Origin of the sequence: Staphylococcus caeli, from assembly GCF_900097965.1 — a bacterium.
Classification (GTDB): Bacteria; Bacillota; Bacilli; order Staphylococcales; family Staphylococcaceae; genus Staphylococcus; species Staphylococcus caeli.
Genome location: NZ_FMPG01000009.1, coordinates 1 through 57,671, shown reverse-complemented (window position 1 = coordinate 57,671; position 57,671 = coordinate 1). Strand labels below are relative to the sequence as shown.

54 protein-coding genes and 2 pseudogenes (1 of these 56 running past the window's edge) are annotated in these 57,671 nt (G+C 34.1%); 4 read left to right on the top strand and 52 right to left on the bottom strand.

Features of this window, described 5'->3' with window-relative positions:
• Positions 1–88, top strand: partial view of a 50S ribosomal protein L28 gene (rpmB, locus tag BJS11_RS09465; RefSeq protein ID WP_002483503.1) — the end only. It extends 101 nt beyond the left edge of the window; only the last 88 of its 189 coding nucleotides appear in the window; its start codon lies off the left edge, out of view; its stop codon occupies positions 86–88.
• A 56-nt stretch (positions 89–144) separates the two neighbouring features.
• On the opposite strand, the gene BJS11_RS09460 is transcribed toward rpmB, so the two are convergent.
• From BJS11_RS09460 to coaBC, 12 genes are all read right to left on the bottom strand, one after another.
• Positions 145–783 carry a thiamine diphosphokinase gene (locus BJS11_RS09460; RefSeq protein WP_069995625.1) on the bottom strand — a complete coding sequence of 213 codons (639 nt, stop codon included), beginning with the start codon at positions 781–783 and terminating at the stop codon, positions 145–147.
• Between the two features lie 5 nt (positions 784–788).
• On the bottom strand, positions 789–1,433 hold the full coding sequence (gene rpe / locus BJS11_RS09455; RefSeq protein WP_069995626.1) for a ribulose-phosphate 3-epimerase: 645 nt from the start codon (positions 1,431–1,433) through the stop codon (positions 789–791).
• On the bottom strand, positions 1,434–2,309 hold the full coding sequence (rsgA, locus tag BJS11_RS09450; protein WP_069995627.1) for a ribosome small subunit-dependent GTPase A: 876 nt from the start codon (positions 2,307–2,309) through the stop codon (positions 1,434–1,436).
• 277 nt (positions 2,310–2,586) lie between these two features.
• Positions 2,587–4,608, bottom strand: a complete 2,022-nt coding sequence (gene pknB / locus BJS11_RS09445; protein ID WP_069995628.1) for a Stk1 family PASTA domain-containing Ser/Thr kinase — start codon at positions 4,606–4,608, stop codon at positions 2,587–2,589.
• Positions 4,605–5,348, bottom strand: coding sequence for a Stp1/IreP family PP2C-type Ser/Thr phosphatase (locus BJS11_RS09440; protein WP_069995629.1), 744 nt, complete (start codon positions 5,346–5,348; stop codon positions 4,605–4,607). The genes pknB and BJS11_RS09440 overlap by 4 nt, the downstream gene beginning before the upstream one ends.
• Positions 5,349–5,352: 4 nt before the next feature.
• Positions 5,353–6,447, bottom strand: coding sequence for a dual-specificity RNA methyltransferase RlmN (gene rlmN, locus BJS11_RS09435; RefSeq protein ID WP_069995630.1), 1,095 nt, complete (start codon positions 6,445–6,447; stop codon positions 5,353–5,355).
• A gap of 3 nt (positions 6,448–6,450) precedes the next feature.
• The gene (gene rsmB, locus BJS11_RS09430) at positions 6,451–7,764 is read right to left on the bottom strand and encodes a 16S rRNA (cytosine(967)-C(5))-methyltransferase RsmB (RefSeq protein WP_069995631.1); all 1,314 of its coding nucleotides are present in this window, start codon (positions 7,762–7,764) and stop codon (positions 6,451–6,453) included.
• A complete protein-coding gene (gene fmt / locus BJS11_RS09425) occupies positions 7,761–8,693 on the bottom strand; it encodes a methionyl-tRNA formyltransferase (RefSeq protein WP_069995673.1) in 933 nt (310 codons plus the stop codon). The genes rsmB and fmt overlap by 4 nt, the downstream gene beginning before the upstream one ends.
• A complete protein-coding gene (locus BJS11_RS09420) occupies positions 8,686–9,174 on the bottom strand; it encodes a peptide deformylase (protein ID WP_069995632.1) in 489 nt (162 codons plus the stop codon). Before BJS11_RS09420 ends, fmt begins: the two co-directional genes overlap by 8 nt.
• Before the next feature lie 79 nt (positions 9,175–9,253).
• Positions 9,254–9,943 (bottom strand): GNAT family N-acetyltransferase, encoded by a 690-nt coding sequence (locus tag BJS11_RS09415; RefSeq protein WP_069995633.1) that lies wholly within the window; start codon positions 9,941–9,943, stop codon positions 9,254–9,256.
• Between the two features lie 210 nt (positions 9,944–10,153).
• Positions 10,154–12,562 (bottom strand): primosomal protein N', encoded by a 2,409-nt coding sequence (gene priA / locus BJS11_RS09410; RefSeq protein WP_069995634.1) that lies wholly within the window; start codon positions 12,560–12,562, stop codon positions 10,154–10,156.
• 1 nt (position 12,563) lies between these two features.
• Positions 12,564–13,793 carry a bifunctional phosphopantothenoylcysteine decarboxylase/phosphopantothenate--cysteine ligase CoaBC gene (gene coaBC, locus BJS11_RS09405; RefSeq protein WP_512700705.1) on the bottom strand — a complete coding sequence of 410 codons (1,230 nt, stop codon included), beginning with the start codon at positions 13,791–13,793 and terminating at the stop codon, positions 12,564–12,566.
• Positions 13,794–14,091: 298 nt separating this feature from the next.
• Between coaBC and BJS11_RS13345 the strand changes: the two are divergent.
• Positions 14,092–14,325 (top strand): annotated as a pseudogene (locus BJS11_RS13345) (IS110 family transposase); the annotation flags it as partial.
• 205 nt (positions 14,326–14,530) lie between these two features.
• Here the strand turns inward: BJS11_RS13345 and rpoZ are convergent.
• Both rpoZ and gmk read right to left on the bottom strand, forming a co-directional pair.
• The gene (gene rpoZ, locus BJS11_RS09400; RefSeq protein WP_069995636.1) at positions 14,531–14,743 is read right to left on the bottom strand and encodes a DNA-directed RNA polymerase subunit omega; all 213 of its coding nucleotides are present in this window, start codon (positions 14,741–14,743) and stop codon (positions 14,531–14,533) included.
• Complete coding sequence (gene gmk, locus BJS11_RS09395; RefSeq protein WP_069995637.1) at positions 14,743–15,366, bottom strand: guanylate kinase; 624 nt, start codon at positions 15,364–15,366, stop codon at positions 14,743–14,745. Before gmk ends, rpoZ begins: the two co-directional genes overlap by 1 nt.
• Positions 15,367–15,525: 159 nt before the next feature.
• Here gmk and BJS11_RS09390 point away from each other — a divergent pair, with 159 nt between their 5' ends.
• A complete protein-coding gene (locus BJS11_RS09390) occupies positions 15,526–17,223 on the top strand; it encodes an Rqc2 family fibronectin-binding protein (RefSeq protein ID WP_069995638.1) in 1,698 nt (565 codons plus the stop codon).
• Between the two features lie 109 nt (positions 17,224–17,332).
• Here BJS11_RS09390 and BJS11_RS09385 read toward each other — a convergent pair whose 3' ends face one another.
• The 30 genes from BJS11_RS09385 to bshC all read right to left on the bottom strand — a co-directional run bounded on the left by BJS11_RS09385 (position 17,333) and on the right by bshC (position 50,616).
• The gene (locus BJS11_RS09385) at positions 17,333–17,743 is read right to left on the bottom strand and encodes a VOC family protein (RefSeq protein WP_069995639.1); all 411 of its coding nucleotides are present in this window, start codon (positions 17,741–17,743) and stop codon (positions 17,333–17,335) included.
• A gap of 335 nt (positions 17,744–18,078) precedes the next feature.
• Entirely contained in the window at positions 18,079–18,267 is a 189-nt protein-coding gene (locus BJS11_RS09380) for a hypothetical protein (protein WP_069995640.1), read from the bottom strand.
• 22 nt (positions 18,268–18,289) lie between these two features.
• A complete protein-coding gene (gene pyrE / locus BJS11_RS09375; protein ID WP_069995641.1) occupies positions 18,290–18,901 on the bottom strand; it encodes an orotate phosphoribosyltransferase in 612 nt (203 codons plus the stop codon).
• A complete protein-coding gene (pyrF, locus tag BJS11_RS09370; RefSeq protein ID WP_069995642.1) occupies positions 18,902–19,594 on the bottom strand; it encodes an orotidine-5'-phosphate decarboxylase in 693 nt (230 codons plus the stop codon). It lies immediately after the preceding gene.
• A 280-nt stretch (positions 19,595–19,874) separates the two neighbouring features.
• Positions 19,875–23,048, bottom strand: a complete 3,174-nt coding sequence (gene carB / locus BJS11_RS09365; protein ID WP_069995643.1) for a carbamoyl-phosphate synthase large subunit — start codon at positions 23,046–23,048, stop codon at positions 19,875–19,877.
• Complete coding sequence (locus BJS11_RS09360; protein WP_069995644.1) at positions 23,041–24,141, bottom strand: carbamoyl phosphate synthase small subunit; 1,101 nt, start codon at positions 24,139–24,141, stop codon at positions 23,041–23,043. Before BJS11_RS09360 ends, carB begins: the two co-directional genes overlap by 8 nt.
• Positions 24,141–25,415 carry a dihydroorotase gene (pyrC, locus tag BJS11_RS09355; protein ID WP_070014091.1) on the bottom strand — a complete coding sequence of 425 codons (1,275 nt, stop codon included), beginning with the start codon at positions 25,413–25,415 and terminating at the stop codon, positions 24,141–24,143. Before pyrC ends, BJS11_RS09360 begins: the two co-directional genes overlap by 1 nt.
• Positions 25,412–26,314 carry an aspartate carbamoyltransferase catalytic subunit gene (locus BJS11_RS09350; RefSeq protein ID WP_069995645.1) on the bottom strand — a complete coding sequence of 301 codons (903 nt, stop codon included), beginning with the start codon at positions 26,312–26,314 and terminating at the stop codon, positions 25,412–25,414. The genes pyrC and BJS11_RS09350 overlap by 4 nt, the downstream gene beginning before the upstream one ends.
• 29 nt (positions 26,315–26,343) lie before the next feature.
• A complete protein-coding gene (locus BJS11_RS09345; protein ID WP_070014089.1) occupies positions 26,344–27,651 on the bottom strand; it encodes a uracil-xanthine permease family protein in 1,308 nt (435 codons plus the stop codon).
• A gap of 276 nt (positions 27,652–27,927) precedes the next feature.
• Positions 27,928–28,455, bottom strand: coding sequence for a bifunctional pyr operon transcriptional regulator/uracil phosphoribosyltransferase PyrR (gene pyrR / locus BJS11_RS09340; protein WP_069995646.1), 528 nt, complete (start codon positions 28,453–28,455; stop codon positions 27,928–27,930).
• 448 nt (positions 28,456–28,903) lie between these two features.
• Positions 28,904–29,821 carry an RluA family pseudouridine synthase gene (locus BJS11_RS09335; protein ID WP_069995647.1) on the bottom strand — a complete coding sequence of 306 codons (918 nt, stop codon included), beginning with the start codon at positions 29,819–29,821 and terminating at the stop codon, positions 28,904–28,906.
• Between the two features lie 12 nt (positions 29,822–29,833).
• Positions 29,834–30,310: a signal peptidase II gene (gene lspA, locus BJS11_RS09330; RefSeq protein WP_069995648.1), complete on the bottom strand. Its 477-nt coding sequence runs from the start codon at positions 30,308–30,310 to the stop codon at positions 29,834–29,836.
• 147 nt (positions 30,311–30,457) lie between these two features.
• A complete protein-coding gene (locus BJS11_RS09325; RefSeq protein ID WP_069995649.1) occupies positions 30,458–31,252 on the bottom strand; it encodes a VOC family protein in 795 nt (264 codons plus the stop codon).
• A gap of 256 nt (positions 31,253–31,508) precedes the next feature.
• Complete coding sequence (gene ileS / locus BJS11_RS09320; protein WP_069995650.1) at positions 31,509–34,259, bottom strand: isoleucine--tRNA ligase; 2,751 nt, start codon at positions 34,257–34,259, stop codon at positions 31,509–31,511.
• Positions 34,260–34,499: 240 nt separating this feature from the next.
• On the bottom strand, positions 34,500–35,102 hold the full coding sequence (locus BJS11_RS09315) for a DivIVA domain-containing protein (protein WP_069995651.1): 603 nt from the start codon (positions 35,100–35,102) through the stop codon (positions 34,500–34,502).
• A gap of 136 nt (positions 35,103–35,238) precedes the next feature.
• Positions 35,239–36,018, bottom strand: coding sequence for a YlmH family RNA-binding protein (locus BJS11_RS09310; RefSeq protein ID WP_069995652.1), 780 nt, complete (start codon positions 36,016–36,018; stop codon positions 35,239–35,241).
• A 110-nt stretch (positions 36,019–36,128) separates the two neighbouring features.
• Positions 36,129–36,419 (bottom strand): YggT family protein, encoded by a 291-nt coding sequence (locus BJS11_RS09305; RefSeq protein ID WP_070014088.1) that lies wholly within the window; start codon positions 36,417–36,419, stop codon positions 36,129–36,131.
• Positions 36,420–36,432: 13 nt separating this feature from the next.
• Positions 36,433–37,032: a cell division protein SepF gene (locus BJS11_RS09300; RefSeq protein ID WP_069995653.1), complete on the bottom strand. Its 600-nt coding sequence runs from the start codon at positions 37,030–37,032 to the stop codon at positions 36,433–36,435.
• Positions 37,033–37,037: 5 nt separating this feature from the next.
• Positions 37,038–37,712: a YggS family pyridoxal phosphate-dependent enzyme gene (locus BJS11_RS09295; RefSeq protein ID WP_069995654.1), complete on the bottom strand. Its 675-nt coding sequence runs from the start codon at positions 37,710–37,712 to the stop codon at positions 37,038–37,040.
• Between the two features lie 18 nt (positions 37,713–37,730).
• Entirely contained in the window at positions 37,731–38,519 is a 789-nt protein-coding gene (gene pgeF, locus BJS11_RS09290; RefSeq protein ID WP_069995655.1) for a peptidoglycan editing factor PgeF, read from the bottom strand.
• A gap of 164 nt (positions 38,520–38,683) precedes the next feature.
• Positions 38,684–39,856 carry a cell division protein FtsZ gene (ftsZ, locus tag BJS11_RS09285; RefSeq protein ID WP_069995656.1) on the bottom strand — a complete coding sequence of 391 codons (1,173 nt, stop codon included), beginning with the start codon at positions 39,854–39,856 and terminating at the stop codon, positions 38,684–38,686.
• A gap of 29 nt (positions 39,857–39,885) precedes the next feature.
• Positions 39,886–41,301, bottom strand: coding sequence for a cell division protein FtsA (gene ftsA / locus BJS11_RS09280; RefSeq protein WP_069995657.1), 1,416 nt, complete (start codon positions 41,299–41,301; stop codon positions 39,886–39,888).
• A gap of 105 nt (positions 41,302–41,406) precedes the next feature.
• Positions 41,407–42,294 carry a cell division protein FtsQ/DivIB gene (locus BJS11_RS09275; protein WP_069995658.1) on the bottom strand — a complete coding sequence of 296 codons (888 nt, stop codon included), beginning with the start codon at positions 42,292–42,294 and terminating at the stop codon, positions 41,407–41,409.
• A 15-nt stretch (positions 42,295–42,309) separates the two neighbouring features.
• The gene (gene murD / locus BJS11_RS09270; protein WP_069995659.1) at positions 42,310–43,659 is read right to left on the bottom strand and encodes a UDP-N-acetylmuramoyl-L-alanine--D-glutamate ligase; all 1,350 of its coding nucleotides are present in this window, start codon (positions 43,657–43,659) and stop codon (positions 42,310–42,312) included.
• A gap of 1 nt (position 43,660) precedes the next feature.
• A complete protein-coding gene (gene mraY, locus BJS11_RS09265; protein ID WP_069995660.1) occupies positions 43,661–44,626 on the bottom strand; it encodes a phospho-N-acetylmuramoyl-pentapeptide-transferase in 966 nt (321 codons plus the stop codon).
• Between the two features lie 196 nt (positions 44,627–44,822).
• A complete protein-coding gene (locus BJS11_RS09260) occupies positions 44,823–47,084 on the bottom strand; it encodes a penicillin-binding protein (RefSeq protein ID WP_069995661.1) in 2,262 nt (753 codons plus the stop codon).
• The gene (ftsL, locus tag BJS11_RS09255; protein ID WP_069995662.1) at positions 47,065–47,457 is read right to left on the bottom strand and encodes a cell division protein FtsL; all 393 of its coding nucleotides are present in this window, start codon (positions 47,455–47,457) and stop codon (positions 47,065–47,067) included. The genes BJS11_RS09260 and ftsL overlap by 20 nt, the downstream gene beginning before the upstream one ends.
• Positions 47,458–47,471: 14 nt before the next feature.
• Complete coding sequence (rsmH, locus tag BJS11_RS09250) at positions 47,472–48,407, bottom strand: 16S rRNA (cytosine(1402)-N(4))-methyltransferase RsmH (protein WP_069995663.1); 936 nt, start codon at positions 48,405–48,407, stop codon at positions 47,472–47,474.
• Between the two features lie 14 nt (positions 48,408–48,421).
• The gene (gene mraZ / locus BJS11_RS09245; RefSeq protein WP_069995664.1) at positions 48,422–48,853 is read right to left on the bottom strand and encodes a division/cell wall cluster transcriptional repressor MraZ; all 432 of its coding nucleotides are present in this window, start codon (positions 48,851–48,853) and stop codon (positions 48,422–48,424) included.
• A 149-nt stretch (positions 48,854–49,002) separates the two neighbouring features.
• Entirely contained in the window at positions 49,003–50,616 is a 1,614-nt protein-coding gene (gene bshC, locus BJS11_RS09240; protein WP_069995665.1) for a bacillithiol biosynthesis cysteine-adding enzyme BshC, read from the bottom strand.
• Positions 50,617–50,890: 274 nt separating this feature from the next.
• Here bshC and BJS11_RS09235 point away from each other — a divergent pair, with 274 nt between their 5' ends.
• Entirely contained in the window at positions 50,891–51,331 is a 441-nt protein-coding gene (locus tag BJS11_RS09235; RefSeq protein ID WP_069995666.1) for an N-acetyltransferase, read from the top strand.
• A gap of 32 nt (positions 51,332–51,363) precedes the next feature.
• Here the strand turns inward: BJS11_RS09235 and BJS11_RS09230 are convergent, their stop codons facing one another.
• From BJS11_RS09230 to BJS11_RS09195, 8 genes and pseudogenes are all read right to left on the bottom strand, one after another.
• Positions 51,364–52,050 (bottom strand): YjjG family noncanonical pyrimidine nucleotidase, encoded by a 687-nt coding sequence (locus tag BJS11_RS09230; protein ID WP_069995667.1) that lies wholly within the window; start codon positions 52,048–52,050, stop codon positions 51,364–51,366.
• A gap of 130 nt (positions 52,051–52,180) precedes the next feature.
• On the bottom strand, positions 52,181–52,315 hold the full coding sequence (locus BJS11_RS09225) for a beta-class phenol-soluble modulin (protein ID WP_011303334.1): 135 nt from the start codon (positions 52,313–52,315) through the stop codon (positions 52,181–52,183).
• A 47-nt stretch (positions 52,316–52,362) separates the two neighbouring features.
• Complete coding sequence (locus BJS11_RS09220) at positions 52,363–52,497, bottom strand: beta-class phenol-soluble modulin (protein ID WP_069995668.1); 135 nt, start codon at positions 52,495–52,497, stop codon at positions 52,363–52,365.
• 44 nt (positions 52,498–52,541) lie between these two features.
• A complete protein-coding gene (locus BJS11_RS09215; protein WP_011303334.1) occupies positions 52,542–52,676 on the bottom strand; it encodes a beta-class phenol-soluble modulin in 135 nt (44 codons plus the stop codon).
• A 47-nt stretch (positions 52,677–52,723) separates the two neighbouring features.
• Positions 52,724–52,858, bottom strand: a complete 135-nt coding sequence (locus BJS11_RS09210; protein ID WP_069995669.1) for a beta-class phenol-soluble modulin — start codon at positions 52,856–52,858, stop codon at positions 52,724–52,726.
• A gap of 42 nt (positions 52,859–52,900) precedes the next feature.
• Positions 52,901–53,035 carry a beta-class phenol-soluble modulin gene (locus BJS11_RS09205; protein ID WP_069995670.1) on the bottom strand — a complete coding sequence of 45 codons (135 nt, stop codon included), beginning with the start codon at positions 53,033–53,035 and terminating at the stop codon, positions 52,901–52,903.
• Positions 53,036–53,496: 461 nt separating this feature from the next.
• Positions 53,497–54,809, bottom strand: a pseudogene (locus BJS11_RS09200) (IS1182 family transposase).
• A 287-nt stretch (positions 54,810–55,096) separates the two neighbouring features.
• On the bottom strand, positions 55,097–56,986 hold the full coding sequence (locus BJS11_RS09195; RefSeq protein WP_069995671.1) for a DUF5776 domain-containing protein: 1,890 nt from the start codon (positions 56,984–56,986) through the stop codon (positions 55,097–55,099).
• Positions 56,987–57,671: the final 685 nt, after the last annotated feature.

The window sequence follows — 57,671 nt, the reverse complement described above, 5'->3', positions numbered from 1 at the left end:
AAAAGTTAGAATTCTTGTAGACGGAAAACCTAAAAAAGTTTGGGTTTCCGCACGTGCTTTAAAATCTGGTAAAGTAACTAGAGTTTAATAAATATAATGCACGAAAAGACCAGTCCTTATGTGGAGGACTGGTCTTTTTTATGTTTAACTATCTTTACTGCGAATCATTAGTATGCTTCCTTCTTTGATTTCTACTGTTCCTTGTGATTCATTAAGTTCATTAGAAATTGTTAATGTTGATCCTTGTTTCAGAGTTTCATTTTGAAGATTGTATTTAAAATCAATTAAAGAAATAGTCGTTGGGTAAACAACTGGTATAAACGAAATATACGGTAACGTTGAGTTATTATTGATAAAATGGCTTCCTTTAGTTAAAAAACTAATTTCATTAGATGTATCGATGAGCCTGATTTCAACATTTAACTTTGCATAATCTGGCTTCTCTAATACTTGCAGAGCACCCATGAAATGATCTAATCGACCACCTGTGGCACCATAGACATCAATTGTCTTGTAACCACTTTTCACTGCTTGCTCTACACCTAACGCTAAATCAGTATCATCCTTCTCTGATTGAAATGGGTTAATCTCAATGTGTTGTTCTATATAAGATTTTTCTGATGTTGTTATAGAATCAAAATCACCCACTGCAAATTGAGGGCGAATACCTGCCTCTAATAGAATTAAGGTACCTCTATCTATCCCTATCCAATGTGCATCTTTATTGTTGATCAACACATCTTCAGGTAAATTTCTATTTCCACATAATAAATTGGCTTTCATAAATGTCAACCTTTCAATATTCGCGTTGCTTGTTGATAATCATCTTGTTTGAAAAAGTATGATCCTGCTACCAACATCGTTGCACCATGATTTACAACCGTTTTTACCGTTTGGTCATTAATCCCGCCATCTACCTCAATTTCAAAATCTAGTCCCAATCTTTGTTTTAGTGCGTACAATTGGTCCAATTTTTCCACACAACTTTCAATAAATGTTTGACCACCAAAGCCTGGATTAACCGTCATCACTAAAACATAGTCAATCATATTTAATATAGGTCTTATGGCATCCACAGGAGTGCCTGGATTGATGACTACACCTGCTTTGACATTAGCATTTTTAATTTGCTCAATAACTCTGTGAATATGTGGCGTCGCTTCAACATGTACGGAAATCATATCCGCGCCATGCTCTGCAAATAATCCAACATATTTTTCAGGTGTTTCAATCATTAAATGAACATCTATCGGTAATGTAGTCCCTTTACGTACTGCATCAAGGATGGGTATACCAACTGATATATTGGGTACAAATTGACCATCCATAACATCAAAGTGAACGCCATCGACGCCAGCTGTCTCTAATGCTTTTAATTCTTTGTCTAAATTCAAAAAATCTGCAGATAATAATGATGGATAAACTTTTGTCACTTAATATCTTTCCCTTCTGTTTGCAATCTCATTAAATAATTGTAGATAGTGGTCATATCTAAATTGAGCAATATTCCCTTTCTCAAGCTCTATTTTTATATTACATTTCGGTTCATTAATATGATTGCAATCTCTAAATTTACATAATTCCCCATATTCATGTAGTTCCATGAAATAGTTTTTTATTTCATCTTTTTGAATATGATCAAAATCTAACGCACTAAAACCAGGAGTATCCGCAATGTAACCTTCTGCGCGTTCAAAAAGTTCTACATGACGTGTCGTATGTCTACCTCTATTTAACGCCTTTGAAATGTGTTGTGTTTCTATATTTAAATTTGGAAAATATTTATTTAGTAATGTGGATTTCCCTACGCCAGACTGCCCACTTAATACTGCTAGACCTTCTCCCCAATTCGAAAATACTTTTTCAACATCATCATTCATACCAATGAATTGCGTTTGATATCCCATTTTTTTATAAACATTTAATAATGCTTCAATATTTTCTTGATTTTCAGCTGATGTCAAATCTTTTTTAGTTACAAGAATACGCGGGCGCATATGATATGAATGTGCAATAACTAAGAAACGGTCTAATAATTGTGTAGAGAAATCTGGTTCTACTGCACTCATCACTAATATAAGATGATCAACATTACTTACAGGTGGTCGTTTGATTTCATTTTTTCTGTCATGTACATGATGAATATAACCTTCTGTTACATTTTCAACTTCAAAATCAACTACATCACCAACAATAGGTGAAAATTTATTTTTTCTAAATAATCCACGTGGTTTCGTATCATACATTTCACCGTTTACATCAACACGATAAACGCCACTTAATGATTTTATGATGCGTCCTGTTTTCACTTAGGCACCTCTCTTTGAAATACTTTTACTCTTTATATTATAGCAAAGCATTTTTAATTTAAATATCATTTGAAACGATTTCGCTTAAAAATCATATACAACGATATGAAAATATCAAAATAAATTGCATCAGCATCATACCAAACGTCACCTTTACTCAATTTGCTTAAATACCATCATTCATTTATATAGTACTTATAGTTACACTAAAAGCATCCTCTCACTTGATGTTCTCAATTGAAAGGATGCTTTATTCATAACACTATAAATAATAACGTTAGTAAGGAATATCTTTATCTGCCACAATCTTATCGTCTACACGAACCGTGTAACCTGCTGTTTTACCTTTTTCGATTGTCATTGGTATTTTAATTGTTTTATCATTTTTAATCTTGAAAGTTTGTGCTTCTGATGTTCCATCGTTATCTTTATCTCTAATATATACTTTTACTTCCTGACTTTCATCATCCTCACCAGTATATTTCACCTGATAAGTTTCTGTATATGATTTCGTTTCAGGTTCATCATCTTTAGATTTATCATCAGACTTATCTTTGTCTGATTCATCAGCTTTTGGTGCACCTTTGGATACAGTAAATGTAATAGTAGAACCTTCATCAACTTCTTTACCTTTAGGTGACTGGCTAATTACATTATCTTTTTTAACTTTGTCGTCTTCTGTTTCTTTGTTGACTACAACTTTAAATCCTTTGGCTTCAAGCTCTGATTTTGCAGTTTTAAATGCTTTATTTTCATAATCATCAACGTATACTTGTTTCGTTCCTAATGATTCCGTCAATTCAACGTTTCCATCATTCAATTTGACTTTATCACCTGGAGAAACACTTTGTGATTCGATTAAACCTTTAGCAACATTTTGTTTAGAATATGCCTGTTTTACTTTAACATCATTAATACCGATTGCTTTCAATTTATCTAACGCATCTGATTTCGACATACCGTAAAGATTCGGCATTTCTGCTAATTCAGGACCTTTTGAAAGTACAATATCAACTTTACTTTCCTGCTCTAAACGTTCACCTTTATTAGGGGTTGTTTTAATGATTTTATTTTCTGGATACTTATCGCTGTATGCTCTTGATACATTACCCATTTGTAATTTATGGTCAGCTAAAATTCGTTCAGCTTCTTTTTCAGTTTTCCCAGATAAATCTGGTGTTTCTAAATATTTGTTTCCAAACATGCCCATTGCTATAAAGCCAAATAAACCAAGTAATAATAAAACTATAATTACAGAATAGAAAAACTTCTTTTTCTTACTGCGTTTCTTTTTAGGCACAGCATATATATGTTCTTCACTCGATTGAAATTGCTGCTGATTAACGATTGGAATTTGCATTGTTTCATTGATGTTTTTTCCGTTATCTAAACCTCTCGTTTGATTTGCAATTTCTGTTTTATTTATTGGTACAGTTTTAGTGTTTGCATCTATCGATTGGTAACGTGATTCATTCGCACGATTTGATAACAATACCGTTTCCAAATCTTTCTGCATTTCTCTTACTGATTGATAGCGTTCTGACTTATCTTTTTCAGTAGCTTTGAGTACAATATTACTCATGGCTTGTGGGACATCGGAACGCTCATCGGTAATATTAGGCATTGGGTCTTGAATATGTTTAATAGCAATGCTAACTGCCGTTTCTCCTGAAAATGGTGGCTTGCCCGTGAGCATCTCAAACAACACAACACCAATAGAATATATATCTGTGCCATTATCTGTTGATTCTCCACGTGCTTGTTCGGGTGACAGGTATTGAACCGTGCCTAAGACATGATTGGTTTGCGTCATCGTCGTTTCACTTAGCGCTTTAGCAATACCAAAATCTAATATTTTTAAGGTTTTGTTCTTATCTACTAATATATTTTGAGGTTTAATATCACGGTGTACAATTTTTGTATCATGCGCGTGCTTAATCCCATCGATGATTTGATTTGTAAAATTCAACGCAGTTTCTGGCGCCATCGGTTGATGTTTTTGAATATATTCAGATAGTGTAGGACCTTCTATGTATTCCATAACCAAATAGAAATTTTCATCATCTTCAGTTACGTCAAATACATTAACAATATTATTATGCGACAGCTGTGTCAGATTATGCACTTCACGTTCGAAGCGTTTAATCGTTTCCTCTTTTTCACCACTTGGAATGCTAATCGCTTTAATAGCTACTTTACGATTTAAGATTGTATCTTCTGCGAGGTAGACCGTACTCATGCCACCCCCGCCAAGTTTCTTCGCAACTTCATAACGTTCACTTATCATCTTGCCAATCATACTCTGTCACCTTCAATCTCAGCCAATATCAAACTTACATTGTCATTTGTATCTTCAGCCAATGCAAGGTCAATGAGATTTTGACCGTTTGTTTCTAAGTCATGTGCTTGCATCAATAAATCTTGAATATGATGATCGCGCACAAAATCAGTTAAACCATCAGAATTTAATAATAGATAGTCATAAAACTTTGTTTTTTTCACAAAAACATCAGGCGTTACTAGTTTGTCCGTACCCATCACTTTAGTGATAATGTTCCGTTGAGGATGTGTAAACGCTTGTTCTGGAGTAATTTGACCTATCATTATCAGATGATTTACAAAAGAATGATCATTTGTAATTTGTTCTATTTCTCTTCGATTTACTAAATAGGCACGAGAATCGCCGATATTGGCAACTACCACATAGTTATCAAATACTAAAGCACAGACACAAGTCGTACCCATGCCTTGATATTCAGGGTTTTCTACTGACATTTCATACAAATTACGGTTTATAGCTTTTAAAGTTGTTCTCAACCAAGTTTCTGCTTGATCTGCCTCGATTAAATTTTCTTCTTCAAATCGACGTTGTAGTTCATCGGTTACAAACTGGCTCGCTACCTCACCTGCTAAGTGACCACCCATACCATCACAGAGCACTAATAATTGTTGTTCTGTACGATTATAAAATACGCCACCTGCATCTTCGTTTTTATCACGGTGTTGTCCCGTGTCAGTAAAAAAATGTGCTTTCAGCATGTCCCTACCTCGTTTCTACTTTTCGTTCCTTCGCTCTTAATTGTCCACATGCAGCATCGATATCTGCACCTTGTTCACGTCTGATTGTTGCATTAATACCTAAGCGTTTTAATTCTTTTTCAAACTTAAAGATATCTTCTTTTGGTGTTTTTACATAATTTCTTTCAGGCACGTGATTCACAGGAATTAAGTTAACATGACAATTCAATTTTTGAATTAAATGTGCTAATTCTCTCGCATGTTCGATTTGATCATTAACGCCACCAAATAAACCATATTCAAACGTGATACGTCTATTTGTTTTTTCTTGATAATAATGAATAGCTTCCATTAATTTTTCAACATTATATGCTCTGTTAATCGGCATTAAACGTGAACGAATTTCATCCTTTGCACCGTGTAAGCTCACTGCAAAGTTAATTTGTATATCTTCATCAGCAAAATCATATATACGAGGGATAATCCCAGATGTTGATACTGTAATATGACGGGCGCCAATATTCAGACCATTATCATCATTAACTATTTTTAAGAAATCCATCATTTCATCATAGTTCTCAAACGGTTCGCCAATACCCATGATAACGATTTGTGATACACGTTCTTCTGTTTCATCTAATGCTTTTTGTACAGTTAATACTTGCGAAACAATTTCTCCAGCTTCTAGATTACGTTTTAATCCACCTAATGTAGAGGCACAGAATGTACAACCAATACGGCAACCCACTTGTGTCGTTACACATACAGAATTACCATATTCGTGGCGCATAAGAACTGTTTCTATCGTATAGCCATCTTGTAATTCAAATAAAAACTTAATCGTACCATCACGACTCTCTTGTTTCACAACCGTCGTCATTGTTGTCATTGTAAAGTTTTCTTCTAAAACACTTCTAAGTTCTTTAGATAAATTTGTCATTTCCTCGATGCTATCTACGCGTTTTTCATAAAGCCACTCAAAAATTTGTTTCGCTCTGAATTTTTGTTGCCCGTGTTCAACCAACCAATCTTGCATTTCATCATATCTTAATGAATATATAGATTGCTTTTCAAAATTTGGAAGGAATTTATTCTTCTTCTTTTTTTCTGGAGTAATCATATTTTAATTTTCCTTTCTTTTAATCCTTGTTATGAAAAAGCCATCAGAGTTAAAATCTTGAGGTAGTATTTGCATCGTTTTTACTTTTTCTCCAGTTACCGGATGTTCAAATGTATCGAATTCAAAATCTTTATTTTCTTTTAAAAATGTATAAATAACATTTTCATTTTCCATTTGCTCAATCGTACACGTTGAATAAACAATCGTGCCACCTTTTTTTACATTATATTTCACATTATTTAAGATCTCTAATTGAATTTCAACTAATGATTGAATAGATTCTTGAGATTGTTCATATTTAATTTCAGGTTTGTGTCTTAAAACACCTAAACCACTACAAGGTGCATCAACTAAAATCTTATCATACACTTTATCATATTTTTCTGTTGCATCGTGTTCAAATGCAGAAATGTTAGACAAACGTAATTTTTTAATATTAAAATCAATCAATTCGATTTTATGTTCATGAATATCAGTTGCGTCTACATGACCTCTTCCATCTAATAATTCAGCAATATGACAGGCTTTACCACCTGGCGCGCTACACGCATCTAGCACTTGATCACCAGGATTGAGTCCTATCAATTCTCCTACAAACATCGAACTCTTATCTTGAATAGAAACTAGACCATCTTTAAACATACGTGATTCTATTATCGGTTTACCGCTAATATGCAAACAAGCCTCAATATCCTTATCTTGTTCGACGATATAGTCATCATCAACAAGTCTTCGAATCGCATCATCTACTGAAATACGTGTTGCATTTACACGCACAGTTGTCGAAACTTTATCTAAAAATGATTGTGCAATCGCTTCTGTTGTTTCAATACCAAAATGTGTTGTCCAATGATCCACTAACCATTTTGGCAAACTATATTCGATTGCAATTCTTTTCTTGTCATCTGTAATTTCAGTAAAATCTGGTAAATCACTTCTCATAATATTTCTTAAAATACCATTTACTACATTACCGTTGTGCGGACCACCTTTATATTTCGCAATTTCAACTGCTTCATTAATGATGGCATGCTCAGGTATTTTATCTAAATAGACATATTGATATATACTCATCCATAATAATTGTCTAACCCAACCCTTGAGTTTAGTTTGCACGAACGGTTTCAATATATAGTCTAACGTATATTTTCTTTTTAGCGTCCCATATACTAACTCTGTAAATAAACCTTTGTCTGCACGGTTTAAGTCATTATTAGAAAGTACCTCATTAATGATGATATTACTATAGGCCTTGTCATGAATGATATCTTTAATTGTTTCAAAAGCTAATACTCTCACATTGGTCTCATTTGTCATGATAATACCTTCCCAACTAGTGATGTTTGTACACCACTTAAATAATTTGCTGCTAACATACGTTTTTTACCTGCAACTTGGATATCAGTTAACGCGATGGCATCCTCTGATCCAGTTGCTACAATGATAGCTTTTTTAGTTGTTTCAATAATTGTACCAGGTTCACCTGCTTGATTTTTTACTATTTGAGAAGCATATAATTTCATGTTTCCATCATCCATGATTGTGTATGCAACAGGCCATGGTGATAAGCCTCTAATATGGTTATATATATCTTCCGCAGATTGCGTCCAATCAATTTTTTCCTGATCACGCGAGATGTTTGACGCAAATGTTGCCTCATCTTCTTGTTGTGGCACACGTTGGTTTGTCCCATCTAATATGCTCGGTAATGTTGCTTTTAATAGATCTGCACCTAATACACTTAATTTATCATGCATTGTACCTACATCATCTTGTTGTTCTATGGCAATTGCGCTTTGAGAGATAATATCTCCAGCATCTAATTTTTTGACCATATACATGATTGTAATACCTGTTTCTAATTGCCCATCCATAATTGCTTGATGTATTGGTGCACCGCCTCTATATTTCGGTAATAGTGATGCATGTACGTTAACCGCACCAAATTTCGGAGCATTTAATAATGATTCTGGTAATATTTGACCAAAAGCAGCCGTAACTATTAAATCAGCATCTAAAGCAATGAGTTGTTCTAATTCTTCTGAGTGTGCTAATTTTTCAGGCTGGAACACTGGTATATCATGTGCCACAGCAACTTCTTTAACTGGTGGTGGCGTAAGTTTACGCTTTCTGCCAACTGGTCGATCTGGTTGTGTCACAACTGCAATCACCTCATGTTCAGCAATTAACATTTCTAGTATTTTCGTTGAAAAATCAGGTGTTCCCATAAAAATTATTTTACTCATTTTCAAAATACGCCTCCATTTCTGCATCATCTAAATAGCGTTCTACACGTTCTGTAAACAATTTACCTTCAAAATGATCAATCATATGTAAAATCATTCTCGCAATGTCATCATAAGCGGTCATTTCTACTTCATTACCATGTTTATCGTTGCTTTTCACTACGATCATTGTACTTCTTGTCACTTCACCATATACACCAGGCAAACTAATCGAGCCTTCTAAATCAGTTACTTTTTCATCAGATTCTCGCAACAATTGTGGATTAATCAATTGAAGTAATCCATCTATTTCCATATCGATAATAGCAACTTTCTGCGCTATTCCGATTTGCGGTGCACAAATTGCAGATGCTTCAACATCATACATTGTGTCTTCTAAATCTAATAATAATTGTTCTAATTGTTTATCAAATTGCGTCACGTCTGAAATCGTTTGATTTAGTGTCGGGTGTTTAGCTGTTACAAGCGATTTAATCGTCATAGTGATATCTCCTCATAAAAATTCATCATATCATTATAACTTATTTTTGTGGAAATTGCATCAACTATTCCATATTGTACTATATTGATAAATGGCTCAATTGCTCTCCTTTTTCATTGAAATTCTGGGGAGATAGCCACTTTTCAAATTTTGGTTTATTGTTGTACCATTCATGGTCGGTCATTGCCAACCAGCATGTATCTCTATTGCGATTTTTATATATTTTATGTTGGTGGAAAATGCCCTCAAGTTTAAACCCTAACCGTTTAGCCGCTCTGATAGAAGGTTCATTTAATGCATCACATTTCCATTCATATCTTCTGTAACCTAATGTATCAAAGACATATTTTGCTAATAAATACTGTGCCTCCGTTGCAATTCGAGAACGTTTTAAAATATTTGCGTAATGAATATGTCCTACTTCAATGACGCCATTGTCTTGGTCAATTCTTAAAAAAGATAAAAGTCCTACCGCTTGTGAAGTTGATTTGTCGATAATAGCAAAAAAGTATGGATCCTTTGATATAACCATTGGCGCTATATATGATTCAAATGCATTATAATCTTGCGGTTGATTGTCAGGGAGATACGTCCAATTCGATGCGTCTTCCTCTGCTATAAAATATTGATATAAATCCTCTGTATGTACATTTGATAATTTTTCCAATCGGCAATATTGACCTTCTATCACTTTTACAGATGGCGCTTCAAGTTTGGTAAAATTTGAAACTATTTCCCCGATAGGTTGGTTAAATTCATTATATCTCATTAAATATAACCCCCTTAGATTATTTACTAATACTCATTATAAATCTTAATATACATGAAAATGGTATATTAATAAAAAGGACAAATAGCTAACTGAGGAATTAGAAAACATTCCTAGCTATACTATCTGCCCTTTTTCTGCGCTTATTAAGTTTGAACAGGTTATATAAACCCTTGTAAATACTGATTCTAAAATGTTTCAACACCTGTTTTACATCATCATTTGAGGATTGATATCAATTTTTAATGCTAACTTCTCTTTCAAGTATTGATCATGATAATAGTCATCTAAATATTTCAATGCTTCATGTAGCGCTGGTTCACTTTTATATTTCACTAAAATTTGGAAACGAAATTCATTGTTAATGCGTGCCAAAGCAGCTGGAGTAGGTCCTAGTACTAATGCCTTGTCTGATAAATGCTGCAACAACACTTTATGAATATGCTTCGAAGCTTCCATAACCTTTTTCATTTCTTTGTGTGAAATCGTGAAGTTCATTAAAAAGAAATACGGCGGATATTTTCCAATTTTACGGTAGCTCATCTCTTTTTCAAAAAATGCAATATAATCATTTTGCTGCACATCTTTAATCGCATAATGATCCGGATTGTATGTTTGAATTATGACTTGGCCTTCTTTTTCGTGTCGGCCTGCTCGCCCAGCAACCTGTGTCAGTAATTGATACGTGCGTTCACTGGCTCTAAAATCAGGCAAATTCAACATTGTATCCGCATTAAGCACACCTACTAAAGTAATATTCGGGAAATCTAAGCCTTTAGCAATCATTTGAGTGCCCAGTAAAATGTCACCTTTCCTTTCGCCAAAGTCATTTAATAACTTTTCATGTGCACCTTTTCTAGATGTTGTATCAACATCCATTCGAATAATACGTGCATCTTGAAATACTTCTTGTAATAATTCTTCAACTCGTTGTGTACCTGTTCCTACTTGTCGTATATGTTCACTCTCACAATTTGGACATCGATTAGGTGGTACTTCTTGGTGACCACAATAATGACACTTCAATTGATCTGTAGTTTTATGATAGGTCAATGAAATATCGCAATTTGGACATTGTGGCACGTGACCACAATCTCTGCACAACATAAATGAAGCATAACCTCGGCGATTTAAAAACAGCACAATCTGCTCTTTTTTGTCTAAGCGCTGTTGAATTGCATCGCGCAATTGATTCGAAAACATCGATCGGTTTCCTGAACTCAATTCTTCGCGCATATCTACAATTTCAACTTCAGGTAAAGCTTGTTGATTTACTCTATGGGGCAAAGCCAACAACTCATAGACCCCTTTTTCAGCTCTAGCATATGTTTCCAAGCTTGGTGTCGCACTTCCTAAAATCAATGGACATTGATGATACTGACTGCGCCATTGTGCAATATCTCTTGCGTGATACCTAGGATAATCTTCTTGTTTATATGTTGACTCGTGTTCTTCGTCGATAATGATCATGCCTAAATTTTTAAATGGCGCGAATACGCTTGAACGTGCGCCAACACTTACACGAGCCTTGCCGTCTCTAATTTTTTGCCATTCATCGTAACGTTCACCTTTAGATAGACCAGAATGCAATACTGCAACCTCATCACCAAAGCGGCGTTTAAAACGTAAGACCATTTGTGGTGTTAAAGCAATTTCAGGAACGAGCATCATCGCTTGTCGATCAAGTTTTAATGCTTCTTCAATTGTTTGCAGATAAACTTCTGTTTTTCCAGATCCTGTAACACCATGGAGTAAAAATGTTCGTTGCTCGTGTGCTTGTATTTTTTCTAAAATAGCATCAAACGCTTGTTGTTGATCAGTTGTTAATTGTTGTTTAGCATCTTGCTCAAATACTCTCGTTTCAAAAGGATCTCGTTCTACAATGGCATCATATTTTTCGACATATCCTTTGCGCACCAACGTATCAACACTAGATTTGGAAAATTCCATTGCTTCAATATCTTTTAGAAGTACAGTACGATGTCGTTCATCTAACAAATATGCATACAGTTCATACTGCTTTTTCGACTTTTCCAAACTACCGAGTATTTGTTCCTCATCAAAGCCTTCTACAACAGCAACTGCACGTTGCTTTTTCTTACCAACATTTTGTGACAACAATGTTACTTCAGCAACTGTACCTTGTTTTAATAACGGTAGTAATTGATTTAAATCATCATTGTATTGCGCTGTTTTATATGGATAGTGACCTTCGCCATCAAATCTCTGTAACAGAGTTTGGGGAATATTTTCTGCATCTTCAATAGCAAAAACCTTAGTGTATTTCGCCTTAATTGCACTGGGTAACATGACTTCTAGCATAGAAATACGCTTCGTAACAAAGTAATTATTGTACCACTCTGTTAACTGTATCAATTCCTCTGTTAACTCAGGCTTGATATCTTGAATTTCTTTTATTTCTTTTAACTTGGCAGTATCTATATCACTATCTGGTTGATTGGTAATGTGCATCACATAACCTTGAATGGTCCTTGGCCCAAACGGAACAATAACACGCACCCCTACTTGAATCATTGATTGTAACCTCGTAGGAATGATGTAATCAAAAGTATAATCAACACTCTTGGAAGGTATATCAACAATTACTTTAGCTATCATTTTATTGCCACCTTGTTTCTAGACTATTCAAAATATGCTCCGCAAGTTCGACCTTTTTATGTTTACCTAAGGGCATTGTATCTCCATTTTTATAATACATCGTGTAATCATTATCGTCAGAACTGAAACCAATCGTACGGTCTCCTACGTTATTCGCAATAATCACATCTGCATTTTTATGTTGTAGTTTTTTACGAGCATAAGTTTCAATTTCTTGAGTTTCTGCCGCAAAGCCTACGAGATATTGTGTTGCTTTGTGCTCACCTAAGTATTTTAAAATATCTGGCGTACGTCTAAATGCAACTGACAGGTCTCCATCTTGCTTTTTTAACTTATGTTCTAACATTTCAACCGGCGCATAATCCGATACAGCCGCAGCTTTAAATATGATATCTTGTTCTGTAAAACGTGACTTTACCGCTTCAAACATATCGTCTGCACTTTGCACTTGTACAACTGATACATTTTTAGGTGGCGTGAGATGAGTAGGACCTGAAACTAGTGTAACATCAGCGCCACGTTGAGCTAGTGATTCTGCTAATGCGTAACCAATTTTTCCTGAAGAACGATTCGACAGAAAACGTACTGGATCTAATTCTTCAACAGTTGGTCCTGCCGTGATTAAAGCACGTTTTCCAGCAAAACTACTATCTTTGTACTGTGGTAATTGCTTAATTTCATTGAAATATTGATTTAGGCGTTCAACGATTTGTAAGGGCTCTTCCATACGTCCCTTAGCAACGTAGCCACATGCTAAAAAACCTTCACCAGGTTCTAAAAACAAATAACCATCTGAACGTAATGTTGCCATATTGTGTTGCGTTCTATTATTCTCATACATATGTACATTCATGGCTGGCGCTATAAATTTCGTTGTTTCTGTCGCCAATAAAGTAGATGTAACCATATCATCTGCAATTCCATTTGCAAGTTTTGCAATTGTATTAGCTGTAGCAGGAGCAACTATAATGGCATCTGCCCAATCGCCTAATGCAACATGTTGTATTTCTTTAGGATTTTCTTCGACAAAGGTACTCGTATACACTGTATTTCTACCAATTGCTTGAAATGCTAAAGGTGTAATAAATTCTTGTGCATGATCAGTAAGCATGACTCGCACATCATATCCTACTTGTGTTAATTTACTAGTTAAATCAATTGCTTTATATGCTGCTATGCCGCCCGTCACAGCTAGTAATATTCGTTTCATCGTATTGTTATTCTCCTTCAATATGCATTATATGTGACTTATAACTTTCAATTTCTATGAAAATTAAACGCGATGTTCATATCTTAAAACATGTTTTGTTTGATTACTCTCTATTATACACAAATTGGTAACCAAATTAAAAAAAGGGAATTGGACAGAAAACAAATTTTCTAATAAAGATTTCGTAGTCTCATCACGGCAAGCTTGACTAAGCTTGATATGTTTATCTGAGCTGAAGCTCATGCATAAGTCTCACTAACATAATGAATTAAGCAGTGAGACTTTGTATTTTCAATTCAATTATCTACTATTTAATTGAAAACGAGGAAATAAAAATGCTCGAAAGCTATTGTTTTGGGTTGTAATGAATATCATTCGTGGCCAGCGACATTATGATAATCACATTATTGATTATTACTATAAATTAAAAAAGCAGCCTCATGAGAAACCTCATAAGACTGCCGTGGTAGCTTGTATGAATCGTTTATTGAAAACAATTCACTACTTAGTTACCAACAATAAACAATATGACTATCAAATGTCCCCACATTAAAATAATCATATTTACAAATATAATTTAACACCTTATTTAAAAAATTAAAATTGAGCGATTTATTTAAGTACGCTTAATTTATTATATAAGCACTTGACTAATCGTAGGAATGAGCCCGAGACATCTATTAATGTCCCAGGCTCTTGAGTGTCATTTCAATTTAATCCATTGCTTTAATCAAAGAATGTGTAAGATTGATTCGAACTTAATATGTTTTTAAGAATAGTTCGTCAGGATAAACTTCACCGTCAGCAATTTCTTCTAAGGCTTTACCTACAGGTTTTTCTGAAATATATCTGTTCAATAATTCAGTTTCAGGCTTTTCATCTATTTCACGCGCACGTTTTGCAGCAGTTGTTGCAATTAAATATTTAGAATTAATTTTTGCTGTTAATTGGTTTAATGGTGGTTGTAACATTATTTTTTTGCCTCCAGTATCATTTTTCTATATTTTGCTTCAATACGTTCTCTTTTCAAATGTTCCGCTTCAACAATGGATTGGATACGTTGTTTGGCTAATTCGACTTCATCATTTACAACAACATAATCATATAGATTCATCATTTCCACTTCTTTACGTGCTTCATTTACACGACTTTGTATCTTCTCACTGGATTCAGTACCACGCCCGACTAATCGTTCACGCAAATGGTCTAAACTTGGTGGCGCAAGAAAAATAAACAGTGCGTCAGGGAATTTTTTACGCACTTGCTTAGCACCCTCAACCTCAATTTCTAAAAATACATCGTGCCCTTGATCCATCGTGTCTTTAACGTATTGCACAGGTGTCCCATAATAATTTCCAACGTACTCTGCATATTCTATAAATTGATCTTGTTTTATTAATTCTTCAAATTCTGACTTTGCTTTAAAGAAATAATCAACACCATCGACTTCACCTTCACGTTTACCACGTGTCGTCATCGAAATAGAATATTTATAAGATGTGGATGGATCATCAAATATTTTTTTTCTAACTGTACCTTTCCCAACACCAGAAGGTCCAGATAAGACAATCAGCAAACCTTTCTCATTATCCATGACTTACTACCTCTCTAAACTATTCTTCTATTATTAAACTATGATACCATAATTCTCGTTTAATTGTATAGCTTACAATTGTACAAACTTTGGTCATGACCATTTCTCTATGCCATGTTACAATATGATGAATGATTAAAAATAAGGTGGCTGATAGTAATGGCATATGATGGTTTATTTACAAGAAAGATGGTAGATTCTCTTCAATTTTTAGTAGATGGAAGAATCCATAAAATTAATCAACCTGAGAACGACACATTAATCATCGTCGTTAGACAAAATCGTAAAAATCATCAGCTTCTACTTTCTATCCATCCTAGTTTTGCGAGAATGCATTTAACAACTAAAAAATATGATAACCCATTTGAGCCACCAATGTTTGCGCGTGTATTTCGTAAACATATCGAGGGTGGTATCGTTAAAGCAGTAAGACAAATTGGAAATGATAGACGTGTAGAAATTGATGTGCAAAGTAAAGATGAAATTGGCGATACAATTTATAGAACAGTTATATTAGAAATTATGGGTAAACACAGTAATTTAATTTTAGTAGATGAACAACGTAAAATTATTGAAGGTTTTAAGCATCTTACACCTAATACGAACCAATATCGTACTGTTATGCCTGGATTTCAATATGAAGCTCCGCCAACACAAAATAAAATCAATCCTTTTGAGTTAACCGGACATGAAGTTTTGAAATATATTGATTTTAATAGTGGCAAAATTGCGCGCCAATTACTTGAAAATTTTGAAGGATTTAGTCCTTTAATAACCAATGAGATTGTAAATCGCAAACAATTTATGACAAATGAAACATTACCCGCTGCATATGACACAATCATTGATGAAATCAATGCACCGCCAACACCGGTTTTTCATAAAAATCACGAAACAGGCAAAGAAGATTTCTATTTTATGAAATTAAATCTATTTTATGATGATATAGATGAATACGAATCATTGCATGAATTATTAGATCGTTATTATGATGCCCGTGGTGAACGAGAACGTGTCAAACAGCGTGCAAATGATTTAGTTAAATTTGTACAGCAACAATTGCATAAATATCAAAATAAATTAAATAAATTGATTGATGAGCAAGAAGGTACGAAAGACAAAGAAACCCAACAATTATATGGTGAATTAATCACTGCGAATATTTATCGTATTCAGCAAGGCGATAAGTCATTAGAAGCACTTAATTATTATACTGGTGAAGATGTAACGATTCCACTGAATCCTACAAAAGCACCTGCAGTGAATGCACAAATTTATTATAAAAAATATAACAAGCTTAAAACACGCGAACATGAATTGCATCATCAAATCGAATTAACTAAAGAGAATATCAACTATTTCGAAAGTATTGAACAACAGCTCGCGCACATCACGGTTGATGATATAGACGATATTCGTGATGAACTTGCAGAACAAGGATATATGAAACAACGCAAACAAAGTAAGAAAACTAAAAAACCAGCAATGCAAATCCAATCATATACATCCACAGATGGCGATACGATTCTAGTTGGTAAAAATAATAAACAGAATGATTTTCTCACGAATAAAAAAGCCAAAAAGCATCATCTTTGGTTCCATACGAAAGATATCCCTGGCTCACATGTAGTCATACTAAGTGATGAGCCAAGTGAAGCAACGATTATGGAAGCGGCTATGTTATCAGGCTATTATTCAAAAGCTGGTAACTCTGCACAAATTCCAGTTGACTATACTGAAATTAAACATGTACACAAGCCTTCAGGTGCTAAGCCAGGTTTCGTAACGTATGATAATCAAAAAACACTTTATACAACACCTGACTACAATCATATTCAAAAAATGAAATCAACTTAAACTAATAAATCAAAACTAATGAAAACACCCAATCGTTATATTTAGAGATTGGGTGTTTTTGATAGTGGTAAAACATACATCTAGCGTTTTCAGTTAGTATAACAAACAATTACTTATTATCTGCAGGTAAAGCAAGTTGGAAATTCACACCGAATTTGTCTTGAATCCATGTAAATTCTCTAAATGGCGGCATTTCTGTTTTAGGCATCAATATCGCCCCATCACGCTTCAATTTACTAAACAAGCGTTCCATTTCAAGGGGGGAATCTACCGTAACGTATAATGACATAGCTGGATTCATTTCAATATCTACACCATTCATATTGTCGATTGCCATAAATACTTGATCTTTCAATCTGAAGATTGCATGTTGCACTGCTCCAGTAGGTTCAGCATCACTTTCAGTATATCTAACCAATGCTAAAATTTCTGCATCTTCAAATGTATTTACATATAAATTAATGGCCTCTTCTGCGTTGCCATTAAACATTAAAAAAGTTGTTATCTTAGGTATTGCCATGATTCTACCTCCTTTATGCTACTCACATTCAAGCATAAAGGATAAATAACAAAAAATCTAATTTAATATATTAACTACGCTAAACATCTCATGTTAATCAGATTAAAATAGTTTTTACTTTGTCTTTTAACAATTCACAGTTAAACTATAAATAAATCTATTGGAGGTTATTTTATGTCTTTTTATATTATTCCATTATTAATTGCAGCCTTAGTATTACTCGTAGGCTATATCATTATAAAAATTATGATTCGCTAATTTTTCAGTGAGCGCATAAAAAAGGCGTACGTGTCAATTGCATTGCACGTGCGCCTCATTTTATGTCATATCACCTTTTAAGGTTGAATACGACCTTTTTGTTTCATGTTTGATTTTGATTTCTTATATATATTTTTCTCTGTTGTGCTTGATAATAATTCATTATCTGTCTCTGTTGTACTTTGTGGGCGATAGTCTTCATCTTTTTTTAAAAAATTGTTTAAATGCGAAAAATGATTATACGCATCTTGCGGGTCTTTTGTCATAATATCCCCTCCATTTAGTATATTATGACAAGTTGTCTCTCCAATCAACTAATGTACGAATATCATCTTCAGAAATATCTCCATTCTCTTTAGCAACCTCAAGTAATTCATTGTAATCACTTAACGTGTAGAATGGAATATCAGCTTGCTTGAATTGTTCATCTGCTTTTTTAAGTCCATAAGTAAATATTGCGACAACACCTATGACCTCTGCGCCTGCTTCTCTTAATGCTTCAACTGCTGTAATAGATGAACCGCCTGTTGAAATCAAATCTTCAATAACTACAACTTTCTTGCCTTGACTTAACGCACCTTCAATTTGGTTTTGTTTACCATGACTTTTACTTTTAGAACGTACATAATTCATTGGTAAATCTAAGACTTCCGAAACGAATGCAGCATGTGGGATACCAGCAGTTGCAGTACCTGAAATGATTTCTGCATCTGAAAAGTGCGTTTTGATTAATTCACATAAACCATCACGAATGTGCTGACGTACGTTTGGATAACCTAGCGTCACGCGATTGTCACAGTATATTGGTGATTTAATCCCTGAACTCCATGTAAAAGGATCATTAGGTGACAGTGAAACTGCTTCGATTTCTAAGAGTGATTGAGCGATTGCTTTAGCCATTTAACCTAACCAACTTTCTTTAATTTTATGATAACTTGCAACTGGGTTGTCACTTTGCGTAATAGGTCTTCCTACTACGATATGTGTTGCGCCTAATTTTTTGGCATCTTCTGGTGTTGTGATACGTTTTTGATCATCCGTATTACTATCGATTGGTCTAATACCTGGTGTCACTTTTAAAAAATCGGTGCCTAGTTCTTTTTTTAGTAACTCTGCTTCTAGAGGCGAACACACGACACCATCTAGGTCCGAATCTTTTGCTAATTGTGCGTAATTAAGCACAGCATCTTCAATTGTAGTTTGAATGTTTTGTTCATCTCGTAACATCGCTTCAGTCGTTGATGTAAGTTGAGTCACTGCAATTAATTTGATATCTGCATTATGTTTTCTAAGTCCTGCGAGCGCACGTCCCATCATTTCAGACCCACCAGCAGCATGGACATTGACAAGGTCTATATTTAGTTTGCTTAGTCCTTCCATTGCTTTACCTACCGTATTCGGTATATCATGCAATTTTAAATCTAGAAAGATATCATGTCCACGTGCTTTAATAGCTGAAATTAATTGTGGCCCCGTCTGATAAAACAGTTCCATTCCTACTTTTACAAATAGTGGTTCATCGAATTGATCCAAAAACTGATCTACAGCTTCTTTAGAATCAAAATCCAATGCAATAATTGGTAAATTGTTCATTTGCGTACGACTCCCTCACTTTTATATTTCCTGGTACTCTTATGATTAAGCTTGAGACTGTGATGAAAAATAAATCTACGGATACATTAATAATTAGGCAATAGATGACTGCATTGAAATTGTATTGTCTCACTGATTAATATATTAAGTTAGTGAGACTTATGCATGAGCTTTCGCTCAAGTTAATATATCAATCCTAGTCATCCTTGCCGAGTTCTAACTACAAAATCACCATTAGAGCATCTGCTTCCAGTCCCACTCCTACACGCTCTATCAAAAATTACATATTTTTCATCGTAAATGTCATGCTTTCAAGCACGCGTGTTAATGCTACAACTGTGTCTAATGAAGTCAGACAAGGTACACCGTTTTCAACGGAAGCACGTCTAATTTGGAAACCATCGCGCTCAAATTCTTTACCTTTCGTCATTGTATTCACAACGATTTGAACTTCACCATTCTGAATGCGATTGAGTAAATCATCTTCGCCGCCAATTTTGCCGACAATCTCTGCTGGTATTTGATGCTCAGCAAGTTTGTTTGCAGTTCCTTTCGTTGCTAAAATCTTATAGCCTACTTCATTTAAACGGTGGGCAATATTCACAATTTCTTCTTTATCTTTATCACTGACAGTCATCAATACTGTTCCGTGATCTTTAACTTCCATACCACTTGCAGTTAACCCTTTGTATAGCGCTTTTTCCATAGTTGCATCTTTACCCATTACTTCACCAGTTGATTTCATCTCAGGTCCGAGTGTGATATCTACATTTTTAAGTTTATTGAAACTGAACACTGGTGCCTTAACGAATACACCATCTGTATAAGGTTGAATACCAGGTTCATAACCTAGGTCTGTCAATTTATCACCAATAATTGCACGCATTGCTAATTGCGCCATTTGAATATTTGTAATCTTACTCAAGAACGGCACTGTACGACTTGAACGAGGATTCACTTCAAGTACATATACCCCATCGTGCGCAATAACAAATTGAATGTTGATTAATCCTACAATATTTAAACCTTTAGCTAAACGAATAGTGAAATCTTCTAACGTCTTCATTTCTTCTTGAGTTAGCGTTTGTGGTGGATACACAGCAATTGAGTCACCAGAGTGAACACCTGCACGTTCAATGTGCTCCATAATACCTGGTATAATGACTGTTTCACCGTCACATATTGCATCCACTTCAATTTCTTTCCCAGTTAAATACCTATCGACTAATACTGGGTGATCTGGGCTCGCTTTAACTGCTTGATTCATATAATCTTCTAATTCTGCATCGCTATTCACAATTTCCATCGCACGACCACCTAATACATATGACGGTCTTACCACGACTGGGTAGCCAATATTTCTAGCATTTTCAAGTGCTTCTTGTGGGGAAGTTGCTGTTTTACCTTTTGGTTGTGGCACATCAATTGTGTGTAGTAAAGCCTCAAATTCCTTACGATCTTCTGCTCTATTTAAGTCTTCAAGTGACGTTCCTAATATTTTCACATCACGTTGTGCTAATTTATCAGCTAAGTTAATCGCTGTTTGTCCACCAAACTGAACAACTACCCCTTTAGGTTGTTCTAAATCAACGATGTTCATGACATCTTCTTCAGTCAATGGTTCGAAGTATAATTTGTCTGAAATAGAGAAGTCAGTTGAAACTGTTTCTGGATTATTATTAACGATGATTGCTTCATATCCTGCTTGTTGAATTGCCCAAACGGCATGTACCGTGGCATAGTCAAACTCTACACCTTGTCCAATTCTGATTGGTCCTGAACCAAGCACTAATATTTTTTCTTTATCTGTCACAGTAGATTCATTTTCAAATTCATACGTACCATAATAATATGGCGTTGCAGATTCAAATTCTGCTGCACAAGTATCTACCATTTTGAATACTGGTGTAATGCCATGTTGTTGTCTTAATTCATATACTTCTTGTTCTGTCATGTCGAAACGATGCGCTATAACTCTATCGCTGAAACCGTAGTTTTTAGCAAATTTGAGGTAGTCAATATCACCTTTGTTGGCTTTCAAATCGTGCTCAATGTTGATAATATGTTGGAATTTATTTAAAAAGAAATAATCAATCTTGGTCATTTCATGTATCTCTTCTAATGTCGTACCTCTACGAATAGCCTCACCAATAAAGAATAAGCGTTCGTCATCTTGGTCTTTGATACGTGTTTTAATATAGTCTAAGTCAAACGTTTCACCATTAGGCAAACCTAGATGGTGTACCCCATATTCTAAAGAACGAATGGCTTTAAGTAGTGATTCTTCATATGTTCTACCAATCGCCATGACCTCGCCTGTCGCTTTCATTTGCGTACCTAATACACGTTCTCCTTTTTCAAATTTATCGAACGGGAAACGTGGTATTTTAGAGATGACATAGTCCAATGTAGGTTCAAATGCTGCATATGATGTTTCTGTGATTGGATTTAGCATTTCATCTAATGTTAAACCAATCGCAATTTTGGCAGCTAATTTAGCAATTGGATAACCCGTTGCTTTTGAGGCCAATGCTGATGAACGCGATACACGTGGATTCACTTCGATAATATAATAATCCATAGAGTGTGGATCTAAGGCAAGTTGTACGTTACAGCCACCTTCAATTTCTAATGCACGGATAACTTTTAAAGACACATCGCGTAACATTTGATATTCCACATCTGATAAAGTTTGGCTTGGTGCAACAACAATGGAATCGCCTGTATGAATGCCGACCGGATCAATATTTTCCATATTACAAACAACTATGGCATTATCATTTTTATCACGCATAACTTCATATTCTATTTCTTTAAAACCAGCAATAGATTTTTCAATTAAACATTGAGTCGCAGGACTGTAATGCAAACCATTTGTCACAATTTCTTTGAATTCTTCATCGTTATGGCAAATACCGCCACCAGTACCACCCATCGTAAATGCTGGTCTAACAATCAGTGGATAACCCACTTCTTCTTTAAACGCGAATGCTTGTTCCACCGTATTAACAATGTCACTCTCTGGTACAGGTACATCTAATTCATTCATTAAAGATCTAAATAATTCTCTATCCTCAGCTTGTTGAATCGATTCTAATTTTGTCCCTAGAAGTTGCACATTATTTGCCTCAAGTTCGCCACTATCGTGTAACTGAATCGCCATATTTAAACCAGTTTGTCCACCAAGCGTCGGTAATAATGCATCTGGTTGTTCTTTACGGATGATACGAGCGATAAAATCATGCGTTAATGGTTCAATATAGACTTTATCTGCAATTTCATTATCAGTCATAATTGTAGCAGGGTTTGAGTTTACTAAAATAACACGATAGCCCTCTTCTTTAAGTGCCAGACATGCTTGTGTACCAGCATAGTCAAATTCAGCTGCTTGACCAATAATAATAGGTCCTGATCCAATTACTAAAATCGTTTCGATATCTTGACGTTTAGGCATTTGTTATACGCTCCTTTGCTTTGTATTCATTGATCATGTCTATAAATTCATCAAACAAATAGTTAGAATCAGAAGGTCCAGGACATGCTTCTGGATGATATTGCACTGAAAATGCTGGTAATGATTTGTGACGTAAACCTTCAACGGTACCGTCGTTGATCGCAATGTGAGTAATTTCTAATTCGGTATTAGCTAGTGAATCTTTATCAATGGCATAACCATGATTTTGACTTGTTAATGCAATTTTTCCTGTCGTTAAATCTTTAACTGGATGATTCGCACCTCTATGGCCAAATTTCATTTTAAATGAAGTTGCGCCTTGTGATAGTGCAAATAACTGATGGCCTAAACAAATACCAAAGAATGGAATTTTACCTAAAATGCCTTTAATCATTTCAACAGCTACTTGTACTTCTTCTGGGTCTCCTGGGCCATTGGACAACATAACGCCATCCGGAGACATCCTAATAATTGCTTCAGCAGTCGTATCGTATGGTACAACGGTTACGTTACACCCACGCGCATTTAATTCTCTGACGATGTTTTGCTTTTTACCAAAATCGACAAGTACAACACTTAATCCATAACCTGTTGAAACATATGGTGTTTTCGTAGATACAGTTGTTACTTCATTGCGTGGTAATGTTTCTGTTTTTAGGCGTTCTATACATGCTTCAATGTCATCTTTATTATCTGTAAATGTTGCCTTTAATACACCATAATTTCTTATTTTTCGAGTAATACTACGTGTATCGACACCTGAAATACCAGGAATATCATATTCAACTAATACTTCATGGAATGTCTTTTTCATTCTAAAATTGCTCGGTTGTAGGCTTGCTTCTTTGACAACTACACCACTTAAAGTTGGTACGAGTGACTCAAAGTCATCTCTATTCACACCATAATTTCCAATCAACGGATATGTGAACGTGATAATTTGTCCAGTATAAGACGGATCAGAAATAGTCTCTTGGTAGCCTGTCATTGCTGTATTAAATACAATTTCACCTAGTGTTAAATTATCGGAACCTAGCGGATATCCTTCATAATATGAACCATCTTCTAATACGAGATAACGTTTCTGCAACATTATTTTTCCTCCTTAAATTTAACTTCACCTTCAACCAATGTTAAGACTGGCGTACCATATACTTTATATCCTAAAAATGGTGTATTCGTACCTTTTGATGCAAAGTCTTCGGCTTTAATTTCGCTTTCGTCTTCTAAGTTAATAACTGTTAAATCTGCAAGACTACCTTCTTCTAATTTGCCATATGGTAAATCGAAAGTTTGCGCTGGCTTAATCGTTAAGTAATCTACAAGTTGTTGTAACGTCCAATCTCCATTTTTAACAAAGTGAGTATATAATAATGGGAACGCCGTTTCGCTACCTACAATACCAAATGGTGCTTTGACCATAGGTTGGTCTTTCTCTTCTGCAGCATGTGGTGCATGGTCTGTTGCTATACAGTCAATCGTACCGTCAAGTAATCCTTCAAGTAGCGCATCTCTATCTGCTTTACTTCTAAGTGGTGGATTCATTTTATAAATTGCATCATCTCCAGGCACATCATCTTCAGTAAGCAATAAATGGTGTGGTGTCACTTCAGCCGTAACATGAATACCTGCTTTCTTAGCATCACGAATTGCTCTAACGCTTTCTTTTGTAGAAACATGGCACACGTGATAATGTGCGCCTGCAGCTTCAGCAAGCAAGACATCTCTCGCTATTTGAACCGCTTCACAGATATTTGGAATGCCTGGAATGCCTAATTCTTTGCTACGTTTTCCTTCATGCATTGCGCCACCATAAATTAGACTATTATCTTCACAATGTGCAACAACTGCTTTATTAACTTTAGCTGCAGCTTGCATCGCTTCATACATCATGCTCGCTTGTTGCACGCCAACACCGTCGTCTGTAAATGCAAATGCGCCATTTTGGGCAAGTGTTTCAAAGTCAACATGCTCGTTACCTGCCTGTCTCACTGTAATTGCTGCATAAGGCAATACTCTCACTTGAGCATTTTCTTCGATTAACGTATTTAGACGTTTTAAATTGTCCTCTGAATCAGGTACTGGACGTGTATTAGGCATTGGACATACCGTTGTAAATCCTCCTCTTGCAGCGGCTTGTGTTCCTGTAGCGATTGTTTCTTTGTGTTCACCACCTGGTTCACGTAAATGTACATGAACGTCAACGAATCCTGGTGAAACAAATTGACCTTGTACATCGATGACTTCTGTTTCAGCATCCACTTCAATTTGTGGTGCAATTTTTTTAATGTGTTGACCTTCTATTAAGATTGATGCAGTCTCTAGTTCACCATTTTGTAAGATTTTAGCATTTGTTAATAATTTCATTTTGTTGTTTCCCCTCTCGTTTGTAAGATATTATCTATAACTGCCATGCGCATGTACATGCCATTTTCCATTTGTTTAAAAATCCGTGACTTAGGTGCCTCAACCAATGTATCTTCAATCTCTACGCCTCTATTTACTGGAGCTGGATGCATGATAATAGCTTGATCTTTTAACTGTTCATATCTCGTCTGAGTTAGACCAAATTGCTCATGGTATTGCTGTACTTCAAATTGTGACGTTTCACTTTCACCATGTCTTTCGTGCTGAACTCTGAGCAACATGACAATATCAATTGTTGGTAACACTTCATCAATATCGACATAAGGTGCATCTAATGTGTCGTCTTTCCAATTTTCTGGACTAGAAAACATAACGTTTGCACCTAATGCTGTTAAGCTTTGATAATTACTTTTAGCTACACGTGAATTTTTAATATCACCACAAATTAAAATATTCAAGCCTTCGAATGTTTCATATTCTTCGTAAATTGTCATAATATCGAGCAAACTCTGCGTTGGGTGTTGACCACTGCCATCACCAGCATTAATAACTGGAATGTTTAAAGTCTGCAATTCCTCATAATAGTTTGTTTGTGTGTGACGAATGACGAGCACGTCTGCACCAACTTGTTCTAAAGTCTTGCATGTATCATATAAAGATTCACCTTTTTGAACTGAAGATGTATTGGTCTCAAAATCGATAAGTTTTAAACCGAGTTTTTGCTCTGCAACTAAAAAGCTACTTTTCGTTCGTGTTGAATTTTCAAAGAATAAGTTGGCGACGAATGTATCCTCATAACTATTCGCATTTTGCGTGCCATGTTTGAATGCACTTGCACGTTGTACCAATTCATAAATTTCACTTGTCGTTAAGTGTTCCATTGATAGTAAGTTGTCCATTTGTTTCAGCTCCTATGAAAAGATTCAAACTAATTTTCCACTGATTTTTCTTTCGGTAAAATTAAATTCAATATGATGCCTGCTAATGCAGCTAAAGCCATACCTTCTATTTCTAAATTGATACCAATCCCTTTTAAATTAAACACCAAATTACCAATACCGATTACCAGTATGACCGAAGCTATAACTAAGTTACGATTGCTTGCGAAATCAACTTCGCTCTCCACTAACATTCTTAATCCACTTGCCGCAATAATACCGAAGAGAAGTATGGATACACCACCCATTACAGGTGTTGGTATTGATGACACAAGTGCTGTAAATTTACCAACAAAGCCAAGTACAATAGCTATCACTGCTGCACCACCTATGACATAAACACTGTAAATTTTTGTAATCGCAAGGACACCAATATTTTCACCGTATGTCGTACTTGGTGGGCCACCAATAATACTTGCAAACATTGTAGATACACCATCGCCAATAATTGACTTATCTAGACCAGGATCTTTAAAGAAATTACGTCCTACAATTTTATTAATAACCATCTGATGACCAATATGTTCACTTACTGTTACAAAGACAATCGGTATCAGTACGAGCACCAATCCTAAATGAAATGACGGTGTGTAATCTTTAAATGGAATATATACTTCTGGAAATTGTAACCATTTCGCCTTTGCAATAGCTTCAAACTGAACCAGTCCCATAAATGCGGAAACAATGTAACCTGTAATAATTCCAATAAGTACAGGAATTAATGATAAAAAGCCTTTAAAATAGCCCTGAACAATGATGGTCACTAATAAGGTCACCATCGCCACGATTAAATAACTTAGGTTATAACCTTTCATATCCGCTGAATTTTCAAACATTGCCATATTGACTGCTGTTGGCGCTAAACTCAATCCAATCACCATGATAACTGGACCAACAACGACAGGAGGTAATAAATGCATGAGCCACCCCGTACCACTAAGTCGTATGGCTAAGCCAATCAATACATACATCACACCACTCATGAACAGTGCAACGAGCATATCCCCTAAACTATGGTTATTTAATCCCGTAATAATTGGTGTAATAAAAGCGAAACTTGAACCCAGATAGGCTGGGATTTTTGCTTTTGTAATTAAAATATATAGTAGTGTTCCTATCCCAGATGCTAATAGGGCTGAGGATATGGGTAATCCTGTTAAAAATGGGACAAGTACTGTTGAACCAAACATCGCAAATAAGTGCTGCGTACTTAAGAATGCCCATTGTCCTAGCTTAGGTTTATCTTGTACATCTAATACAGGTTTGGCTGTACGTTCAAACATCGTTTCATTCTCCATTTATGTGCTTCCTCTCATAAAAAAATCTCTTTACATTGTATTCATGTAAAGAGACTAAAAAGTGGGATTATCTATCACTGAATTGGAAAGTGACATTGTTATATGCTTTACATATAACGACTGTCCGTTCTCGCCAAGTTAGGTTAGATAATTTGAAGAGGTACAGTACACTACTACTGCAAAAAGCTTACACCCGTTTCATGCGCTATCCATACTGGTGCTGATAATGTGTCTGCCTCTTCCCTTTTTCAGTCTCTCGTACCGAATTAAAAGGTTCTATTCAATTACTACTGCATTTCTATCATCTATTTCATTAAGAAATACCGAAACAGCCTCTTCTTTCGCAGTTGGAATATTTTTCCCTACAAAATCTGCTCTGATTGGTAATTCTCTGTGCCCTCTATCTACTAGCGTCGCTAATCCAATTTTTTGAGGACGTGCATATTGTAATACTGCATCTAGTGACGCTCTCACTGTACGTCCTGTATATAATACATCATCAATAATTATTACGACTTGATTTGTGATATTGACATCTATTTCATATGACTTTTCATCTATTTGATCGGTGCTTTGTTCTAAATCATCTCTAAATTGTGTAATATCAATCGTACCTGTAGGAACGGTCACTTCATCAATTTGTTCTATTTTTTGTTGAATGCGTCTCGCTAAAAATGCGCCTCTCGTCTTAATACCAAGTAAGACTAATTGGTCAGTACCTTTATTATATTCTAAAATCTCGTGCGCAATACGTGTCACTGTACGTTGAATTGCTGCCTCATCCATAATAACGCGCTCTGCCATTTTCAGCACCTACCTTTTTAAAATATAAAAAACCCCATGTCTTTATGAAGACATGAGGTTAACTAATTGTTATTCCAAACGTTTGAGAGCTTAATCTCACTATAAAGAGATTCTTGCTCTATCATTAGGGTGCTACTATCAATACAAATCGCATTGATTTGCATATTCAGTTTATGCTAATGACTTTACATTGCGTTCCATTTTATGAACTACAACAGCGTTTATTGTGTTTACAGTAAACGCTCGTTTGTATAACTTTAATTATTCCATGTCTTCGAAGCCTCTCTGGACTTACATTTAAAGACGTTCGTTCTTTATTAAACTGTCATTATATTATCATGAATATCCAACCCTTGCAAGTCACTTTGCAATATAACGAAGATTAAAACATGTATTATAATGCTAATTTTTAACTATCACTATCGCTGGTAGTTTAGCATAAACTCACTTATTGCTCACTTCTACGCAATTCTTTTAACAACTGTTCAAAGTCATCTGGTAATGCCGTTGATTTTTCAATATATTCATGTGTCACCGGGTGCTCAAATCCAATAACACCTGCATGCAATGCTTGTCCACCAATGTCCATTGTTTTTTTCGGACCGTATTTTGGATCACCAACTAATGGATAACCAATATATTTCATATGAACACGAATTTGGTGAGTACGACCAGTTTCTAACTGACATTCAATCAGTGTATATTTATTAAAATGTTCTAACACATTGAAATGTGTAACAGCACCCTTACCATCATCTACAACATCCATTGATTGACGGTCATTTTTATTTCTGCCAATTGGTGCATCAACAGTCCCATAATCATGCGGAATATTGCCATGTACTAATGCTATATATTTACGTGTAACAGTCTTATTTACCAATTGATCAACTAAACTACGATGCGCAACATCATTCTTCGCAACCATCAACAATCCAGATGTATCTTTATCAATACGATGTACAATACCTGGACGAATCTCCCCATTAATACCAGATAAATTCTTCATTTGATACATCAAACCATTGACTAAAGTCCCTGTGTAATGTCCAGCAGATGGATGTACTACCATACCTTTAGGTTTGTAGACTATTGCAACATCATCATCTTCATAATAAATATCTAAATTTAAATTTTCAGGTTGAATATCTGCATCGACAATTTCTTTTTCAGTTACAACAATAGAATCATTCATTTTTGTCTTGTAGTTTGATTTAATGACCTTGTCATTCACTTTTACAAGACCTTCCTTTATCCAGTCTTGAATTTGTGTACGTGACCATTCTGACTGATATTCAGGTAGCAATTTATCGATTCGTTGACCTACGTCGTCTTGTTGTTCTATTTTAAATTCATGTGTATCCATTAACTATCTCTCCTATTCTTCTTTCTTCATATCTTTTAATAAAGCGAAAACAATCAACAATACACCTATCGTTAAACTAGAATCAGCTACATTAAATATTGGAAAATTATATCCAAAAATATATGTATCAACAAAATCTACGACTTCTCCATGAAATACACGATCAATAAAGTTACCTAATGCACCAGCAAACAATAAACTTATCGCAACTTGCATCAACAAATTGTTTTTCGCTTCTTTAATAAAAAACACGATTAATACAACAAGAATGACAATTGTAATAATGTAAAAGAAGCCCATTTTACCACTTAATATTCCCCAAGCAGCACCATCATTACGATGTGACGTTATATTTAAGAAATTCGGGATGACATTAAACGAATCTCCAATTTTCATCGAACTAGCTATCATAAATTTTGTGATTTGATCTAACAATAATATAACAATTGTTATGAATAAAGAAATACCTATATAGTACTGACGTTTCATGTCTGTACCTCCTATTCTACGTTCAGTCGCTTTAGCAACAACTTTCATTATATCCTAATCAAACTTATAAAAAAAGTTACAGTTCGAATATATGATGAAAAATCGCTATTTCCTCTTTTATTAAAATAATTCATTAAATGCACATCGTTAAGTCACCTTATAAAAATTAAAGCGAAACACTATACCATCAGGACCAGTTAACTGCTTGTGCGTGGTTTCTGGATAATGGTAGTCAATACATGCTAGCCCATAGGTTGTTTCATTTTCTATACGTTTAATACTGGAATACCAATTATTCACTACAATGTGTTGGTGGTAACCATTCGATGACAAATACAATGCATGATTCGTTTCTATAGACGATGACTCCAGTCCAAAGAAATTTTTATAGTAAGTTGATACTTGCTTCAGATTAATTGTCTTGATATTAATGTAGCCTATCATGCTTTCATCAGGGATACCTTGCCATTTGTTATCAGATACATATGTTAATAAATGTGGCACATTTATAGGCTTCGTCTCTAATACTACTTTGCCGTCTTCAAACGCCCAGTCTTCAATCGGATGATCAACATAGAACTCGAGTCCATTGCCTTCAGGATCCTCTACAAATAGTGAGGTTGTTATATCGTGTTCACCCCCTGTTACAGGAATTGTATATTCACTTAATTGTAAAAGTAAGTCTGCTAAATCCGTCATTGAAGGTAACCTGATTGCGAGGTGATATAAACCAGCTTCAGATGTCAACGGTACGCGTCCCCTTTGCACCTCATTAAGTGTTAAAAAATGATTAAGATTTCCAATCTCATAATGTACGACTGAATAGGATTCATTCACCACATTCAATCCTAATACATCCTGGTAAAAATGTTTCAATGTTGCTTTATCTCTCACATTTAATGTTATACCATTTACAAAATGCGCACCTTGATTATGGAACATGATAAACACCTTTCTTTATAACAACCAGCATTATACTTAACTTATATTTAAATGCTGTGAAATTTATATTGTCTATTAAAATTATCTTTGACATCACTTTCATATAATTTTCAAATTGATATCAGCAATATTTGTATATTCTTATCATTGTACATTTTACTATAGCCCTTCACAATACTAAATTCAAAAAAGAGGCTAGGACATAATAATAATATGTCCTAACCTCTTCGAAATTATTTGAATCTATCACTTACAATTATACAAGTGTTTTTACGACTGCTTGGCAACGTGGGCATAAGTTATCAAGTTCGCCAACTGAACCTAACGCTTCGCTGTAATTCCAACAACGCTCACATTTCTCACCATGTGCATGTTCAATACGAATATCACCATATTGATAAGACACACCATCTTCAACTTGATCAACAACTTCTGCTTGTGATGTGATAAATAATTGTTGTAAATCATCAAATTGTTTTAAGAATGTAGTTGCATCAAATTGTGAATTACTACCGATGATTACTTTTGCTTCTAAAGATTTACCGATAACTTTTTCACTACGTGCTACCTCTAATGCACGGTTAACATCATCGCGTAATTTCATAAACATGTTCCATCTATCAACAAATTCGCGATCAATTTCTACTCGCTCTGGCATATTTGTTAAATGAACACTTTCTTCTTCGACGTGTGGAATATGAGACCACACTTCTTCAGCAGTATGAACTAAGATAGGTGCCAGTAATTTCGTCATATCTACCACGATTTGATAAAGTACTGTTTGCATACTACGACGTTTGTGTGAATCGCGTTCTTCAATATATAAAATGTCTTTACCGTAATCTAAATAGAAATTACTTAATTCGACATTTATAAAGTTTTGAACTTCTTGGTAAATATCTAAATAGTCGTAGTTATCATAATGGTCTAACGTATTTGATGTAAATTCACGCAATCTATTTAATAAATATTTATCAACTTCTAATAAATCTGATTCTGCAATGGCATCTGTAGCAGGATTATAATCGCTCACATTACCTAACATGAATCGTAATGTGTTTCTAATTTTACGATAAACATCAGAGCTTTGTTTTAAGATTTCATCTGAAATACGCACATCTGAAAGATAATCTACACTACTAACCCATAAACGAGCAATATCTGCACCTTTTTGTTTTACGATTTGATCTGGCACAATGACATTGCCTAATGATTTACTCATTTTCTTACCTTCGCCATCCATAACGAAACCATGAGATAATAACATTTTATATGGTGATTGACCTCTTGTTGCAACAGATGTAGTAATTGAAGAATTAAACCAACCACGATATTGGTCACTTCCTTCAAGATATAAATCTGCTGGATATGATAATTCTGGACGTGTTTCTAATACAGCACGATGAGATGAACCTGAATCAAACCAAACATCCATGATGTCAGTTTCTTTCGTAAATGTGCCATTAGGGCTAGCTGGGTGTGTAAAGCCTTCAGGTAATAAGTCTTTAGCTTCACGTTCGAACCAAATATTTGAACCGTGTGCTTCAAATAAGTCAGCCACATGATTCACCGTTTCGTTTGTCATGATAATGTCACCATTTTCAGCATAAAATACAGGTAACGGTACACCCCATACACGTTGACGAGAAATAACCCATTCGCCACGATCACGAATCATATTGTAGATACGAGTTTTACCCCAGTCTACTTTAAATGTAGTTTCATCTATCGCAGCTAAAATATCTTCACGCACTTTATCAATTGAGGCAAACCATTGTGGTGTTGCTCTAAAGATAACCGGTTTCTTAGTACGCCAGTCATGTGGATAGCTATGTGTGATAAATTCTAATTTAAGTAATGAGCCGTCTTCTTTTAATAAATCAGTGATTTCTTTATTCGCTTTATCATAAAACATACCTTCGAATTGTCCAGCTTCTTCTGTGAAAACACCTTTATCATCTACAGGGCTAATAACAGGTAATTTATATTTTTGACCAACGATATAGTCATCTTCACCATGACCAGGTGCTGTATGCACACAACCCGTACCAGCATCAGTCGTAACATGTAAACCATTAATCACTAATGACTCACGCTCAAAGAATGGGTGTTGCGCTTGAACATATTCTAAGTCTTTACCTTTAAATTCTTTTTCAAGAACTAAAGTATCTTCATCCCAACCTAATGCTTCGACAACATCACTTGCTAAGTCTTTACCAATGATATATTTTTCACCATTTACATTATATTGACCATAAGTTAAATCAGGGTGAACAGTAATTGCAACATTAGATGGTAACGTCCAAGGTGTTGTAGTCCAGATAATAAATTTAGCGTCTTCATCGACAATACCTTTACCATCTTTAACATCAAATGCTACATAAATGGATGGTGAACGCTTATCTTGATATTCAATTTCTGCTTCAGCTAAAGAAGATTCACTTGAAGGAGACCAATATACAGGTTTCTTACCTTTATAGATTAATCCTTTATCTGCCATTTCACCGAATAGACGAATTTGTGCAGCTTCATATTCCGGTTTCAACGTGATATATGGATCATTAAAGTCACCTTTAATACCTAAACGTTTGAAATCTTTTTTCTGATTTTCAATTTGATCTAATGCAAATGCTTCACATTTTTTTCTAAATTCTGCAATAGATAATTCTTTACGTTTTACACCTTTTTTCGTCAAAGCTTGCTCTATCGGTAAACCATGCGTATCCCAGCCAGGAACATACGGTGCATAAAAACCACTCATTGATTTGTATCTTGTAATGATATCTTTCAAGATTTTATTTAATGCGTGCCCCATGTGTAAGTTACCATTCGCATATGGCGGGCCATCATGTAAAATAAATGATGGATTACCTTCATTTTTTTCTAGAACTTTTTGGTAAATATTGTTTGTTTCCCAATCTTCTTGTATTTTCGGCTCCTTATTCGGTAAACCACCACGCATTGGGAAGTCCGTTTTCGGCATTAATAACGTATCTTTATAATCCATATTTTACACTCCTTCATCCATTTTCAGTATTAGTTCAATTAATAAAAAGAACCCTAAGTTCAATTAACAGGGACGACATTAACCGCGTTACCACCCTGATTAACTCAACTTAGAGTTCTCTCATTGCAACTATTCATTTTATAACAACAGTGATATCAAAAACGAACATATATAAGGCTCACACCATCCCTTACTCGCTGTCATATGCGTACCGTTTCTAACTTGTCTGCTATTTACTCATTATGCTTTATTATTATTTTCGTTTGCTTTTGTAGCTTGCTCGGCTTCTGCTTTCGCCTTCATCGCCTTTTCTTCCTCAGTCAAATCATTTTCGTGTAAATGATTGATGTTTTCTTGCGTCACTTGTTCAGAATCAAGATCATAGTTTAACAAATAATCCCAATCTTCATTCTTAAGCAAGTCCAATTGTGCTTCAACAAGCATACGGAATCGTGATCTAAATATTTTAGATTGGCGCTTCATATCTTCAGTTTGGAATGATAAACGACGTGCTTTTTCAACACCATCATTAACAATTTTATCTGCTTCTGCTTTTGCTTTTGCAATTGTTGCATCTGCTTCTTTTGTTGCCGCTGCTTTCGTTTCTTCACCAGCTTGTTTCGCTTGAATTAAAGCGTCACTTACAGATTGATGTACATCTTTATATGATTGGATGTTAGTATCTTTGTCCTCGATAACTTTTTCTAATTGTTTTTTATCTTCTTTTAAACGTTCGATTTCATTACTAAGTTGTGTTAAATAACTTTCAACTTCTGACGGTTCAAAACCATTTTTCACTTGAGTAAAAGTTTTATTTTTAATTTCACTTGGTGTAAAAGGCATGTGTTATCCTCCTTCTATAATACACTAATTTCTTATTCGATTAAATATGTGAAATAGTGTTTAATCAACAATATGTTATTATAATATCTTATTTAATACATTATGCAAAGCTTTCATGTCTTGAATGACATTACATTTACTTAAATAGTGTTTGATAAGTAATGCGTACTTTATCTTTTTTTGTCTTTCCACCAATGTCTACCAACATTGCTCGACCGTAGCCTTGTATCGACAACAAATCTCCACGATCTAACTGAAAGTCTGCTGAATCAATTATTGTATGGTTCACTTTAACTCGCTTTTTATCAATAAGTTGTTTGGCTATCGTTCGTGATTTTCGAATCATTTCTTTAAGTACAACATCTAAACGCAAACCACTCACTGTCGTATCAAATGATTGCCAATGCTCTTTTGATTGTATCATATCTTCTAGCGGAATAGAATTAAGTTTAACTGTTGCACCTTTGATTTTATTTAATTCCAACATAATATAAGATTCTAATTGTTTTGTCAAAGTAAATTGGATTTGATTGTCAATCAAGATGTCTCCAAGTTGCTCTCTTTCAATACCCAACGACATTATGGTGCCTAATATGTGTTGATGTTGTAGCGTCACAAATTTTTGAGGATAATCAATTTCCATTAGTACGATTTCAAATTCTGAAATTTCAGGTTCAAAATAGCTCGGTGCGATGATGGCTCTCTTGCGTTCGGCATTAGGTCCACCATAAAGTGATACTTCTAAATCTCCAAAACTTCCGACAATGACTTCCATAATATATTGTCCACGCGGATCTAAAAACGGGGTTAATACAGGTGCATATTGATCATTAGCACGATGACACTTATCCAGCAGTTGATCAATTAATGCATGTTCTTCTTTTCTAAAATGCTGATAAATATCGATATATATCACTCCAAATACAACACAAAGCACCTCGCGTTTACTAACGTTAGGTGCTCATGCTTTATTTTAAACATTATGAACTAATGTTTGACCCCAATCTTCAATTTCAAATATTCGTTCTAAATTAAATTGTTTAAAATCAAATTAAAAATGCTAGCCAAACCTTGTTGGAATAATACCAAAACAATAATTGCAACAATAGACGATATATCAATCATTCCGATTGGTGGAATAATTTTACGAAACTGTTGTAAAAATGGTTCATAAATTTTTGCTAAAAACTGACCAAATTTATTATCACGTGCATTTGGTATCCATGACATAAAGAAATAGACAATCATACCGTAATAATAAATTTGAACCAAGAATAAAATAAATTTAAATATACTTGCTAATAAACCTATATCCATTTATTTCTAACCTCTATTCACCTTGGTATTCCATATTCTCTATCTGATCTGTGATGCTACCAGCAACTTCTACATTATCTGGCGTGCATAGGAATATGTCTGATCCAACACGTTGAATATCGCCACCAATTGCATAAACTGTACCACTTAAGAAATCAATGATACGTTTCGCTGAGACTTTATCAATGCGTTGTAAATTCACTAAAGTTGCGCGGCGATTTTTCAACTCATCCGCAATATCTTGTGTATCTGAAAAAACACGTGGTTCAAATAAACACATTTTAGAACTTTCTTGTGTAAACTCAAAATGATCTTGTTCTTGATTATTCATATTCACAACGTTCCTAGCATTATTTTTTGATGAAGTGTTATTCATTTGATACTTCCTTTCACCCGTTGATTGTTGTAATCTTGTTGATTGTTTTTTGGGCACGGATTGTATAGCTCTCTGTCTTTCAGTATTTACATTACTAGATTGTTCTGTATATTGATTTTGAGACTGCGCTTGTTGTTTATGTTGTTGTCTACCTTGTTCTTCTTCTGGTGGCGCTTCTAATTGGTCATCTTCCTCTTCAACCACGAAAAATCCACTAAATAAATCTTTTAAAGCCACGGGGCTCACTCCTCTTTTCCTACAAGTTTAGTCCCAATTCTCACAAATGTTGCACCAACCTCTGCTGCTATATGGAAATCATTACTCATTCCCATCGATAATTCAGTACAAGGTGCATAATTTAAATTGAGCGCTTTAATCTCATCTCTTTTTGATTTTAATAATTGAAATAGGTCTTTTATGTATGACTCATCTTCTGTTAGTGGAGCCATTGTCATAAGTCCTATAACTTCTATGTTTTCGAAATCTTTCAGTGCTTCAATAAAACCGTTTACTTCAGACAATGAAACGCCTTGCTTCGATGCTTCACCTGAAACATTGACTTGCACAAAACATTTCACTTGATGATCTGCTCTTTTATTGATTTCTTTGGCTAATTTCAAACGATCTAAAGCATGAAAATAGTCAATATCATTAATAACTTCTTTTACTTTTCTCGTTTGTAATGACCCTATAAAATGCATAATAGCATCACTCGGTAATGCATCTTTCTTTTCTTGAAAACCTTCAATACGGTTTTCACCAAAGTGTCTAATTCCTGCATCATATGCATCATTAGCACGGTCTATTGTAACATACTTTGTCACTGCAATCACGTTTGGCAATGTTGAAGTATGACCCTTTTCACTTGAAGTTTCAATTTGTGTATTAATTTGTTCTAAATTATTTTTTACATTCAAATTTTAGACACCTCTTTATCATTGACCTATATATGCCAACATTCTTCCAGTATTTCCCTTTTCTACTCTATAAGAGAAAAATAAAGACAAGTCTTCTGATGTTGCATAGTCAGTAATATAAATATTTTCCGAAGGTACACCTGCATATTCTAGCAATAGCGCATTCGCAATTTTCAAATCAATTCCATGTCTGTCTTGATCACGTGTAAATACATATCGATCACTTTCAATGGGAAGCGATTCGAATTTAGATTTAATATCATCATTAATTTCGTAAGTAGGTGATGTGGCAGGACCAATTACTATATTTAAATCTCCTAAATCAAAATCTATCTTTGCAATGACTTCATTAACAATTTGTCCTACTGTACCTCTCCAACCCGCATGTGCTAGAGCAATAAAATGATGCTTTTCACTAAAGAAATAGATGGGTACACAATCTGCATAACACATTGTCAATAAAATATCAGATTCATAAGTAAACATTGCATCAATGCCATGTAAACGATCCGTCAATATATCGATATTAGTACCTTTATCATCTGCTGTAATTTCAACCACTTTATTCTCATGTGTTTGAATTGGGAAAACCCATTGTTCCCTAGGTATTTGAATAACTTTAGCAAGTGCTTGTTGATGCTTTGTGATATTTTGTTGAACATCATCAATATACCTCGCCATATTGAAGGCGTCATGCGGGAATGGACTAAATCCTGCTTCTCTAGTTGTAATACCCAATTTCACATTTTTTAATTGTGCATCTTCATACTGCAGAATATGCTTATGTTTAATAAATTTTTCTGACATGACGGTAGACCTCCAAAAAATATAATATCAAACCTAGTTCATAAAAATATAACAGATCTATTTTTACATAGTTTCATAATCAACACATACTACAATTAGAGGCTGAGACACCACTATGTCCCAGCCTCACACGATATTAATGTTACATCGTAATAATGTTTATATTAACGTCTTGTTCTTCTTGAACGTCTTTCTTCTCTGTTTCTGATGAAACTTGGAATATCATCTTCTTTAGTAGTATGTGTTCTACCTTCACTTGCATTGTCTGATGATTGAGACGTACTTGCTGAACTTGATGTAAAAGTATCTTCTTTAGAAGTATGGTTGCTTATAGCACTGCTTCCGAAACCAGTGTTTGATGCTTTACGTCCTTGTGATGACGGTTTGTCTTCAAAACCTGTTGCAATAACAGTTACAACAATCTCATCTTGTAATTCTGGGTTAATAACTGTACCGAAAATCATATTCACGTCTTCATCTGCAGCATCTTGAACGATATCAGCTGCTTCTTGTGCTTCAAAAAGTGATAATGATTCGCCACCAGTAATATTCATAAGCACACCTTGTGCACCGACAATTGAAGTTTCTAATAATGGAGATGAAATTGCTTTTTTAGCTGCTTCAACCGCACGATTTTCACCTGATGAAACACCAATACCCATTAATGCAGAACCTTGGTTAGACATGATTGTCTTAACATCTGCAAAGTCAAGGTTAACTTCACCTGATACAGCGATTAAATCAGAGATACCTTGTACACCTTGGCGTAGCACGTTATCTGCTTCTTTGAATGCTTCCATCATTGGTGTAGATTTATCAACGATATCTAATAAACGATCATTAGGAATCACGATTAACGTATCTACAGCTGCTTTCATTGCTTCAACACCTGCAGCAGCTTGAGTTTGACGTTTACGGCCTTCAAAACCAAATGGACGCGTTACAACACCAACAGTTAGCGCACCCATTTCTTTTGCAATTTTGGCTACGACTGGTGCTGCACCAGTACCAGTTCCGCCACCCATACCTGCAGTAACGAATACCATATCTGCACCCTGGATTGCATCTTCGATTTGTTCACGTGACTCTTCTGCTGCTTTTTTACCAATTTCAGGGTTTGCACCAGCACCTAAACCACGTGTTAATTTTTCACCAATTTGGATTTTAGACTCAGCTTTAGATAAGTTTAAAGCTTGTCCATCCGTATTAATTGAAATAAATTCAACATTATTCATACCGTGGTCAATCATACGGTTTACAGCGTTATTACCGCCGCCCCCTACACCGATGACTTTTAACGTCGCTAAATGATTAAATCCTTGTTCAAATTCTAACATTTATATTTCCTCCTAGTTTTAATGGCCAATCAATCGAATAGAGATTTCATAAGTTTTTTAAATTTACCTTCTTCTTTGTCCTGAGGTTTACCTTGTTCTTCATAAGTGTCATCGTATACCTCTGGCTCTTCCGTTTCAACAGGTTCGTCTGTCACTCTTGAATCAGAATTTGACGATTGAAGTGCATTATCTTGTTTGTTCGACTTCTTCTTGAACCAATCAAATCCACTTGATTTCGTACTTTGTTCTCTTTCTTCGGATTCGATAACTTCTTCTTCAAATTCTTCATTGTCATGATTACTTATTGTAACATAATCTAGCAATTCATCGAAAGTAATGCTACTAGAAATTGTAGAAATCGCTGAAGAGAACTCTGGTTTTCTAATTCCCATTTGAGATGGTGTATGAATTCTTACTTTTTCACTAACCATGTCTTGAAGCAATTCTTTAACACCTAGCAAATTGGCTGAACCGCCTGTAACAACGAAACCACCATTAACTTTAGTAAGACCAAGTTCTTGTAAGACTTCGAAAACGTTAAAGAAAATATCTTCTACACGTGCTTCAATAATATCTGCTAAATCTTTTTGTGTAAATTGTGCATCTTCTTCACTATCTACTTGGTCAACACTGAATACATCTTGGTCAGATGCTGAATCAAAGAAAGCGTGACCATATTGGTGCTTAATCTTCTCTGCTGTTTCGAATGAAGTATTCAACCCTTTAGCTATGTCTTCAGTAATATCTCGTCCTGCCATTTCAAGTGCATCGGCATCGACAAGTTCACCACGTTCATAAAAAGCAAGTTGTGTAATATCTTCACCAATATCAATCACACAAGCACCTAATTCTTTTTCAGTAGCTGAAAGTACTGATCCGTAATTATATGCGTCAGAGTATACATCCAAGACATCTACTCCACATGATTCAACACATTTAATCATATTGATAAGAATTGATTTTTGAATGGCAATGACACCAGCATCAACTTTTAAGCTATGTCTTGCAACAAGCTCTTTTGGATCAGAGACTTCATTATCTCCATCAACTACAAATTTAATCGGAAATGCATTAATAATTTCAGTTTCTGGTACATCATTTTTCTCTCTAATACTTTCAAGTACACTTTCAATATGTGTACCATCTAGTTCTGTATCTTCATAAAATTCTATTTCATTAGATTCATCAAATACTTCTGTTCCGATAATTGGAAGTTTTAAAAATACTTCCTTTATATCAACGCCTGAAGCTATAGAGGCTTTTTTGATAGTATCTTTAATTGCTTGTTTCGCAATATCAAAATCATCAATTAAACCATTTTTTATCCCACTTGTGTAGGTCTGTCCTGTACCTATCACATTTATACCATTGTGAAATTTTTCGCCCACTATTGCTTTAACACTTGATGAACCGATATCTATACTTACATAATAATGCTCTTCCATAGATAGGCACCTCCTGACAATCACTTATTCAAGTTCACACTATTTACAGTTTACAATACGTTTCGACGCTTGTGAACTATAAACACATGTATTTGTCTAAATTTTTTAATTATTTTTCTTTGTTTTATCTGCAATCTTATTTAAAGCATTTTGCAACTCATCTTTTGCTTTATTTTCTTCTGCTGAGCCTTTTTCAACATTTTGGTCACTTGTAGATTTTGTATTGCTACCTCCATCATAAGGAATGAACGACGCACCTACTGATAAATCAATGTATCCAGATTTCTTAAGGTTCCCAGATTCGTCTCGTTCTAATGATTGTGACATTTGTGGATAATACTGCATTTTATTTGCAATTGTATTTAGATTGCCAACGATTTGGATTTCATCTGCTGTAAATAATTTAACTTGGTTTTGCGCATTTTCTTGTGGATCATATTTTATTTCTGCAATAACACTTCTAACCTTAGCTGGCATTTTAGATAATTCTTGGATAATTTTTTCTTTTTTATCTTTTTCGAATCCTTCTAAAATAGGTCCATCATCCATCGCGTTCCCATCATAACCTTTTAGTTCTGAACCATCTTCTAAAATCGGTACATAATTGTCTTTTTGCTTAATCAAAGCGACAATCTGTTTTTCAGATATTTTAACAGATAATTGATTAGGAAATTGTTTTTTTACTTCAGCACTTTTTATTAAATTATTGTTCTCCAAATTGCTTTGAGCCTTAGATGTACTAAATGTATACATTCTAGAATTATCTTTTACATTTATAGCTTTATTAATTTCGTTCTTCGAAACATTATCATTGCCTGTAATTTTCACATTATTTACCTTACTTAATGGTGTAAACATATAAATTAATATTAATACAATAATAAACAACAATACGCCAAAAACGGTATATTGAATTTGTTTTTGTCTTTTTCGTCGCTTTTCTCTTTTTTCTTTTAAGTATTCAGAATCAAAGGTTTTCACTTTATCAGACATGTATTTTCACACCCTTTAAAAAGAAGGTAAGTTTGCTTGGAAACTTTTAATAAATTTATTCCCACGCTCTTCAAATGTATTATATTGATCCCAACTTGCACACGCTGGAGACAGTAAAACAACGTCATTAGGTTCTATAACAGATTGTATTTTATCCACTGCATCTTGAACGTCATTCGCAGTTAATACGTATTTACCTTGACTTTCGCCTAATTTCACAAATTTTTCTTTAGTCTCACCGAATGCAACCATCACACGAACATTGTCCATATGTGGAATTAATTCATCAAAATCATTGCCTCGATCTAAGCCGCCACATAACCAAATGATTGGTTGATCAAATGAATTTAGTGCAAATTGCGTTGCAAGTGTATTAGTGGCTTTTGAATCATTATAATATTTATTCGTCTTGTTCGTACCAACATACTGTAAGCGGTGTTCAATTCCAGAAAACGTAGTAAGACTATCTATAATAGCTCTAACTGATACACCTGAAAGTAATGCAGCCAGTACTGCAGCAAGTATATTTTCCAAATTATGTTCACCTGGCAACACTAAATCATCTTTATGAATGATTCTAAAGCCTTTAAAAACGATGTATCCATCTTGAACATATATGCCATCTACTTCTTGTTGTGTTGAGAAATAATACGTCTTTGCTTTTAATGATTCAGACTCAATTAAATGACGTTGATGAAAATTACATATTAAATAGTCATCTTCGGTTTGATTTTTATAAATTTGTTTTTTAGCATTTTGATAATTGTCTAATGTCTCGTGATAATCTAAATGTGCTGAATAGATATTCGTAATAATTGCGATATGCGGTTTATATTTGTCAATACCTAATAATTGAAATGACGATAACTCTGTAATTAAATAATCCTCTGAAGACACTTCTTGAGCAACTTTGGAAGCAACATATCCAATATTCCCTGACAACTTACCAATTACTCTACTTTTTTGAAACATATCTCCAATTAATGATGTAACTGTAGTTTTACCATTTGTTCCAGTGACAGCAATAATAGGCGCTTCGGAAATCAAATAACTCAATTCAACTTCGGTTAAAATTGTTAATCCTTTAGCTATTGCCGCTTCAATCAATGGCACTGAGTATGGAATACCAGGGTTTTTTACAATAATAGGATTGCTATCGAGCAACGATAAAGGATGTTCGCCCCCGATAACTTTAATACCCATATTTTCCAAATCTATTGCATGTGCATCTTGACTTAAATCTTTACCGTCATTAACAATCACATGTGCACCAAGTTTATTTAATAACTTCGCTGCTTCATAACCACTTTTTGCTAATCCAATGACCAGTACATTTTTTCCTTCTAAGCCTGTATATTTAAGCAATTTAGTTCACTCCAATCCATAAGCCGATTAGTCCTGAAATCAAGCCTACTGTCCAAAATACGGTAACAACTTTTTTCTCGTTCCAACCTACAAGTTCAAAGTGATGATGTAACGGTGACATTTTAAAAATTCTTTTACCCGTTAGCTTAAATGATGTTACTTGCATCATTACAGATAACGTTTCAGCCACAAATACAAAGCCTATGAATATAAGCGATAACTCTTGGTTTAACATGATGGATATCGTAGCAAAAATGCCACCTAGTGCTAAACTACCTGTATCCCCCATGAAGACTTTTGCTGGATTTAAATTAAATGGCAAGAATCCAAGCAATGCAAATATCATGATGACACAAAATATACCAATAGATGTTGCGCCTTGGAAGTAAGCCATAATTGCATACATCACAAAACCAATGATAGACAAACCAGTTGCTAGTCCATCCAAGCCATCTGTTAAATTAACCGCATTTGAAAAACCTACTTGCCAGAAGACAATAAATATTACGTATGCAATAGATAATGGAATTTCAATGTTAACGAATGGTATATGTATACCAGTTGAAAAATCAGTTAAATTGAATACTTGGCTTAAAATGAAAAATATAACTGCAATTGCAATTTGTGCTAAGAATTTTTGCTTACTTGTCAAACCTTGGTTATTTTTCTTAACAACAATAATGTAATCGTCAATAAATCCTATAAGTCCAAAACCAATCGTCACAAATAATAATAAGATTATGGGATTCGAATTATCCATAAAGATAATTGCTAATACTGATGTGATAATGATACTGATAAGAAAAGTAAGACCGCCCATTGTTGGTGTGCCTGTTTTCTTCATGTGGCTTTGTGGGCCTTCTTCTCTAATACTTTGACCAAACTTCATTCGTTTAAGCGTTGGAATTAATACTGGGACTAATATAAATGTGATTAGAAGTGCAATAATTGCGAGTAAATAAACCATATAATGCTCCTTTATTTCTTTAATTGGATTATGTCGTGATGCTCAGTAGTTAATTACTATGTAATAAGGTAACAATTGCATAAACGTTGATTGATCGTTTATTGACAGATCACCGTTTTGCAATTGCTACACCTTAATGTTCTAAATCATTCTATCTTTCAATCGAGAATAGTATACAAAAATCCTGTTTCTTCAATTAATTTTGTTTATCTTTCGAATCTTTGTCCTTGGATTGATCGCTTGATGATTGACTATCACTCGAATCTTGTTCCGATGATTGTCCATTTATATCTTCTGACGATAGCGTAACTTCAATTTTGTCATTTTTGCTTAATTTTTGACCTTTTGTTACTGATTGGTTAGATACAAAACCACTACCCTTAGTTGTAACCTTAGTGTTAGTAAGTTTTTCAAAAGCGACTACTTCTTCTTTTGTCCATCCTGTCATATCAGGTATAGTAAGATCTCCATCTGTTAATAACAGAACCTTACTATTCGGTAGTACTTCTTTATCTGGCGTAACTGATTGTTTCGTAACCTTTTCTCCGCTACCGATTACCACTGGCTCTATCGATTTACCATTTAATTTGTCTTGTGCTTTTTGAGTAGCTTGACCTTCTACATTTGGAATTTTGCTATATTTAACGTCGGAACTATCTTTTGAATTTTTATCTCCTACATTAAGATATTTCAACGTATTTTCCATAATAGGTTTAAATGCCTTACTTACACCCATTTCATAAGCTTCTTGGTCATTTTTTTGGGCCAAACTCATACCTGCATAAACAATTACTTCTGGATCATCTTTGGGTGCATCACCTATGAAACTAACAAAGTATGGGTTTGCACCATTGACATAGCCGCCATTATCCGAATCAGCTACTTGCGCAGTACCTGTTTTACCAGCTACGTCATATCCATCGATTTTATAATTTTGGGCATGACTATCTTTACTATTTACGACTTTATCTAGTTCAGTGCGCACTTTTTTAGCCGTATCTTTTGTAATTGGTTTTCCAGCAACTTCCTTTTTACCTTTATAAAAAGTATCTTTGCTGACTGGGTTTGAAATACTGTCTACAAACCATGGGTTCAGCATATTTCCATCGTTGAAAAATGCTGATTGCGCTCTAAGCATTTGAACTGGTGTAACTGTAGTAGATTGTCCGAATGAAGATGTTTTTTGTTGCGCTTCGTTATCCCAAGCGATACCACCAGTGGCTTCACCATCAAACAAGCCGTTAGTAGACTTACCAAAACCAAATTTCTCATACCAATCTTTCATTTTATCTGCACCAACTAAGTCTTGCAAATGCATCATTAACGTGTTGGAAGAATATGTGAATCCTAGTGACATTGGAATTTTACCCCAACCTACTTTATTCCAGTCAGAGATTTTTGAACCCATAACTTCACGAGGCTCAGCAGTATATTTTTCTTTTGGATCAAATTTTCCTTCTTGAATTGCGGCTGCTAATCCATAAGATTTAAATGTTGATCCTGGTTCATACGTGTTTTGATATAAATCATTGGCCCATTTCTTCCCGAAATCTTTACCAGTTTCTGGGTTGAATGTTGGTCTTTGACTGAATGCTAATATTTCACCTGTGTGTGCATCCATCACCACAGCAAATAAGTCTTTAGGTTTATAATGTTCAACCATGCCGTCCAATGCTTCTTCTACAAAAACTTGAATATTAGAGTCAATCGTTAAATGAACATCATCACCACGTTTTGGTGCTTTTTCTTGTTTAGTATTTGGTGCGATATAACCCCAAATATCATGTATATATGAGAGCGCACCTTTTTGGCCTGATAAATAACTATCAAAGATTTTTTCTACACCCATTGCGCCTTTAAGATCACCATTTTCTGGATCTTTTTGAGCCATACCGATAAGGTGAGATGCAAAGTTTCCATTAGGATAAAATCTTTCAGTCTCTGGATATAATGTCACACCTGGTAGCTTCATTTTTTCTATTTTTTCTTTTTCTTGATATGTTAAATCTGTGCCTTTTTGCCCAAACTCGACTTGAAAGGCCTTTTTATTGTTTAGCTTTTCTTCAATTTCTTTAGCTGACATATCAACTACTGTTGCTAATTTTTTAGCAGTCTCTTTTTTGTCAGTAACGTGTTTAGGTTTGTCACTGCCTTCACTTGCTTTTTTATCTACAATGGCCACAAGTTTATATCGTTCAACATCTTCAGCCAGAATTTTGCCATTTCTGTCATAGATTTTACCTCTTTCTGGTTGCTCTTGACTATGCACTAAATATTTCTCGTTTGCTTTCATGATTAAATCTTCACCGGATGAGTGACCGGTCAACATAATATATGAATATCTTAAAACCAACGTAAAAAAGAGCAGTCCGAATCCAAGGATGAGTAGGACTGCCCCTATTTTGCTTTGTTTAATTTGAAATTTAGGTTTTTTTAATCTAATTTTTCGCTTCGCCATTATTACGCACTACCTTTACATTGTCGTTCTTAAGGCTCATTCCTTCGTTCTTAGCCTTATCGTAAATGCGTTCATATGAAGAGTTCTTTTTAATTTCAGATTCTATTGCGCTGTTTTCACTTGATTGTTTTTCGATTTTTGTGTCCAAATCTGCAATTTTTCCTCGTGTATCATACGCATCCATTTTTAAAGATAGCATATAAATACTGATTAAAGCAATAACTGTTATAAGTCCTATGTATAACATCTTCTCAAACTTTGTAAGTTGAACTACGACTTTACGTTTTACGGTTTTCGGCTCTGTCCTTGGTTGCGACTCAGGAATTTGTGTTTCTATATCGTTATAAGGTTGATATATCTTTTCAACTGCCACTCATCATTCACTCCTTATTTTAAAATTTCTGCTACACGTAACTTTGCACTACGCGCTCTATTGTTTACTTCAAGATCATCATCACTAGCGGTGAAAGGTTTACGGTTAACGCGTTTCAATTTAGGTGTGTATGCTTCAGGTATGACTGGCAATCCCCTTGGTACATCAGGCCCTTTTTCGTATTCTTGAAACATTTGCTTACATAAACGATCTTCTAATGAATGAAACGTTATAACTGAAATCCTACCCTCTACTTTTACTGCTTCGATTGCTTGTTCTAACGATTGTTCAAATGAGGATAGTTCATCATTAACTGCGATGCGAATCGCTTGGAAAATTCTTTTCGCTGGATGTCCGCCCGTTCGTCGTGCTTTAGCCGGTATCCCTTCTTTAATGATGTCTACTAGCTCTAAAGTTGTTTCTATTGGCTTCTGTGCTCTATTTTGTTCTATACGTCTAGCAACTTGTTTAGAAAATTTTTCTTCGCCATAGCGATGGAAAATTCTAACAAGTTTTTCAAACTCCCAATCATTAACAACTTCATAAGCCGATAATGCCTGTGTTTGGTCCATTCGCATGTCTAATTTTGCATCATGATGATAACTAAAACCACGCTCTGGCACATCTAGTTGTGGACTAGAAACGCCTAGATCGTAATAAATACCATCTACTTTTTCAATATTTAAGTCATTTAAAATTTCAGTTATATTTCTAAAGTTGCTGTGTACGAAGGTTACTTTATGCAGATGATCTTTCAATACTGATTTAGCATTTTCTATAGCTGTCGTATCTTGATCAATTGCAATTAGTCTACCTTCGTCTCCGAGTTGATTTAATAAATAGAGCGCATGACCTGCCCCACCTAATGTACAGTCGACATACACGCCATCTTCTTTAATATTTAAATAATCAATGGTCTCTTTAAGCATTACGCTGACATGATGAAACAAGTTAACACCTCCATTTAGAAATCAAAATCTATTAAGTCTTCAGCAATGTCTTCGAAACTTTCTTCAGATTCATCATAGAAGCTGCTCCAAGTTTCTCTATCCCAAATCTCAATACGATTTGAAACACCAATTACTGTACATTCCTTACTTAAGTTTGCATATTGGCGTAAATTCTGTGGAATGTTGATACGCCCTTGCTTATCTAACTCTACTTCAACTGCTCCTGAGAAGAACATACGCATAAATTTACGTGCATCCTTCTTAGTCATAGGTAATGTCTTCATTTTTTCTTCAATGATTTGCCATTCTTCCAAAGTATAGCCAAACAAACATTTATCAAGGCCTCGAGTGATTATAAAACGTTCATTTAAATCATAACGAAACTTAGATGGAACTATCATACGTCCTTTGGTATCCAACTGATGTTCGTATTCTCCCATGAACATTTATAATCACCTCACCTTCTTATATATATAATTTACCACATCTCACCACTATCCTCCACTAATTATACAAATTTCACCAATTTTTCTTAAAATACATAAAAAAACACCCGATTCATCAAGTTGATGAATCGGGTGAAACCCTTGTGTATCTAAGGTTTAATGATAATATGATCAAAAGTGTAAGAAAGTGGTGGATAGGTGGAGGGACTGAACACATCTATCCCAAAATCATTCATAATTTGTAGTGGATTCCAAATTCTTTCTTGCAATCCTCCCATCGGATGTAATGACGCGCTTAACTCATTAAAATGCTTCATACTAATTGCGTTTTCTCTTTCTATATTTAAAAGGTATCTGTTAATTAAGTAATCAAACTGATTCTGATGAATTTCATTATTCTTCTCTAATAATAATTGGTTATCGTTACTATCAAAAACTTCATCTTTTAATGTTTCGTATAACTTTTCTTGCTGTATTTTCAACGCTTCTACTTTATCTATTAATGATTGTGAAGCTTGCGCTCGTACGAAGCTTTCTTTACTTTCTGCGATACCATTTTTAATAATAGATCGTGCTTCCAAATTATATTGCGCAAGTAACTTTTGAGTCCGTGTATACATATAACTGATTCTCAATCTTGGTAACACAATTGGCATCTCTACATCCAAGGTATGAAATACCTCTTTTAATTCAGCCCAATATTTAATCTCACTTGGGCCACCGACAAATGCCACTGTATTAAATAACCATTCTTCCATAATTGGACGTGTTACCACATTATTAGAAAAGCGTTCTGGTTCTACTTCTAATATATTAAGTAATTCTTCTTTAGTAATATATTTGTCTGATTTATTAAGATAGAAGTGATCATCTTTAAACGTTAACAATTGTCGCATGTTGTCTTCTTGTAAAAACAAATGCACATTAGTTTCTGTTTGTATCATTTGATCCAAGCCGTTATCGATTGTATTTTTTTGACCAGATCTAAAAGCGGTATCTACTGCTTCATGTTGTTCGATAATTTGTTTAATAAATGGTCGTTCTATTTTTCTCAATTCCGGATCATTTGCATCAATCATTAATAATCCATACGATTTGAACACTTCATGTAATAACGCTTTGAACATATCTGTCCAACAATCATATTGTTCAATAATAGAAGTACACATCTTTAATAGTTGCTTCGTATGTACTGTTTCATTCAATTGTTGGAAAAACTGTCCAAGTGTCTCTTTTAGTTGTTCTTTATCTGGATAATATGTTGATACGCTTGCTTCTGGTGGTGTCATCGTATGATATTTTACTTTTTGTAAATTTGCTTGTTGCGCATTGTAAGCATAAGTATGATTGACTTCATCAAAATCATGATCTTCTCCTGCAATCCAAAATACTGGTAACACATTTGTATCATAATCCTTCGAAAGTTTTTCACTCAAGGTAATGATTGAAAATATCTTATGAAACGTGTATAAAGGACCGCCAAACAATCCTGCTTGCTGACCACCTATAATTACTTTAGCGCCTTCACTTAATAATCTTAAATTTTCAGACTGCTGTTCAGATAATGTTAAATCACTCATATAATGTGCTATAACTTCCGAAAGAGCTTCTTCTCTACCATTATTAGTAGCTGTGAGTTGCGTATGGTAACTGTTTTCGTCCATTGCATCAAATTGATAAAACTGCCCTAGCGTTGAATCACTATTTTTTATTTTCGATATAAATTGATCTTTTTCGTTTAGTTTCGTAATCATACAATCCATGCGTAATTCTCCTTATGTTACTCTATTCCTAATTAGTATAAAGTTTATATTCAATATTGACAATTTTACGGCCTATATTTTTATATTATTTATTGCTAAATAAAGTTACGTATGTAAGTTACACAACAATCTACTAATTCAAATACATATTTCAACTAATTTATTGAGATAAAAACTTATCCATAAATGGTTAAAGATTTAAACCGCTATTTTTGTGAAAAAACAATTAAAATAAGGTATAATAGTATGTAATAATGCAAAGGGGGAAGATGCTATGAGTAATGTTAAGCGTCTCGATATCAATTACAAAACAGACGAACTTTTCGAAGATTTCCGTAACTTCGGAAACGAAGATTTATATTTAGTTGACGAACTTCGTGGAGAGATGATTGATGCAAGTTCAGATTCACCATTCTACGGTATTTATGTCGGCGACCGTTTAGGGGCAAGAATGGCGTTATACCGTAAAGGAGAAGTAGAAGAAACATACTTCCCAGACTTCGATGATTATAACGTATTATGGAAATTAGAAGTTTTACGCGATTTTCAAGACCGTGGTTACGGCAAGGCACTTTTAGACTTTGCCAAAGAACAAGGACTCCCTATTAAAGTTATCGCTCGAAATCAGTCTAAACCATTTTTTATTAAGCATGGTTTCACTGATTTAGAAGCAGTTAATAGAGATGGTCACGACGTATTAGTTTGGAAGCCATAATTAAAAGAGATTGCATGCGTGCAATCTCTTTTTTATTTTATAAGTGTTAATATTTGGTCTAACGAATTAATAGTGTGGTCAGGAATGATACTTGACTCATTAATTTTCTTTCTTGGATTGAACCAACATGTTTTGATACCCGCATTTTTGCCGCCTAATATATCAGAAGACAATGAATCTCCTATTATTATTGCATTTTCGCGTTTATCTTCACCTATAACATTAAATACAAAATCAAAGAATTCTGGCATTGGCTTTTGGTAACCTGTTTGTTCAGAAACAAATATATCTTTAAACCACTGCTCTATTTCTGTCTTTGCAATACGTCTTTCTTGTGTTTCTAACACACCATTCGTCACAATATATAAATCATGCTGTGTTTTTAATTGTGCTAGCGTATCTTTAGTGTTCCTAAAATATTTAATTGGCGCGTTTGCTAATTCATTTCTAAAAATTTGATCCGCCTCATTACCATCGACAGTTAATTGATGCGACTCAAAATAAACTTCAAATCTTTGACTCAAAACTTCAGTTTTTGTTAGTTCATTTTTTTGGAAAGCATTCCAGTGTGCTTCATTGACCAACATAAAATTTTGTAAATCTTCATTATTAACTTCTAAGTTGTAATGCTCTGCTAATTTATAAAATGCATATGCTTCTGCACTTTTAAAATCAACTATTGTATCATCAAAATCTAAAAGTAAACTCTTTCTCTTCATTATGGGTACCCTCTTTTACATTCAAATCTTATAATAATTAAATATATGCTTTTGTAGTAGTATACATGATTTTATGGCACAAAAAAATGGCCAAGGTTATCACCCTGACCATTGTTTATACATCCGAATACTAGAATCCGAATAATTTAGATAATACGCCTACACCGTTTTCTACGATGCTTACGATGCTTGTTCCTAATTTCGCGCCGTCTCCAGCAATACCTGCTTGTACTGTTTCTTTGATTGCGTTAAATAAATCTGCCATTTTAAATTACCCCTTTATTTTATATTTTTGTATTATTTATATTTGAATTAAAGTCCGAAAACTTTACCTAATAAACCTACACCACTTGATACGATATCTACGATGCTTGAACCTAAGTCTGAACCGTTACCTGATTTTGCTGCTTTTACTGTATTTGCGATTGCTTCTGCTAATTTAGCCATAATTAAATTCTCCTCTATAAGTTTATTTTATATATAATTTAATACTAGAATCCGAATAATTTAGATAATACGCCCACACCGTTTTCTACAATGCTTACGATGCTTGTTCCTAATTTCGCGCCGTCTCCAGCAATACCTGCTTGTACTGTTTCTTTGATTGCGTTAAATAAATCTGCCATTTTTATTTGCTCCTTTATTTTATATTTTTGTATTATTTATATTTGAATTAAAGTCCGAAAACTTTGCCTAATAAACCTACACCGCTTGATACGATATCTACGATGCTTGAACCTAAGTCTGCACCATTACCTGATTTTGCTGCTTTTACTGTATTTGCGATTGCTTCTGCTAATTTAGTCATAATTAAATTCTCCTCTTTGTTTTATATTTATATATTTTAATACTAGAATCCGAATAATTTAGATAATGCTCCAACGCCATTTTCTACGATACTTACAATACTTGTTCCTAATTTTGCGCCGTCTCCAGCAATGCCTGCTTGAACTGTGTTTTTAATTGCTTCGAATAAACCTTCCACTATAAACACTCCTCGTTAAAATTAGTTTGTTATGACTGTATCTTCGTTGCAAACGATGCATTTCAAAAGTTGTTTTTTGTTTAGCTATCGTTCGATACATTTACTATAAGATAATATGTCATTTAATTGTGTGATTTTTCTTACTCAGCCTTAAAAATGCTTTAACTGTTAAATAATCTAACTTTTACAACAGTTTTGAATGCTTAACTGTATAATACGCAATTAAATTATATGCAATTAACTGAATATCACAAATTTTCTACATCTATTTCTTTTGTTAAGGTTAAATTAGTTTCGAATTTAACCTCTATCAATTGTTCACTTATTAATATTAATAGATAAAAAAAGAGAGCATTCATTTTTTGAATGCTCTCAGAACGTTGACAAACCCTTCGCAAATAAACGCGAAGGGTTTGTTTATTTTCCATTTATATAGTTTTTTCAAAAATAGTTGTGGTCTTTCAGACCATTACTGGGCCTTTTATTAGCAACATTGCGATTTTTTTAAGATTCATGGCAGCACAAATTAGCGTGGTATCCATGGAAACTTTGTCATGTCCTCTATATCTCGTCCATCGCATACCATGCTGCTCTTTTGCATCGCCAAATCTTCTCTCTATTGTTTGACTTCGCATTTTATATTGTTTTTTAATTGTATCCACAAATCTTAAATCTTCAACTATATCTAAATCATCTTGCCAAACATGTCTTCTAATTTGTTTTATGGCATCTTTACTTTCAGTACATTTACTTAGTAGTGGGCAATCTCGACATATTGAACCATCTGATACATATAATCTGTGTCCTGTTGGCATTGTTCTTTTATATAATAGCGTTTCATCATTAGGGCAAATATAAGTATCATAATGTTCATCGTAGATGAAATCTTTTGTTCTGAAAAAACCAGGTTTTCCTTTAGGTCTCGTATATGGCATTGCTGGTACTGTTGCTTTTTCAAGTAAAAAGTGGGCATTAAAAGGTGTTTTATATCCTGAATCAATTGCTAATGTGATAGGTAACATCTGCTTGATCTCTAATCTTTCAATCATTGGTTTGAGTTGTGTACTATCGTGAATATTACCAGGTGTCACATGCTTATCAATAATATAACCATTTTTATCTACACATGCGTGTAAACTATAAGCAAATTGCTTTTCTCGTTCGCCTTTAACGTAGTATCCGGCTTCTGGATCCGTCGTACTTATCTATTTGGTTTTATATTCCTCCTTGCTTTTATTTTTTATTGGCTTTTTTCCTTGTGCTCGCCTTTATTCATTTATTTCATTATCCAAGTCTTCTTGGAAGTGAAGTGCATCTTTTTTACAATCTTTTTGATGTATTTATTCTTATTTGCATTTGCTTTAATATGTGTAGAATCAATGAATAAAGATGAGTGATCTATTAAGTTATTTTTGATAGCTATTTCTAGTATCTTCTCAAATATTTGTTCAAATAAATCTGTATCATGAAAACGACGTGTATAGTTCTTACTAAAAGTTCCATAATGAGGTACTTTATCTAAAAAGCTATATCCTAAATACCAACGGTAAGCTACATTTGTTTCTATTTCTTTAATTGTTTGTCTCATTGATTTAATGCCAAACAATCTTTGTATGAGTAATATTTTCACTAAAATCACAGGATCTATAGATGGTCTACCATTATCAAGACAATATTTGTCTTCGACAAGTTCATACACAAAATTTAAATCTAATATCGCATCGACTTTACGTAATAAATGATTATTAGGGACTAATTCAGAGATAGAAATCATTTCATATTGATCTCTTTTATCAATTGATTTATTCAACACAATAAACACCACCACTGTTTAATTTACATATATTATAATATTTTTTGTGAAATATTGGCAGTGATTTATGCCGACTCCTGCGGGAATAGCACTAGCCGAAGACTACAGGCTAAGGCAGTGCCCTCGGAAAGCGTGCATAAAAAAACTGCCAACAAAGTCGGAGACTTTGTCGACAGTCTGAGAGCATTCATTTTTTGAATGCTCTCTTTCAATATCCACATTAGATATAAACAATTTCATTTGGGATTTTAAACTTCTTTCACAAAATCACGATTGGCTGTAATGAAAGTATTATTCAATGTTTTTAATCTCGGTGTACCTTTAGGTGATAAGACAATTTTTTTAATTTCAATTTGATCTCCGTTATTTAAAATATTAATTGCTTCACCTTCAAACTTTCTATTTTGATACTCCTTACATTTTTTTAAGATAGTAACACTTTGAGGTAAATCATAGATATATTTGTCTGAAGTCGCTTTAACTATACGATTCACGAATTGCTTATTTGCAGTTATAAAGTAACCATTGGCTGTTTTTAATCTTGGCGTCCCTTTATGTGTTCGTACAATTTCTTTAATTTCTATCAGTTCACCTACTTCAATATCTTCTTCTGTCAGTTGATTAAACTCAACATCTAGATATTGATGCGCTTTTTTGATAACGATAACTGTTTTAACATTTTCTGATAAATATTTGTTGGTAGCATCTGGATTTTCGTTTGCTCCTCCAGTACCTTCAAACTCAGTTTTAAAATTTTGTCTTCTTAAATTTACTGTGTCGTTTGCATTTGGCAAGTTCATATTCACTGTTATAAATTTATAATCATCATATATGATGCCTAAATTAAAATTATAATCACATTGCTCTAAATCTTCTGTGTTGATATAAATGTAATTTTCTTTTTCTATAAAATTAAGTGATTTATAATTCAATTCATTGTTAATTTCTGATAGTAATACTTTGTTCACTTGTTTATCATTGTCTTTATATACACGAATAGCTTCTTTTAAATTTTGATCAATCCATTGTGTTCCTTCATAAACTGCAAATATTGGTTCTTTCACTGGAAGGGCTTCTTGCAAATGTTTGGGCATTAAAAAGTAAACTTGATTGTCTTTAACATATTTTTTGGCTTTCCCAGCTTGTATAAGTATTGTTATAAAATCGTTTAACTTTTGATATTCTTCATTTTTTAAAAATTGATAAATATTTCTGAATTTATTCTCAAGCAAATAGTCTTCTACATTTTTACCGTATCTCTTAATTTCCTGTGTCATTTGATGAAATAAATCATAAAATGATGCCTTGTTTTCTGCATTTAAAAAGCGATTATTGTTAAAAAGACGAGCCATAAAATCTACTTCTATAATACGACTAATAGCTTGAAATTCTGCATACGCTGGCAAGTTCAATTTTAAAATTTCTTCTAATATTTTTAAATTAAGTCTAGTTTTTTCTAAAATACTGGTTTGTCCAACGAGTGATTGATTGTATGTGTAGCGATTAACATGATATACAGGTACTGAGTTCATTGATGCTGTTTTGCATTTTGATATCGCATCAATAAAAAACAATTTGTCTTCTCCATATTTCATATGTTTAAATTCAATTTCATTATCTATTATAATCGCTCTTTTGATAATTTTACCTGGTGGTCCAACAGCTCTAAATATCCTTTCGATTTCATATGGCACGAGATTATTTGCAACTTTATATGAACTAAAGCGACCAAGTTTTTTTTGAATTTTTTCAGTATGTTTAACACTTTGTCCAAAAGCTACATCAGCTCGATGTTCTGCAGCCTGATTTACTAACATTGGTAATCCCTCTGCATCTAACCAATCATCAGCATCTAAAAATGTTACATAAGTGCCTTTTGCCTCTTTGATGCCAACATTCCTCGGCGTTGACGGACTTCCAGAATTTTCTTCTAGCTGTATACTTTTGATAAAACTATATTTTTCGGCAAAAGCTTCCGTAATTTCTAATGACTTATCAGTTGAGCGATCATCTACAAAAATCGCTTCTATTTTTTCTTTATCAATATTTAGCTTTTGAATCGATTCAATACAAGCCTCTAAAAATAATTCCTTATTGTAAACTGGAACAATAATTGATAATAATTTCTCATTTTCCATTTCTAGAATCCCCTTTTATCTTGTCACTCAGATTTTAATAATTACGTTAGTGTTTAGTATTTCTCTATCGCAATTATTTTCCCAAAGTATTTGAACTTCTTTAATGCTTATCAACTCTATCTAAAGTTAACACATATCATAAACATGTAACACAAATAAACCAGCTTATTTTTAAATATAATACTGATATGGCTACAAATAATATATTATGCTGAATTCAAACTATACTTAAAATTTGCTTTTAATTATGCACAATCGAAATTTTCATTTCCAAAAATATTACTGTGACACAGAGTATCTTCTATGATTAACCAAACATTACCATTATAGAAATAGTACACTTGGTTCATATAACTCATTTAACTCAAACAACTTAATACCAGTGGAAATCAGAAATCCTTGTGCTTACTTAATCGTACTGAACAAGGAATATTGAGCCAGTGATGTCATATTAATTAATGGTATTTCATAATTTGTTTCCACTAAAACAATCAAGAATTAACTTACTCACTGCCGATTTTATAATTATTTGAATCAGTAGCTAAAAAAGTGGGCTGTACACTTTTAACGGTTGGTGAGTAAAATCATCAATCGTTTTTTTTATGTTTGAATACAAAAAAAGCACAAATATCTCTATAATTATAAGCGACGAAACCATAATTAAGGAGAGATATCTGTGCCGTAT

Bases quoted from the DNA above. Each gene is read 5' to 3' on its own strand.
- BJS11_RS09260 (WP_069995661.1), bottom strand. From the start codon at position 47,084: ATGGCGAAGCGAAAAATTAGATTAAAAAAACCTAAATTTCAAATTAAA.
- BJS11_RS09230 (WP_069995667.1), bottom strand. From the start codon at position 52,050: ATGAAGAGAAAGAGTTTACTTTTAGATTTTGATGATACAATAGTTGAT.
- BJS11_RS09360 (WP_069995644.1), bottom strand. From the start codon at position 24,141: ATGTTGCAGAAACGTTATCTCGTATTAGAAGATGGTTCATATTATGAA.
- mraZ (WP_069995664.1), bottom strand. From the start codon at position 48,853: ATGTTCATGGGAGAATACGAACATCAGTTGGATACCAAAGGACGTATG.
- rpoZ (WP_069995636.1), bottom strand. From the start codon at position 14,743: ATGTTACAACCACCATTAAACCAATTAACAGCAAAAATTAATTCTAAA.
- ftsZ (WP_069995656.1), bottom strand. From the start codon at position 39,856: ATGTTAGAATTTGAACAAGGATTTAATCATTTAGCGACGTTAAAAGTC.
- pyrR (WP_069995646.1), bottom strand. From the start codon at position 28,455: ATGGCAGAGCGCGTTATTATGGATGAGGCAGCAATTCAACGTACAGTG.
- BJS11_RS09225 (WP_011303334.1), bottom strand. From the start codon at position 52,315: ATGGCAGATTTATTTAACGCAATCAAAGAAACAGTACAAGCAGGTATT.
- pyrC (WP_070014091.1), bottom strand. From the start codon at position 25,415: ATGAAATTATTAACAAATGCTAAAATCTTACAAAATGGTGAACTAGAG.
- bshC (WP_069995665.1), bottom strand. From the start codon at position 50,616: ATGGATTGTATGATTACGAAACTAAACGAAAAAGATCAATTTATATCG.
- BJS11_RS09315 (WP_069995651.1), bottom strand. From the start codon at position 35,102: ATGCCTTTTACACCAAGTGAAATTAAAAATAAAACTTTTACTCAAGTG.
- BJS11_RS09335 (WP_069995647.1), bottom strand. From the start codon at position 29,821: ATGGATACACATGAATTTAAAATAGAACAACAAGACGACGTAGGTCAA.
- BJS11_RS09415 (WP_069995633.1), bottom strand. From the start codon at position 9,943: ATGAGATATAATGAATTTAACCAACCTATCGGGGAAATAGTTTCAAAT.
- pyrF (WP_069995642.1), bottom strand. From the start codon at position 19,594: ATGAACAATTTACCAATTATTGCATTGGATTTTGATTCTAAAGAAGCT.
- priA (WP_069995634.1), bottom strand. From the start codon at position 12,562: ATGATAGCTAAAGTAATTGTTGATATACCTTCCAAGAGTGTTGATTAT.
- lspA (WP_069995648.1), bottom strand. From the start codon at position 30,310: ATGAAACGTCAGTACTATATAGGTATTTCTTTATTCATAACAATTGTT.
- BJS11_RS09440 (WP_069995629.1), bottom strand. From the start codon at position 5,348: ATGCTGAAAGCACATTTTTTTACTGACACGGGACAACACCGTGATAAA.
- BJS11_RS09195 (WP_069995671.1), bottom strand. From the start codon at position 56,986: ATGGAAAATGAGAAATTATTATCAATTATTGTTCCAGTTTACAATAAG.
- BJS11_RS09220 (WP_069995668.1), bottom strand. From the start codon at position 52,497: ATGGCTAAATTAGCAGAAGCAATCGCAAATACAGTAAAAGCAGCAAAA.
- ftsA (WP_069995657.1), bottom strand. From the start codon at position 41,301: ATGGAAGAGCATTATTATGTAAGTATAGATATCGGTTCATCAAGTGTT.
- BJS11_RS09460 (WP_069995625.1), bottom strand. From the start codon at position 783: ATGAAAGCCAATTTATTATGTGGAAATAGAAATTTACCTGAAGATGTG.
- rsmB (WP_069995631.1), bottom strand. From the start codon at position 7,764: ATGACAAATGAGACCAATGTGAGAGTATTAGCTTTTGAAACAATTAAA.
- BJS11_RS09420 (WP_069995632.1), bottom strand. From the start codon at position 9,174: ATGACGATTAAATCGCTTGTAACAGCTAAACACCCGACACTAAATCAA.
- BJS11_RS09325 (WP_069995649.1), bottom strand. From the start codon at position 31,252: ATGTTCCATAATCAAGGTGCGCATTTTGTAAATGGTATAACATTAAAT.
- gmk (WP_069995637.1), bottom strand. From the start codon at position 15,366: ATGGATAATGAGAAAGGTTTGCTGATTGTCTTATCTGGACCTTCTGGT.
- pknB (WP_069995628.1), bottom strand. From the start codon at position 4,608: ATGATTGGCAAGATGATAAGTGAACGTTATGAAGTTGCGAAGAAACTT.
- BJS11_RS09350 (WP_069995645.1), bottom strand. From the start codon at position 26,314: ATGGACAACTTACTATCAATGGAACACTTAACGACAAGTGAAATTTAT.
- BJS11_RS09215 (WP_011303334.1), bottom strand. From the start codon at position 52,676: ATGGCAGATTTATTTAACGCAATCAAAGAAACAGTACAAGCAGGTATT.
- BJS11_RS09390 (WP_069995638.1), top strand. From the start codon at position 15,526: ATGGCATATGATGGTTTATTTACAAGAAAGATGGTAGATTCTCTTCAA.
- carB (WP_069995643.1), bottom strand. From the start codon at position 23,048: ATGCCTAAACGTCAAGATATCGAAACGATTTTAGTAATTGGATCAGGA.
- pgeF (WP_069995655.1), bottom strand. From the start codon at position 38,519: ATGTCAGAAAAATTTATTAAACATAAGCATATTCTGCAGTATGAAGAT.
- BJS11_RS09380 (WP_069995640.1), bottom strand. From the start codon at position 18,267: ATGACAAAAGACCCGCAAGATGCGTATAATCATTTTTCGCATTTAAAC.
- pyrE (WP_069995641.1), bottom strand. From the start codon at position 18,901: ATGGCTAAAGCAATCGCTCAATCACTCTTAGAAATCGAAGCAGTTTCA.
- BJS11_RS09210 (WP_069995669.1), bottom strand. From the start codon at position 52,858: ATGACTAAATTAGCAGAAGCAATCGCAAATACAGTAAAAGCAGCAAAA.
- BJS11_RS09345 (WP_070014089.1), bottom strand. From the start codon at position 27,651: ATGGAGAATGAAACGATGTTTGAACGTACAGCCAAACCTGTATTAGAT.
- BJS11_RS09235 (WP_069995666.1), top strand. From the start codon at position 50,891: ATGAGTAATGTTAAGCGTCTCGATATCAATTACAAAACAGACGAACTT.
- fmt (WP_069995673.1), bottom strand. From the start codon at position 8,693: ATGAGTAAAATAATTTTTATGGGAACACCTGATTTTTCAACGAAAATA.
- BJS11_RS09385 (WP_069995639.1), bottom strand. From the start codon at position 17,743: ATGGCAATACCTAAGATAACAACTTTTTTAATGTTTAATGGCAACGCA.
- ileS (WP_069995650.1), bottom strand. From the start codon at position 34,259: ATGGATTATAAAGATACGTTATTAATGCCGAAAACGGACTTCCCAATG.
- rlmN (WP_069995630.1), bottom strand. From the start codon at position 6,447: ATGATTACTCCAGAAAAAAAGAAGAAGAATAAATTCCTTCCAAATTTT.
- mraY (WP_069995660.1), bottom strand. From the start codon at position 44,626: ATGGTTTATTTACTCGCAATTATTGCACTTCTAATCACATTTATATTA.
- BJS11_RS09275 (WP_069995658.1), bottom strand. From the start codon at position 42,294: ATGTCTGATAAAGTGAAAACCTTTGATTCTGAATACTTAAAAGAAAAA.
- BJS11_RS09305 (WP_070014088.1), bottom strand. From the start codon at position 36,419: ATGGATATAGGTTTATTAGCAAGTATATTTAAATTTATTTTATTCTTG.